Here is a 57,671-nt window from a genome sequence, read left to right on the forward strand (position 1 = left end):
GTTTGGATTGTCGGTGGTTATGTTATGGATTGCCTTTGGTTTTGGGAGTCTGCAAAGCTACCTTCGCACTATGGGAGCTTTCTATATTATCAATTTTGCAGCCGCAGGTGGAATTGTTGGTATTCACTATTTGCTGCAGAGCTCCAGCGACATTTGGAATGGTATTATGTTCACTGCTTCAGGAGGGCATGCCTACGGCTTAAAGATCGGCTTTTGGTTTGTCATTGCAGTATTCCCCCTGGTGTTAATCTGCTTCAAGGCAGTGCATTCTTCACGAATCAGAAGGGAGCAGCTTGAAACCTATATCGGTGAGGTGGTTGTTGAAATTGATGGTGTAAGTGTTTCCTGTCCTGGCCTGCTAGACACAGGTAATCGTCTCTGTGATCCTTTGACCCGCATACCGGTGATGGTGATGGAATCGACGCTCTGGGAGGGGCATCTGCCTGCTGCATGGAAAGGGAGACTCACTCAGGATGGTGCGGACAGACTTTTGCTAGAAACGGACGGGCAGTCGTTTGCTTGGCAGGATAGGATGCGACTAGTACCTTACAGGGGGATTAACCGAGGGGCATCATTTATGCTCGCACTGAAGCCAGACCTTGTGACGATAAAGCTCGGTGAAGATATCTTTTATAGTAAAAGAGTCTTAATTGGGCTGGATGGCGGGACGCTCTCAGGAGATGGAGCCTATCGGGCGGTCATACATCCGGATTTAACTCAAAAAGAGAGCGCCACTGATGCAGCACTACCTTCCTAATCTTTAAAGCTAGCTGAACCAAACTTCTGATGGCTGAAAGCGGTAATTAAAAGCTTCATACGCTAACCGTGTACTTCTTGGAGGAGGAACAATAATGGTCAAATGGAAAATTGCTCTGCAGCTGCAATATTACCGCATGCTGTTTCTACTGGGGCTGAAGAGTCAGGAAATCTATTATATCGGCGGGAGCGAGGCTCTACCTCCACCGCTGACACGGGAAGAAGAAGAGTATCTGCTTCAGCGGCTATCTAGCGGCGATGCTGCTGTTCGTGCGATGCTGATTGAGCGTAACCTGCGCCTCGTAGTGTATATCGCTCGTAAATTTGAGAATACCGGAATCAATATTGAAGACCTGGTTTCGATAGGGGCTATCGGATTAATTAAGGCGGTTAACACTTTTGATCCCGAGAAAAAAATAAAACTAGCAACATATGCATCACGTTGCATAGAGAATGAAATTTTGATGTATTTGCGGCGTAATAGCAAGACACGGAGTGAGGTTTCTTTTGATGAGCCTCTTAATATCGATTGGGATGGTAATGAGTTGCTGCTCTCAGATGTTTTAGGGACGGAAAATGATACCATCTATCGGAACATTGAAGAACAGGTCGATCGCAAGCTGCTGCAAAAGGCGCTGGAAAAGCTGAGCGAACGGGAAAGACTCATTATGGAGCTGCGTTTCGGACTGCGTGGGGGCGAAGAAAAGACACAAAAAGATGTGGCGGATCTGCTCGGCATTTCCCAATCTTACATCTCTCGTCTGGAGAAACGAATTATTAAGCGGCTGCGTAAGGAGTTTAACAAGATGGTGTAAGGTGAAATTAGCAAGGAATAAAATGGCCAACCCGGGAGATAATGTACAGTAATGTTTCTCCTTGGGAGGTAAATCATCATGACCCGAAATAAAGTCGAGATTTGCGGTGTGGATACTGCTAAGCTGCCTGTTCTAACGAATGTGGAAATGCGGCAACTGTTCACTTCGCTGCAGCAGCAGGGCGAGCGATCCGCCAGAGAGAAATTGGTAAATGGTAATCTTAGGCTCGTTCTAAGTGTTATCCAGAGGTTCAATAATAGGGGAGAATTTGTTGACGATTTGTTCCAGGTGGGCTGCATCGGTCTGATGAAAGCCATCGATAATTTCGATTTATCACAAAACGTTAAGTTCTCCACATATGCGGTTCCGATGATTATTGGTGAGATCCGCCGTTACTTGCGTGATAACAATCCGATTCGAGTATCGCGTTCACTCAGAGACATTGCTTATAAGGCGCTGCAGGTACGCGATAGTCTGACCAATCAGAATTCGCGGGAACCGACGATATTCGAAATCTCTGAAGCACTTGGCGTACCGAAGGAAGATGTAGTCTTTGCCCTTGATGCTATTCAGGATCCAGTGTCCTTATTCGAACCGATCTATCATGACGGTGGCGATCCTATTTATGTAATGGACCAGATTAGCGATGATAAGAATAAGGATGTGTCGTGGATCGAAGAAATCGCCTTACGTGAAGCGATGCGTAAGTTAGGTCAAAGGGAGAAACGAATTTTATCCATGCGGTTTTTCGAAGGGAAAACACAGATGGAGGTCGCAGATGAGATTGGTATCTCACAGGCACAAGTCTCACGTCTAGAGAAATCTGCGATTCAGCAAATGCAAAAGCATGTGAAGTCTTAAATCGTCTGAAATGAGGAGATATCCAGAATCCGTGATAAGGATTTTGGGTGATCTCCTCTTTTTACTGTTTCAGGAATTATATTGAGCCCCCGCAAAGTACCTTGGTAAGCATCTAAGCATAGCCTCACTTTGTGGGGATATTTCATGCATGTGGCCAAGCTTTCATAACATATATTGGACTATAGGTCTGATTGTACAGGGGTGGTGAGATGAACGAGGATTATTTAGGATCAGCCAAAAAAATGAAAATCTCTGATTTTCAGACTAAGGACGTTATTAACATTGTGGACGGCAAGCGGCTGGGCCAAATCAGTGACTTAGAGCTTGATTTACGCCGAGGTGTCATTGATGCAATCGTAATTCCCGGATACACTCGGTTTATGGGGTTGTTCGGAGGCGGAACCGATCTGATTATTCCATGGCGAAATATTGTCAAAATCGGGTCTGATGTAGTGCTTGTAAAGATTGAAGAATCAAGAATGCCTCAAGGGCAGGACGAGCGAGAAACGATGTATTTGGAACGAGGGGACCGAGGCGAACGGCGCACTTATTAATTAGGTGCGTTTTTTGTTTTTTATAAAATGATTCGAAATGGCATGACTTAAAAGTTAGTAAATTTGATCTTCTAGCTTAAGCGGCATTTTGTAGGGGTATTTACATGTGGTACACTAAGGCGGAGGTGAGGATATGGAACCGTTTGTGCAGGGGAAGGAAACACCTATGCTGCTCCATCTGGAGCCTTGGCGTGTGGAGCATAGAGAAATTACAGCAGGTTTTACGGGTAGACAGGGAGGGGCTAGCAAAAAGCCTTATGACAGCCTGAATTGTGCATTTCATGTTGGGGATGCTCCGGAAGATGTCTTAACGAATCGGAGGGCGCTTGCGGAAGCTCTTGATTTCAAGCCGGAAGCTTGGACCTGTGGAGAACAAACCCACGGAGCAGAAATAGCAGTGGTAAGGGAAGCCGATCGTGGGCGGGGTCAAAAGGATAGAACCTCGGCATTTCAGGCAACTGATGGTTTGCTTACGGATGTACCGGGAGTTTTGCTGACTTCTTTTTATGCGGATTGTGTACCCCTTTATTTTTATGATCCTGTGCACCAAGTCGTCGGTCTTGCCCATGCTGGCTGGAAGGGAACTGTGGCCCAGATTGCAGCCGCTATGGTGAGTAAAATGGAGACCATTTACGGAAGCCATGCGCAGGACATTATTGCAGCGATCGGACCATCCATTGGTGACTGCTGTTATGAGGTGGACGATTATGTGATGGAGCATGTTCATAGACTGGAAGGTGATCTGAGTAAGCCAACAGAAACAGCCAATACTGTGGAGCTGTACAGAACATCTGACACAGATGAGAACAAATACATGCTAAACTTGAAAGAAATGAATCGACGCATTATGATTAAAGCAGGAATATTGCCGACTCATATCGAATGTACATCTTGGTGTACAAGCTGTAATCAAGATTTGTTCTTTTCTTATCGTAAAGAAGATGGGGTTACAGGCAGGATGACGAGCTGGATCGGAATAAAGGAGAGTTGAAAGTTGGCTTTAACACTGCAGGAGAGAATTGCTGAGGTAGAGGAACGTGTAGCACGTGCCTGCGCGGCAAGCGGCCGGGATCGAAATGACGTCAAGGTAATTGCAGTGACGAAATATGTTTCTCTGGAAATGGTGTCCTCCGTATTGGAGGCAGGCCTGGAGCATATTGCCGAGAGTCGCTGGCAGGATGCTGAGCACAAATGGAAGGTTTTAGGGGACCAAGGGACATGGCATTTTATCGGGCATTTGCAGACCAATAAGGTTAAAGACGTTATTGGCAAGTTTCAATATATACACTCTTTGGACCGGATATCTCTGGCGCAAGAATTACACAAAAAGGCGATTGCCGCAGATCAAGAAGTGAATGTCTTTCTTCAAGTAAACATCTCTGGAGAAGATACGAAATTTGGTCTGTCGCCTGAGGCGGTACCTGGATTTTTGCGTGAAATTGCTAGTCTAGACCGTGTAAAAGTAATTGGACTAATGACGATGGCACCTTTAGAAGGTGATCCGGAGCTTACCCGCCCTGTATTTCGCGGACTTCGTGAGCTGCGCGATGAGCTCAATCAACTTGCTTTGACACCTGAACCGATTACGGAGCTATCAATGGGAATGTCGAATGATTTTGAAGTGGCGATACAGGAAGGAGCCACCTGGGTACGCCTAGGTACGGTGTTAGTAGGCCATTAGGAGGGATCGTGATGAGCGTTATGAACCGATTTATGAGTTTTTTGGGCTTGCAGGAGGAAGAAGAAGTTGTGGAGCGGGAGCAAATCCACGAAGAGGATGAGTATGAGCCAGCCCCTGTCGAAACCCGCAAAAATCAAAGGGGCAACGTTGTCAGTATCCATTCGCAGAAGAATGTAAAAGTTGTACTTTATGAGCCACGTTCGTACGATGAGGCTCAGGAAATTGCGGACCATCTCCGTTCTCACCGGACGGTAGTGATCAATCTTCAGCGTGTCCGTAATGATCAGGCAATGAGAATTATTGATTTTTTAAGTGGAACCGTTTATGCCCTTGGGGGAGGAATCTCTAAAATTGGGGGCAATATATTTATGTGCACGCCAGATACCGTTGAAATTCAAGGTGCCATTACGGAAATCCTAGGTGACGATCCAGACTATAACAGAATGAGGTGAATGAGCTTTGCCCCAAATTGATTACATTATTGATATGCTGTTTAATATTTATTTTTACATGATTATTTTCTACGTACTGATGTCGTGGTTACCAAACGTTCGTGAGAACTTTATCGGAGAACTGCTGAGCAAGCTTGTTGAGCCGTATTTGACACCATTTCGTCGGTTTATTCCGCCACTCTTTGGTACGCTTGATATTTCCCCGATCATTGCACTATTCGTCTTGGAATTTGCGGCAGGTGGACTCAAATCCATTTTGCACTTAATTTTTTAGGCAGAAGTGATGAAGACAGAAGTTTACGGGCATTTTCATCCCGATGAAAGACAATTTGTGGACAAGGCTTGGGAATGGGTTACCCATGCTGGAGAATATCATGAGACGAAACTGACCGAATTTCTAGATCCGCGCCAAGGATTTATTCTGCAAAGTCTGGTCAATCGACATCCAGATGTTATCGTTAGATGGGAAGGCGGCCACCCTGAGGCAGAGCGGAAGCGAGCACTCATTGCGCCTGATTACCGTGATCTGGATCATGAGGACATGGAGCTGAGCGTTCTTGCGATAACCTCTGGTGAGCAAAAGTTTCTGGCGTTAGAGCATGGGGACTACATGGGCTCTATTCTGGGTCTTGGAGTAAAACGTGGAAAAATCGGTGATATTCATGTTCTGGACGATGGTTGTCATGTGGTAGTAGCTGCAGATATTGCAGATTATTTAGACATGAATTTAACTGGAGTACACCGAATACAGGTGAGCACGGAGGTATTGCCACTTTCTGCCTTGCGTAATAGTGAGGTGAAGCTGGAAATGATGGATTTGACTGTAGCGTCCCTACGATTGGATGGCATAGCCGCAGATGTAACACGGCTTAGCCGAAGCAAAATTCTTGCTCCCATCAAGGCTGGGCGCGTTCGGGTAAATTGGAAAGTGGAAGAAGACCCTTCCTGCGGACTTAAAGATGGTGACATGGTATCTATTCAAGGATTTGGTCGATTCAAGGTTCTAGAGGTTGGTAGTTTGACGAAAAAGGGCCGATACCGTGTTCAGGTTGGTAAATTTGTGTGAATCCCTTGCAGGAATCCGGCTTTACTTGTCGAAATTGATTATTTCGAGGGAATCAAACATTTTTAAAGCAGGACGCCGATATTTTATGAAAGAGGCGAACCATGAATGGCAGTTGGAACGTCGATACATCCTCTGCCTTTACTTGAAGTACAGTCTTTCTTCTTTGTCTGCTGCGCAGGTATGGTTCAGAGACTTAGAAGGTCCGAAATTTCTAGGAGGTGCACAGCATGCCATTAACACCGCTCGATATACATAACAAGGAGTTCTCTCGGAGACTTCGCGGTTATGATGAGGACGAGGTCAACGAATTTCTGGATCAAGTAATTAAGGATTACGAAAGTGTCATCCGTGAGAACAAAGAGCTGCAGAATCAGCTTTTGTCCATTCAAGAGCGTTTAGATCATTTTGTGAATATTGAAGAGAGTTTATCGAAAACGATCTTAGTCGCTCAGGAAGCGGCGGATGATGTGAAGAACAACTCCAAGAAGGAATCGCAGCTCATTATCAAAGAAGCGGAAAAGAACGCGGATCGGATTATTAACGAAGCGTTATCCAAATCCCGTAAGGTTGCTATTGAGACTGAAGAATTGCGTAAGCAAGCTTCGATCTATCGCACTCGTTTCCGCACATTGGTGGAAGCACAGCTCGAGCTGTTGTCACAGGATGACTGGAATGCCTTGGAGAGTCGTGAGGCAAGCGAGAGCGTAACTTTTAAGGATGATGTTCTACATCGTATCTAATGCATTATGATGAATGAATGCTGCTTGAATTTATAGGGGGGAATTCCCTCTAATTTATAATTTCATGCTATAATCGGCTAAATAGAGGGAGTATTCCCTCTATTTTTATTTTCCGCTAAAATCGATCATAATAAAGTATTCCGCCTGCACAGGTATACTCCTAATTGCGGATTTGGCTAGCGGTTGTTGACATTTAGACTTAAAAAGTCTATAAATAGAACATATCTGTATAATGTTTATATGTATTCGATGACGGGACAAGTACGACAAGGTAACGTTCTCCAGAGAGTCGGCGATTGCTGAGAGCCGATTGTTCGAACCCTGCCGGAAGATCTTCCCCTAGAAGTTAAGCTGAAGCGTTGATCGTGCGTAAGCTTAGCCGTCCGCCGGACGTTACACCGGACCTGTGCATGAGATTTACGCGCAGGACTGAGATTGTGCTGAATACACTCCCCTTAAGGATGTGCTCATGCGCAGAATTAGGGTGGTATCGCGAGCGTTGTCTCGCCCCTTTGGGGGTGGGATGACGCTTATTTTGTTGTTCCGGGGCGGGCCATCCCCCTAAATCCCCCTTTCTAAGGGGGACCCCAAGGGCTGCCGCCCTCTGGACACCCGTAATGTAAAGCCTCGTGCAAATGGGTACGGTGGTGGAAGCGAACGGACTCATGTGGCTGAAGGAGCGGCCCTTCTTAGGCTCCCCTGGCGGGTTCGCCTGCGGGGCCTTCACTGCTAGAGCAGACCGGCGTTTCACTCGCCGGTCCCAGTGGCACCCCGAACCCAGTGCTGCCCTGCGGGATCGCGGCTCGGGTACCGAAGGCAAGAGCTGAACCAGACTGCCCAAGGATCGAAAAGAGCTTTACAGACTAAACCATGAAAGGATTGACCATCACATGCAAAAAGTAGATGTCAAAGAAAAAGCGCGGGCAAGAGATGTCCGCATACTGAAGAAATGGAGCGACGAAAATACGTTCCGTAAATCGATGGAGAATCGTGAAGGACGTCCGAACTATGTATTTTACGAAGGTCCTCCAACAGCGAACGGTGCACCGCATATCGGGCACGTGCTGGGCCGTGTAATCAAGGATTTCATCGGTCGTTACCAAACGATGAAAGGTTACCGCGTGGTACGTAAAGCGGGCTGGGATACACACGGTTTGCCAGTAGAACTAGGCGTACAAAAGAAGCTTGGCATCTCCGGCAAACAAGAGATCGAGGAATATGGCGTAGAAAAATTCATTCAGGAATGTAAAGACAGCGTCTTCGGTTATGAGAAGCAATGGCGCGAGTTTACAGAGGGTATCGGATACTGGACGGATCTAGATAATCCTTACGTAACTTTGGATAACACATATATCGAGAGCGTGTGGAACATCTTGGCTACTGTGCATGACAAAGGGTTGCTCTACCGCGGACATCGGGTTAGTCCTTACTGCCCAAGCTGTCAGACTACCCTAAGCTCCCATGAAGTAGCCCAAGGCTACAAGACCGTCAAGGATCTCAGTGCGACTGCAAAGTTCAAACTGGATGACAGTGGAGACTACGTACTAGCTTGGACGACTACACCTTGGACGCTGCCAGCACATATGGCGTTAGCCATGAACCCTGACATGGATTATGTACGTGTACAACAAGAAGACGGTATCTACATTGTTGCCAAAAATTTGGTGGAGGAAGTAATGAAAGGCGAGCACACAGTCCTTTCTACACATAAAGGTTCCGAGTTTATCGGCAAAACCTACGCTCCTCCATTCGGATACATCAAGGCAGAGAAAAGCAATGTCATCGTAGGTGCTTCCTTCGTTACAGATTCCAGTGGTACTGGGATCGTACACATGGCACCAGCGCATGGTGAAGATGACTATAAGACTTGCCGCGAGAACGGCATCAGCTTCGTGAACGTGGTTGATAATTCCGGTAAGTATACGGATGTAGTATCTGATTTTGCTGGACGCTTCGTGAAAGATTGCGATTTGGATATCGTTAAAGCTTTGTCTGAAAAAGGACTGCTTTACGGCAAAGAAAAATACGAGCACAGCTATCCGTTCTGCTGGCGTTGTGATACACCACTCTTGTACTACGCAACAGACAGCTGGTTCATCAACACTACAGCGATCAAAGATCAGCTGATTGCTAACAACAACAGTGTAGATTGGTATCCTGATCATGTACGTGAAGGCCGTTTCGGGAAGTTCCTGGATGAACTGGTGGATTGGAATATCAGCCGTAATCGTTACTGGGGCACACCGCTTAATGTTTGGGTATGTCAAGAAACGGGCAAAGAGTTCGCTCCACACAGCATTGAAGAACTGAGAGCGATGGCGATTGGCGATGTACCTGAGGATATCGAGCTGCATAAGCCTTTTGTAGATAAGATCAAGCTACGCAGTCCTTTCAGCGAAGGGGCAGAGATGGTTCGCACACCAGAAGTTATCGATGTTTGGTTCGATAGTGGTTCGATGCCATTTGCGCAAAGTCATTATCCATTTGAGAACGAGGATAAGCTGAATGATCAATATCCAGCGGATATGATCTGTGAAGGGATCGACCAGACACGTGGATGGTTCTACAGCTTACTAGCTGTATCTACCTTGTTTAAAGGTAAAGCTCCATATAAAGCTGTTATTGCTCACGGTCATATCCTTGATGAGAATGGTCAAAAAATGTCCAAATCAAAAGGCAATGTTATTGATCCTTGGGATATCATGAACGATTACGGCACGGATGCTTTCCGTTGGGCGATTCTATCCGATAGTGCACCGTGGAATAACAAACGTTTCTCTCGTGGTCTTGTAGGGGAAACCAAATCGAAAGTTGTAGATACACTGGTGAATACGCATGCGTTCTTGACGCTTTATGCCGGCATCGATGGTTATGATCCTGCCGATCATCCTTTTAAAGTATCGGAACATAAGCTGGACCGCTGGATTTTGTCCCGTCTGAACAGCTTGATTCTTTTGGTAGACAAAGGACTTACAGTAAATGACTTCGTGAATACATCCAAAGGCATTGAGAACTTTATAGATGAGCTGAGCAACTGGTATATCCGTCGTTCCCGTGACCGTTTCTGGGGTAGTGGTCTAGGTGAAGATAAGCTGGATGCTTACCGTACACTGACCCATGTGCTTTTGAAGACAGCGTCTTTGATGGCTCCATTTACACCGATGTTGTCTGAAGATATCTTCACGAACCTTGGCGGCGGAGAAAGTGTGCATTTAGCAGATTATCCGGTTGCTGATGAGAGCTTGATCGATAAAGAGCTGGAAGAGGATATGGAAAGTGCGAGACAAATCGTTGAGCTGGCGCGTAACGTGCGTAACGAAACAGGCATTAAGAATCGTCAACCGCTGTCTGAGCTGATCGTTTCGATGAACCGTGACTTCCATTTGGCTGAGTATGAAGAGATCATCAAAGACGAGATCAACATCAAGAACATCGTGCTAGAGACTAGCGATAGTGGATTTGTTGACTTCACACTCAAGCTGAATCTTAAAGTTGCCGGTAAAAAATACGGTAAAAACGTCGGCTTCCTGCAAGGCTTCCTAAAAGCTTTGGACAGTGACTGTACCCGCAAAGCGGTGCAAGATGGCTCAATCGCGATTGCGACGCCAGAGGGAGAAGAACTGGTGATCACTTCTGAAGAGCTACTCGTTGAAAAAGAAGCTAAAGCAGGTTTCGCCGCAGCTTCCGGATATGGAATTACGGTTGCGCTCAATACCGAAATCACACCTGAGCTTGAACAAGAAGGCTGGGTTCGTGAGATCATTCGTGCGGTTCAAGATTACCGTAAACGTTTGGATCTGCCGATCGAGAAACGGATCGCACTCACGCTGAGTGTAGACGATGAGCTTAAAGCAGCAGTTACAGCCTTTGAGAATGTATTGCGAGACAATGTACTTGTGACTACGGTTGATTTTGGCGGAGAACACGCTTTTGAAACGGTAGATGTCGGTGGTAAATCCATCGGTATCCATATTGAAGTGTAAATCTGCATTACCTGTCCCAAAACAGCATATACTAGCGGCACAAGTGTAAACAGAGAACTTCTGTTTATGCGGGAAATATAGTCTTTATATTTCGCCCGCGAAAATAACGAGCCTCGTGCTCAAGGAGATGTATTCTCTTTGACCGGGCTCGTTTACTTTGTGGCGAATATAGACGTATGAGAGGAGCTGTGGCTGTGGAGGATCAGAAGAACAGAATCTCCGTCAAGACATCCGGCAACAAGAACAGCCCAGATAAGGGAGCGGAGAAAAAGGTTATTCCTGAGGAAAACCCTGAGCGTTTAACAGCAGATCATCGCAATCCAGAAGACATTCCACTGGAAGAAAAAATGAATACAATGTATCGATTAACCTTTGAATGGGCCCATATCTTAGAGAAATCACGAATTTATCAGTATACGGAGCTGTTATATTCACCTTGGACTCTAATTTGGAAAAATATTTTATATGGAGCGGCTCGTGGAGTAGGGATCGCGCTTGGCTTTACTTTTTTTGCGGCAACGATCATCTATGTTCTTCAGGTTCTTGGAGCCTTGAATCTACCGATCATCGGAGATTATATTGCGGATATTGTACGAATTGTACAACGTCAGCTGGAATTCAAATAGCTTGTTAAGGCGAAGCCGTCTTTATTTGGTTTGTTGAAGGGATTAGGGTTCGGTCAATCTTCTTTGGTGGATTTATCCAACCTTGGGCTTCTATGTTTCTCCCCAGTCCGTACCTTTCCTTTTTTATTCTTTGGAGAGGGCAGCGCTGCTTTTTTTCCTCGTGTATGATGCGTAAGCCTCTCATTAATAATAAATATCGTCGGTCATCTTCATGACTAAGTTGTTGTACATTTTTAAAATAGTCGTGATTCACTTACGTTACACTCCTTGTATGTCGATTTCAGAATCCGTTAGATCAGTTTACCAGCTGAATCTGAACATTTTCTTAACAAAATGACATAGCGCAGAAAATATAAAAAAAACAGCGGGCCATTCCACAATGAAACTGGAACCGCTCGCTGTTCATTTTTTTGTATGGGGACGATGCTTTTACTCCTCGCCTTCGAGCGGATCAAGCATGTAACTTCCCTCGCTACTATCCTTGTAACGCTCGTAGCTACGTCCCGGTACTACAACTACATTGTTGCCTGTAATATCGGTGGCGATAAAGTTCTCCCAAGGCTCTACGCAGCCTTCAAGCTCATCGGCTTCAATCTCCATATCATTATAGGAGTCAATGTTGCTGCCCTCCGCCATGGCGGGGGAATCGGAGTTGCCATAGCTTTCTACAATTTGCCAGGCATCCTCACCGTCAAAGCCGTTTTGATCCTCTCGTTCATCGAGACTCGTACGCCCAAATGGAGGAGACAAAAATTCTTCTTCAATGGGCCGAGTAAAAGGTGCATTTTGACGTGGGGCATGCTCTTTACAATAAAGCGTGGAGGGAATAGCGGATAGACGCTCAAAAGGGATCGGTTTACCGCTAGCTTTACATATCCCATAGGTGCCTTCATCCATAGCGTTGAGAGCAGCTTCAATATCATCCAGCTCATGCTCGTCCCGCTCTAGCAGTGAAATATCCATGGAGCGGTTATACAAATCGGTGGCTGCATCGCCAGGATGGTTGTCATTCTCGGAAAGTTCTCCGGTGCCATCCCGCATGGATTCCTGTAAACCGTAATTTTCATTATTCTGAAGCCTGTGCTGAATAGTATCACGGTCTTTTTCTAATCGGGCGCGTAGCTCTGAGAGCTGCTGTACTGTCAGGTGCGTCATGATGAGTAAGCTCCTTTCTGTACTTTTTTAAGAATCCTTCCGACAAACCGATTTGCACCGGATGGTTCTTTGTTAGGTTGACCTGAGAGGCGTTATTTTAGCGATGGAAAATAGTCCCCAAGATTAAGCGCCCGAGAGGTGTCACGCAATAGACGATCTTCTAAGGGCTGTGCTACAATATACAAGTCTTATAACAGTATTCGTACCGCATTTGGCGGGAAAAATAAGAACGGAGTGACAACTTCTGTGGTGTACTATTTGATTGCTCTTATTGTATTTTTGGTGGATCAGGGAACGAAGTATCTCATTGCCACACGTCTTGAACTTGGAGAACAGATTCCGGTGATCGGGAATTTCTTCCTAATTACCTCACATCGTAATCGCGGGGCTGCTTTTGGGATTCTACAAGGTCAGCAATGGTTCTTCTTTTTAGTTACGGTTGTAGTGGTTGCAGGTATCGTTTGGTACTTGAACAAAACTAGACATTCGCGGAAGATGCTATCGGTCGCCCTTGGACTTGTTCTGGGTGGAGCGATAGGTAACTTCCTAGACCGGATGATCAGTGGTGAGGTTGTCGATTTCCTTCTGTTTAATTTTGGAAGCTATAGCTTCCCGATTTTTAACGTTGCGGATTCATGTATCGTCATTGGGGTTGGGTTGATTCTTTTGGACTCCTTCCGCGATCTTAAGAATGGTGAAGAAATCACGGAAATCAAAGAAGTAAAAGAAGCAAAGGAAGTAAAAGAAGGGAATGAATGATTTGAGTAAAGACGTCAATCACCAAGCGGCATCTACGAGCGAAGAAGAGAGGGACGTCACGGAGTGGACCGTTTCAGCAGAGAACGCGCGGGAGCGAATCGATAAATATATAACGGAATCTTGGGAAGAGGATATTTCTCGTTCTCAGGTGCAGCTGTGGATCAGTGGTGGCCATGTTACGGTTAATGGGGCACCGGTTAAAGCTAACTATAAGCTCTCAGAAGGCGATAAAGTTTCCATTGTCGTACCAGAAGCGGAAGTTACAGACTTGATCCCAGAGAATATTCCACTTGAAGTTGTATACGAAGACAGCGATGTCATTGTTATAAATAAGCCGCGTGGTATGGTTGTACATCCGGCTGCCGGGCACCCGTCAGGCACCTTGGTAAATGCACTGATGTATCACTGCAAGGATCTGTCCGGTATTAATGGTGAGATTCGTCCAGGTATTGTACACCGTATTGATAAGGATACCTCTGGTCTTATTATGGTGGCTAAAAATGATGCCAGTCACGCGTCGCTCGCAGCACAACTTAAAGAGCACAGTGTAACACGCCGCTATATAGCAGTTGTACACGGCAATTTGTCGCATGACAAAGGAACGGTTGACGCTCCGATCGGTAGAGATCCACATGATCGCAAGCTATACACTGTAACGGAAAAGAACAGCAAGAAATCTGTGACCCATTTTACAGTGATGGAACGTTTCGGTGACTGTACACTACTGGAGCTGCAGCTGGAGACTGGCCGCACGCATCAGATCAGAGTGCATATGAAATTCATTGGTCATCCGCTTGTGGGTGATCCGATTTATGGACGCAGTAAAGGAACAGCTATGAATGGACAGGCGTTACATGCGGCGGTGCTTGGATTTATTCATCCTACGACAGGTGAATATAAAGAATTCAGCAGACCTATTCCGGAAGACATGGAAGATGTTCTGTTCACATTGCGCAGCAGATAAGTACAAATGAAGTGATAATTAGTCTATGGTATTGAACTCTGCTTTCCATCATATTTAATAACATAAGGATAAAGAGAAGGTTATGCCTTATTCTTTATCCTTATTTTTTATCACAGAAACGGATCTCTAGAAACATAAGCCATCCAAGGGACGGCGAAGCCGTTTCTTCTAAATGAGAATAGATAGCCAGGAGATGAGAGTATGAGTATTGAACAATACCAAGACAGCTTCATTCAGACTAATTTTGCAGACCGCATCGGCGGTGCGAACTACGGCAAGGACACTTCGATTTATAAATTTGAGAAAATCAAACGTGCTAAAGCATCCGCAAAACAGGATTTCCCTGATATTGAATTGATCGATATGGGCGTAGGCGAGCCAGATGAGATGGCTGATGCAGGTATCGTGGCTAAACTTGCAGAAGAAGCAGCTAAGGAAGAAAACCGTGGTTATGCGGACAATGGAATTGCTGAGTTTAAGACAGCTGCTGCTGATTATTTGCGGGAAGTATTCCGTGTTGAAGGCATTGATCCCGTTACGGAGGTAGTTCACTCGATCGGTTCTAAGCCTGCACTGGCGATGTTGCCTTCTTGCTTCATTAACCCAGGAGATATTACGATCATGACGGTGCCGGGTTATCCAGTGCTGGGTACACACACTAAATACTTGGGTGGACAAGTGTTTACAGTAGAGCTGAAGAAGGAGAATAACTTCCTTCCAGATCTGAACGAAATTCCAGAAGAAGTTGCTCATAAAGCCAAGCTTCTTTACTTGAACTATCCAAACAATCCGACGGGCGCTAGTGCGACTCCTGAGTTTTTTGCTGAGGTAGTTGCATGGGCTAAAAAATATGATGTAGTCGTTATCCACGATGCACCATATGCTGCCTTGACCTATGACGGTTTGAAGCCACTTAGCTTCTTGTCAGTTCCGGGTGCGAAGGATGTTGGCGTGGAACTACATTCCTTGTCCAAGTCCTACAATATGACAGGCTGGAGAATCGGCTTTGTTGCTGGGAATCCTTTAGTTGTTAAAGCCTTCAGTGATGTGAAGGATAATAATGATTCCGGTCAATTTATCGCGATTCAAAAAGCTGCGGCTTACGGTCTTGCTCATCCAGAGATTACTGAAGCGATTGCTGCCAAGTATTCTCGTCGTCACAACCTGTTGGTAGATGCACTGAACAGCCTGGGCTTCCAAGCTGAGAAACCAAAGGGCTCCTTCTTCCTTTATGTTGCAGCACCTAAGGGTGTCAAAGGTGGTCGCCGTTTCGAATCCGGTGAGGATTTCTCGCAATTCCTGATCCGTGAGAAGCTAATCTCCACCGTGCCTTGGGATGATGCAGGTCCGTTTGTACGTTTCTCTGTTACCTTTATTGCTAAAGGGGAAGAGGAAGAAAGACGTGTCATCTCTGAAATCCAAAGACGCTTAAGCGATGTGGAGTTTGAATTTTAAACATTAGTTAGACATTGAAGCCGCCTAAGGGAAACCTTGGGTGGCTTTTCTTTATGTAGTGGCTAGTCTACTGTGGATTAGACTACTGTAGAATAGAGCTACTGTAAGATAGGGAATTCTTCCCTCTAATTTTGTGTTTTAGCTTCAATCCGCTAGAATATAGGGAATTTCCCCCTCTATTTCAGCATATTTGGTTGTATTCAAGGAAATCCTTCAATTTATAGGGAGGAATTCCGCATAAACTGATCATAATGACTATTGTGACCTAATTATAGGGAGGTTTTCCGGTTTTCCCTATAATACCGCCTTCCTTTTGTTGTTAATAGAAGCAGTCTTGGAAAGTGTTGTAGTTTAGGCAGATAATGTTGACATGCAGGGTTTGTTCTGTCATAATTCTCATTAAATGAATAGCGCCTTTAATTCAGTCCTGTGAGGCTGGCAAGGTAACGTGAATCGAGGTTCGCGACTCTTAGAAAGGTATCCGAGTGTATACACCGGACTGTCTTTTTATGCGCGCGGCCATCATCTTCTTCATCTGCGGATTTCACTCCTTGCCTGTTAATAGGCAAGGAGTTTTTTGATTTCCAGGAACTTGAACAGGCGAAACAAGTGGAGGGTGACAAGATTATGGTTACTGAGAAAAATGTAATTATGGACGAAACGGCGATCCGCCGGGCATTATCGCGTATTGCTCATGAGATTTTGGAGAAGAACAAAGGGATTGAAAATTGTCTGCTGGTCGGTATCCGAACACGAGGCGTGTACCTAGCACAGCGCATCGCTGAGCGGATCAAGGAAATTGAAGGCGTCGAGATTCCTTACGGCGAACTCGACATCACGCATTATCGGGATGACCGTGAAGTAGGAGGCAGTGAAGCAGTAGTGAAGAGTGACGTCATTATTACTTCCGGCAATGATGGCATCCATGATAAGAAGGTCATTTTGTTCGACGATGTGCTTTACACCGGACGCACCATCCGCGCGGCGATGGACGCTTTGATGGATTGCGGACGCCCACGAATGATTCAACTGGCAGTACTGGCTGACCGTGGACACCGCGAGCTGCCGATCCGACCAGACTACATCGGTAAGAATGTACCTACCTCAAAGCATGAGCAGATTGAAGTGGCGCTGAAGGAATACGACGGCAAAGACGAGGTCTACATTATTTCAAACCGGGAGGAACGATAACATCATGACACTTACTAAGGTAAAGGAACGTAGTCTGCTGGGAATAAAAGAGCTTGACCGGTCGGAAATCACTGGGCTGCTGGACAGAACAGCATACTGGGACAATCAAAGTGAGAAGCTAACTCCCATTTTGAACTCGCATTTTATTTCTAACATGTTCTTTGAGAACAGCACACGCACTCGTTTCTCCTTTGAAATGGCAGAGAAACGACTGGGTGCACAAGTACTGAATTTTACGGCTGCAGCTTCTAGTGTAGAAAAAGGGGAGTCGATCTACGATACAGTACGCACACTGGAATCGATGGGGATCGATGCCGGAGTTGTGCGTTTGAAGCCTGCAGGTGTGCTGCAGCAGTTAGCTGAGAAGGTGTCCATACCGCTTATTAATGCGGGTGACGGCAACAATGAACATCCAACACAAGCGCTGCTTGATCTTTACACCATGACTAAAACGTTTGGAGATTTAAAGGGTCTCACGGTTTCTATTATCGGGGACATCATGCATAGCCGGGTAGCACGCTCCAATCTGTGGGGACTTACAAAGCTAGGGGCTAAAGTGCAATTCTGTGCACCGGAGAATATGAAGGCTCCTGAGCTTATGGAATACGCACCTTATGTAACCATAGAAGAAGCTCTTAAAGCAGATGTAGTCATGATGCTTCGTGTGCAGCTGGAACGTCATTCTTCTGGCATCGTACTTTCCGCGGAAGATTACCGCAGACATTATGGTTTAACGGAAGAACGCGCAGCTAAGCTCGCAAAAGATACAATCATTATGCACCCAGCTCCGGTTAACCGGAATGTCGAGATTGATGATGCAGTTGTAGAGAGCAGTCAATCAAGAATTTTCCCGCAAATGTCTAATGGGGTTCCGGTTCGGATGGCGGTTCTCGAAAGAGCTTTACTATAGAGTTAAAAGAATGATGATGAATAAGGACTAATAAATATACACAAACATGAATTTTTATTATATAATAACGAGAGGGCCCGCAGCCGGGATCTGTGGGTAAAGGTAGAATCATGACAGTGATTATTAGAAACGCCAGCGTATTGAATAAGGAAGGCTTGTTAGAGCGGAAACATATTGTACTTGAAGAAGGTGTTATCTCGGCCTTAATCGATGGAAATGAAGCTGCTCCAGAAGCTGGAGAGATCATTGATGCTGAAGGCAAGCTGCTCATTCCAGGACTCATTGATATGCATGTGCACTTACGCGAACCGGGATTTGAACACAAGGAAACAGTGGAAACCGGAAGTCGTTCGGCTGCCAAAGGCGGATTTACAACCATCGCTTGTATGCCTAATACCCGTCCAGTAACAGATACCCCGGAAATCGTACAATTTGTCAAAGACAAAGCGCGTGAAGCAGGACTCGTTAAAGTACTTCCTTATGCAGCCATTACGAAAAATGAGCTCGGACGTGAGCTGACTGATTTTGCAGCACTTAAAGAAGCTGGAGCTATTGGTTATACCGACGACGGCGTGGGCGTGCAAAGTGCTCAAATGATGAAAGATGCTATGAACATCGCCGCAGCACTGGATATGCCAGTCATTGCTCACTGCGAGGATAATTCACTGGTTGAAGGCTGCTGTGTAGCCGAAGGTGAGTTCGCAAGAAAGCATGGCCTGAAAGGAATTCCAAATGAGTCAGAAGCGATCCATGTTGGACGCGATATTTTGCTGGCTGAAGCGACAGGCGTTCATTACCATGTGTGCCATGTAAGTACTGAACAATCGGTGCGACTGATTCGCCAAGCGAAAGAAATCGGCATTAAAGTAACTGCTGAAGTGTGTCCGCATCACTTGCTGCTCTCTGAAGAAGATATTCCAGGACTTGATGCCAATTGGAAAATGAACCCGCCGCTTCGCTCCCGCCGCGATGTTGAAGCATGTATCGAAGGGTTGCTTGACGGCACACTAGATATGATTGTTACGGATCATGCGCCGCATAGTGAGGAAGAGAAGGCTAAAGGCATGCAACTTGCACCTTTTGGTATCGTTGGATTCGAAACAGCTTTCCCACTACTATACACAGCGTTTGTAGCAACAGGGAAATGGGATTTATCCTTACTAGTACAAAGAATGACTGCTGATCCTGCACGGGTATTCAGACTGAACACCGGTGTGATGGATATCGGATCTCCTGCAGATTTGACACTGATTGATTTGGAGCAGGAGAAAGAAGTAGACCCAGGATCTTTCGCAAGTAAAGGACGGAATACTCCTTTCGGTGGCTGGAAGCTTAAGGGCTGGCCAGTAATGACATGGGTAGACGGCAAAGCCGTATGGACTGAGAAAAACTAGCGGACTGGTGGGACGGAGTTGCTGATCTTTACGGATGCAGCGATTGTGTACACGTTCACTCCGGAAGGCTTGTAAGGCATAAGCATTAGACTACAGAAACAAGAAGGAGTGGAATGGAATGCAGGCGAGATTGCTGCTGCAAGACGGAACTTTATTTACAGGTACCGCATTTGGCGCTGAGGGCGAGAAGACAGGCGAGGTTGTTTTTAATACAGGAATTACAGGATATCAAGAGGTGCTGTCTGACCCTTCATATTGCGGACAAATCGTTACTATGACTTACCCATTGATCGGGAACTACGGGATTACTCGGGATGACTTTGAATCTGTTCGACCTTTTGTACACGGCTTTGTAGTGCGCCGTCATGAAGAAGTACCTAGTAACTGGCGTGCTGAATATAGTGTGGACGACTTGTTGAAAGAATACGATATTCCAGGGATCAGCGAGATTGATACTCGGATGTTGACTCGGATTATTCGCCACTACGGAACAATGAAAGCGATCCTGACCACCTCTAACAAACGTGTAGAGGAACTGATGGAAATGATGGGAAATACTACGATTGAGGAATTGCGCAATCAGGTAGCTCGTACATCAACTGCAAGTTCGTACAGCAGCCCAGGCAACAAAGAAAGAATTGTACTTGTGGATTACGGTGCGAAGGCTGGTATCCTACGTGAGCTTAACGAACGTGGTTGTGATGTTGTTGTAGTGCCACATGATGTAAAAGCGGAAGAAGTTCGCCGTCTGAACCCAGATGGTATCCTACTGTCCAACGGCCCTGGGGACCCGAAAGATGTGCCTCACGCTGTCAAGACGATTTCCGAATTGCTTGGTGAATATCCGATTTTCGGCATCTGCCTTGGTCATCAGTTGTTTGCACTTGCTTGTGGAGCTGATACAGAGAAGCTGAAATTCGGTCACCGCGGTGGGAATCACCCTGTGAAGGAACTGGAAAGCGGACGCTGCTTCATCACTTCCCAGAACCATGGTTATACCGTGAATGAGGAATCTGTGAAGAACACTGAACTAGAAGTTACTCACATTAATAATAATGATAAGACTGTTGAAGGTATTAAGCATACTCGTTACCCAGCATTTTCGGTGCAATATCATCCAGAAGCGGCGCCAGGACCACATGACAGCAGCTACTTGTTCGATCGCTTCCTTCAATTGATTGCCGATCATAAAGCAAAGACACCTGTTGTTTCACGTCAGGCACAACTTGCGGCAAACGCCAGAATCACGGCGCCAAAAACTAACTTACAGCTTGAAGCCGTGAAAGGAGCTCTATAACATGCCAAAGAACGATAAACTTAAAAAAATACTAGTGATCGGTTCCGGACCGATCGTCATTGGTCAAGCAGCGGAGTTTGACTACGCAGGAACTCAGGCTTGCCAAGCCCTTAAAGAAGAAGGCGTGGAAGTCGTACTGATTAACAGCAATCCAGCAACAATTATGACAGATACTAATATTGCAGATAAAGTATACATCGAGCCTATTACGCTTGAATTCGTAACTGCTATTATTCGTCAGGAGCGTCCAGATGGATTGCTTCCAACGCTGGGCGGTCAAACTGGCCTAAATATGGCTGTAGAATTGGCTCGTGCAGGGGTACTTGAGCAAGAGAATGTTAAGCTTCTCGGTACACAGCTTGATTCCATTGAGAAAGCAGAAGATCGCGATTTGTTCCGTGATCTAATGCGTGAATTGGATCAACCTGTACCGGACAGCACCATTATCACTACTGTAGATGAAGCAATGAAATTCGCTGAGGAAATTGGATTCCCTTTGATTGTACGTCCAGCTTATACGCTTGGCGGCACAGGCGGCGGGATCTGCGATAACGAAGAAGAGCTGCGTGAAACTGTCAAAGCAGGAATTCGTTACAGCCCGATCGGACAATGTCTGGTTGAGAAGAGTATTGCCGGCATGAAGGAAGTTGAATACGAGGTTATGCGTGATGCTAATGACAACTGTATCGTTGTCTGCAACATGGAAAACTTTGATCCTGTAGGCGTACATACAGGTGACAGTATCGTTGTGGCACCTAGCCAGACGTTGTCAGATCGCGAATACCAAATGCTGCGCACAGCTTCGCTCAAAATCATCCGCGCCCTGAATATTGAGGGTGGATGTAACGTACAATTCGCACTTGATCCGCAAAGTTATCAATATTATGTAATCGAAGTAAACCCGCGTGTCAGCCGTTCCTCGGCTTTGGCGTCCAAAGCAACTGGATATCCGATTGCCAAAATGGCTGCCAAAATCGCGATGGGTTACACGCTGGATGAAATCGTCAATCCGGTTACCGGACAGACTTATGCATGCTTCGAGCCTACACTTGACTATATTGTAAGTAAAATTCCACGCTGGCCGTTCGACAAGTTCATTCATGCGAACCGTAAGCTGGGTACGCAAATGAAAGCGACAGGCGAAGTAATGGCGATCGGCCGTACTTTTGAAGAGTCGATTCATAAAGCGATTCGTTCCTTGGAAATTGGTGTTCATCGCTTCCGCCTGCCAGGTGCAGAGACACTGGAAGAGAGCGTGCTGCGTGAACGTCTTGCGAAGCCTGATGATGAGCGTCTGTTCCTAATTGCTGAAGCTTTCCGTCGTGGTTACGGTTTGCAAGAAATCCAGGATATTACGAACGTGGACTGGTGGTTCCTCTCCAAAATTGAAGGTTTGATTAACTTTGAAGAGGTTATTCGCGGCGAAGAAACTTTGTCTGCGGAAACTCTATACCAAGCGAAACGTAAAGGCTTTACAGACCGTGCGATTGCTGAAATTCGTGCAGAAGGACAAGCGAACGGCAAGTTTACTAAAGAAGCTGATGTGCGTGCGCTGCGTTTGGAGCAAGGTTTAACACCTGTGTTCAAAATGGTAGATACTTGTGCGGCGGAGTTCGAAGCTACTACACCTTACTACTACTCGACTTATGAGACTGAGAACGAAGTCATTCATTCTGACAAGCAAAAGGTTATCGTGCTGGGATCTGGTCCAATCCGGATCGGTCAAGGGATTGAGTTCGATTACTCCACAGTGCATGCGGTATGGGCTATTCAGAAGGCTGGATATGAAGCGGTTATCATCAATAATAACCCTGAGACGGTATCTACAGACTTCAATACTTCGGACCGGTTGTATTTTGAACCTCTATTCTTCGAAGATGTTATGAACGTAATTGCGCAAGAGAATCCGATTGGGGTTATCGTTCAATTCGGAGGTCAGACAGCGATTAACCTTGCGGCGCCTCTAAGTGCTGCTGGTGTGAAGATTCTTGGAACTAGCCTTGATAGCATTGATGAAGCTGAGAACCGTAAGAAATTCGAAGCTTTGCTGGCACGCCTTGATATCGCTCAACCGAAAGGAAAGACGGTTACCGACGTGGATCAAGCTGTAGAAACTGCACAATCCCTTGGGTATCCGGTGCTGGTACGTCCTTCCTACGTACTAGGCGGACGTGCAATGGAAATCGTATATAACGATACTGAACTACTTAGCTACATGGTAGAAGCGGTGAAAGTGAATCCAGAGCATCCGGTATTGATTGACCGTTACATGTTAGGTAAAGAGGTTGAGGTAGACGCGATTTGTGATGGTGAGACAGTAGTTATTCCGGGCATCATGGAACATGTCGAACGCGCAGGTGTTCACTCCGGTGACTCTATCGCCGTATATCCTCCGCAATATCTGGATGAAGGTCTAAAAGAGAAAATCGTTGAGATCACAATTAAAATCGCTAAGGAACTGAAGACGATTGGACTGGTCAACATCCAGTTTGTTATCTATCAGAACGAAGTATACGTAATCGAAGTAAATCCACGCTCCTCGCGTACGGTTCCTTTCCTGAGTAAGGTGACAGGAATTCCAATGGCGCATTTGGCAACCAAAATCATTCTCGGCAGCAAGCTGAAGGATGACGGTTATACAGAAGGTTTGTGGCCGGAAAGCGATTATGTATCGGTTAAAGTGCCAGTGTTCTCTTTTGCCAAACTGCGCAGAGTAGAACCTACACTCGGACCTGAAATGAAATCAACCGGTGAGGTTATGGGCCGTGATAAATTGTACGCAAAAGCTTTATACAAAGGTCTGATCGGAGCAGGGATGAAAATTCCAGCCACAGGCGCTATCATCGTTACGGTGGCAGATAAAGATAAAGCAGAAGCTGTAGAACTTATGAAAGGCTTCCACTCCATGGGTTACAAAATCATTGCTACTGGAGGCACTGCACAAGCGCTTGAAGAAGCAGGCCTCAACGTAATGAATGTAAATAAGCTGGATGAAGGTGCGCCAAACATTCTCGACTTGATTCGTGGTGGGCAAGCTAACTTCGTCTTTAATACACTGACTAAAGGTAAAACGCCAGAACGTGACGGATTCCGAATCCGCCGTGAAGCGGTTGAGAATGGCGTCGTATGTATGACTTCACTGGATACAGTGACGGCACTTCTCAGAATGCTGCAGACGATTAACTTCTCGTCACAGTCCATGCCTGCTTTTGTCGGACAATTGAACTAATCTCATAAAGATGCATAGGGCGGTTTGCGTTTACGCAGACCGTTCCGCTATGCCTAGGGTCTAATAAATAAAGGGTGTGGATGTAGTCTGCACTGGATAGGAGCATGGTTATGGGAGTAGGAGAAGTAGAGTGGAAAGCAATGGCGAATCGTCTGATGGTCGCCTTGGATTATCCTGATGTTACTGGAGCAAGAGCCTTAATCGACAAGCTGGAAGGAATTCCTTGCTATATGAAGGTAGGCATGCAGCTGTTCTATACGGCAGGACCGGAATTTATTCAAGAGCTGAAATCTCGTGGCTATTCTGTGTTCGTTGACGTGAAAATGCATGATATCCCTAACACGGTAAAAGGTGGCGCTCAAAGTCTTACAAATCTTGGTGCTGATATGTTTAACGTACACGCAGCAGGGGGCTCAGCCATGATGGCGGCAGCACGCGAAGGAGCGGCTTCAGCAGTTAGTGCTAATGCTGCCCTTAAGATGCCTTTGATTATTGCAGTTACCCAGCTAACCAGTACGAGTCAAGAAGTGATGAATAACGAAATTGGGATCGCTGGAGAGGTAGCGGATACTGTGGTAAGATACGCCAAGCTGGCTGCCGATGCGGGTCTAGATGGTGTAGTAGCATCGCCACAAGAGTCCGCAGCTATCGCAGAAGCTTGCGGCCCAGCATTTTGCACGGTTACACCGGGTATCCGGCCAGCAGGTGCTTCCTTGGACGATCAGTCCCGGGTTATGACACCTGGAAAAGCCATTCGTCAGGGTAGTCACTACCTTGTTGTAGGACGGCCGATTACAGCTTCACCAGATCCACGTCAAGCAGCACTAAACATTATTGAGGAGATGACCCTAGCATGAGCTCATTAAATAGAAGTGAACAAGTAGCAAGTTATCTGTTGGAGATTGGAGCAGTAGCACTGCGTCCCCAGGAGCCTTTTACATGGACCTCTGGTATCAAATCGCCGATCTATTGCGACAATCGTCTGACTATGGCTTACCCAGAAGTTCGTAACTATATTGCAGATGCCTTCGCGCAGCTTATTAAGAGCGAGTATCCGGACGCTGAAGTGATCGCAGGTACAGCAACCGCAGGTATTCCACACGCGGCTTGGGTAGCAGATAAACTGAACCTGCCAATGGCTTATATCCGTGATAAAGCTAAAGGCCACGGCAAGCAGAATCAGATCGAAGGTCTGATTAAGCCGGGACAAAAGGTTGTTGTTATTGAAGATCTGATCTCCACAGGTGGAAGCTCCATCAAAGCGGCTCAGGCCGTGCAAGAAGCTGGCGCAGAAGTGCTGGCTGTACTCGCGATCTTCAGCTATGAGCTGGATCGTGCAGTGGATGCTTTTGCTGCAGCTGAATTGCCATTACAAAGCTTGTCCAACTACAGCACATTGATTGATGTGGCTCTTGCACAAGGTAAAATTGAATCGACGGACGTAGAAGTACTGAAGTCTTGGAGAAAAGATCCTTCATCATTTGGTGTTTAAGCTTAAATAAATGATTATAGTTTAGGCGAGCCTCTCACTTTTTAGTGAGGGGCTTTTATTTTTTAACAGACACAACATACTCAACTGTCATTCAAGACACGAATAGTTGTATTTTGTACACTTAAACTAACTTTTCTTAGAGGAATTGGCACTATAGTTGCACTTTGTGCAATTATAATCAGCCTAGTATCCACCGAAACCTTCTAGTAACGGTTATTAATTGTACAGAGTGCAATTAAAAGGAAAAATAAAATAAATGAGTTCTAATAGTTGCAGAAAGTACAACTATCCAGTCGTGGAGGGTAGGATTGTGTCGGTCAGCGGAGATGTAGCAAGTGAGCAAGTGTGAGTGGGAAAGTGGAGATTGTGTATCTGCAAAAGCTCCTAGTAACATTTTTATGAGAATAATATGAAGAAATCGTAGTATAACTTTAAACGTCCTGTAACTTCCCTTCTTGATTAAAGCTTTATACTGTTACTAGGATTATGGATTATTTATCCATAAGATGTAGAAGAATCAAGTATTTTATGGGAGGATATAATAATGAATCATATAAACAACAATAAACGGCTGTGGCGCCGCTGGTTAAGCCTTGGGGTATGCGCTGCGCTGATACTACCACTAATCTCTGATGGGTGGAATACGGCTTGGGCTGAGCCTTCTAAGGCTTCAGTGGAGCAACGTGTATTGCGTATTGGGAGTCTATGGTCTGGGGAGGACGATTCGTTTTTTCGTCAGCAGTTTACAGATATGTATGAATTGCAGCATCCAGAAATCAAATTGGAGATTATTCCGGCTATAGATACGAATGACCTTCGGTACAATAACACCTCCTCAGACGCAAGCTCTGACAATTTGGAAAATATCCGGGCGATTATGGGCGGGGATAAGCCTGTTGATGTGATCGTCGGTGATAGCGCATTAGTGAAGAGTTTGGTGGATCATAATCTTGTCCAATCGCTGGAGCCGCTTATAGCGCGTGATCAGTATGATTTAAGCAATATGGCGCCTACGATGCTGAATGGAGTTCGTGAACTGGGTAGAGGAAGTCTTTTTGCGTTGGCACCGATCTTCTCGTCTAGTGCGCTTTTTTATAATAAGGAAATCTTTGATGCTGCTGGTGTGGGCTATCCAACGGACAAGATGACTTGGAATGAACTGTTTACGCTGGCAGATAAGGTGACGAAGAAGTCATCTAATAAAGAAACTCGGATATACGGGTTCTCGATGAACCGTTACTTAAGTGATCCATTCTGGGATATGCAGAGCTATGTCGCACCGCTAGAACTTACGATGTACGATAATAAGGGTCAGCACATGACTGTAAATACCACACAGTGGAATCAGACTTGGACTACTTACAGCCAGTTGGTTAAGAAACAAATTGTACCTGAGTTAAATGGGTTGGATTTTGCAGGAACAGAAGGGAATGCCTACAGTCCAATCCAAGGCGATCTGTTCCTCACAGGAAAAGCAGCAATGGTCGTTGGAGAATATGGTTATCTCAATGAACTGGCGGGAGTGGCCCGTAATGCTGCTAAGATCAAAAATTACAGTCCCATCAAATGGGGTGTGGTTACTGTACCTACCTTTCAGGAAAAACCGGATGTTGCCATTGGAACATGGCTTGGTAATATGATGGCTATTAGTTCTACGGCTACTAATAAGGAAGATGCCTGGGATTTGATTAAGTTCGTCAACAGTAATGAGGTTGCGAAAATTAAAGCCCATAACAAGAGTGAGCTGACTTCCCGTAAGGATTATATTACCGCTCAGACCCCTTCTGTAAATTTGGAAGCTTTTTATACACTTAAGCCTTTACCTGCAACGGATCCTTTATTGATCAGTTTACAGATGCAGAAGCCTGGGATTAGCCGGATTAGCGATGTTGGACGTCAACTATTCATTGATGTTTATCAGGGGAAGAAAACCGTCGAGAATGCACTCAAAGCGTGGGAGAAGCAAGGGAATACCATGCTGGATACACTTGAAAAAGATCCCACCGTCTATTTTGACTCGATCGGTGAATGACTCTGGAATATGCCCTAAGCCACCAGTTTTCTGGTGGCTTATTTTGTGGAACTTGGGCATGATAAGTTCAGAGCGGTGTATCATAAATTTGCGAAAAGGAGAAGAGGGCATCATGAATTGGATATACTTCGCGAAACTGTTCAGGACCAGATTTCAAGCAGGTTGTTTGGCTAAAAGATTGGAGCAAGATGGCTGGATTTACGGTTATCATGACCCACGTTTTGTAGAAATTTATCGATCCCGTAAGGGAAGGTACGGGGTTAGATTTCTGCCTTGAGAACTTTTATAAATTCTTCCTTGACGTAGACCCAATTTGTACTGTATATTATTTATTGTCGCTGTTTGAATATTTTTTCTGACGCGGGGTGGAGCAGCCCGGTAGCTCGTCGGGCTCATAACCCGAAGGCCGCAGGTTCAAATCCTGCCCCCGCAACCAATTTATTTACAACAGCAATTCTACATTCGGATATTTTTAGATCCGGGCCCTTAGCTCAGTTGGTTAGAGCGGTCGGCTCATAACCGATTGGTCGGGGGTTCGAGTCCCTCAGGGCCCACTTATCAAAAACCCTTACTTTGTAAGGGTTTTTTGCTGTCTATAGGGTTAGTGATATAAAGAAAATAGGATTGGGAAAGGCCGGGATTTTAAGTTTGCTAACGGATTTGCTAACGAGAATTATTTTTCTGCAGTTTCGAGCTGTTTTTCAGCGTATTTATTCAGTTCTGCTTCAATTTTGTCAACGGCCTCTTCCTGCATGATTGGGGGTAGGTGTGAGTATCGTTCGTTGAACATCGCTGGAGTCATACCCAGTCGTTCAGCAGCTACCTTTGGATTTATATAACCTCCGCCAGGGTAGCAACATACTAAGTCATTATCCTCATATGAGTCTCCATATTCTTTTTTTATAATCCTCGATTTGTTTGTAGCGTTCTTAAGGTCATCAATAATATTCTGAAAAAGTTATACCTGTCGTATGGAATCATTCGTTCTCGGGCGTTGAATGACTAAACCATCACGTGTCCAGTTAGCCGTCTAGATCACCTTGAGTTCTTTCTTTTCGAAGTCGATATCACCCCAGCAAAGTCCAAGGATCTCACCACGTCTCATTCCAGTATAAATTGCCAATGAAAACACAATAGACTGGCGGGCGCCTCATCAAGCTAACAGGCAGTAAAGTTTAACTTAAAATAAACTTTCCGTTTCCCGCAGTTAACTTAAGGTGTAATCTGAAAGCACCTTTTTTTGAAGGTGATACTCATCAAGAACCGTATTTATGAAGGAGTAACTTAATGCAAGCTATTAAATCTATAATAGAGTGTCCAGAGCGAAACGATAGTTGAATCTACAGAGGGATGGTATCAAACATGGACTATGAAATCAAAATAGCAACCTTGGAACATAAAGAAATACTCAGCAACCTGTTACAATTCTATATTTATGATTTCTCAGAATTTATGGAGTTGCAGTTTGAGGCAAACGGTAAGTATGCTAATTATCCAATTGATGAATATTGGTCTAAAGACCCCAATTATCCATATTTAATCAGTCTCAATGGGAAAATTGTTGGATTTGTCTTAGTCAAATTAAAAAATCGGGAAGAAGATGACGCATATTTTTCTATTGCTGAATTTTTTATTGCGAAGAAGTATCGTAGGCTGGGATTAGGGAGATTGGTTGCTAAAGATATATTTGATATGCACCAGGGAAAATGGGAAGTTTACCAAATAGATAACAACAAGCCCGCTCAACTCTTTTGGAAAAAGGCAATAGAAGAATATACAGGAGGAAAATTTACTGAACGAATTGAAGTAGGAAGAAGAACACAAGTATTCATTAGTTAATGATATTCAGGACTAGCAAGGGCTTACGCTAACGGGAAACGTGAGTCCAAAAACCAACAGTAGTCTAGGTCTTTTTCTTACCAGTCATATATACATAATGTTCCAAATATTTTATATTAAGGTTTTAGGGTTTGGGAGTAATGGCATTGTAATTTGGAAGAACCTCGCCGGCATTGGTGAGGTTCTTATATTAATGGGGGTTGCTGGTTGACAAAAATGATAATTTTGTTGGTTATTCTTGCTATCATTACTGCTGTTTTTGTATTCAAAGTTTTATCTAGAAAGAAGAGTTACCCTCCCCAAAGTATAGTAATTGATCCACTTAAGATTACGATCCAGGACATAGACCGAATGGTAGACGGAACTGGCTTTGTAGAATATCTGTATCGTTTATTTTTGGCCATGGGTTATAGTGATGCATATAAAACGAGAGGAGGCAGAGATTTTGGATCTGACTTAGTGTTTACAGACGGGGAGGGGGTTCGAAATGTTGTTCAGGCAAAGTGTTATTCTTATCCAGTAGGGTTAGAAGCTGTTCAAGAGATCTATAGTTCCATGAGATATTACAGGGCAAAAAAGTCCATGGTAATATCCTCAAATCAATATACCTCAGCGTGTGAAGAACTTGCTAGTTATAACGCCGTAAGATTACATAGTAGAAGTGACCTTATAGAAATTATAAACTTTTTCAAGTCAGGGCAGATTGATAAGGCAAAGGATATCCTTGAGTCAGAGCCCAGGATTATACTGGAGTCATGGGATAATAAAGTAATTAAGAAGGACTTCAAAGTTGAAAAACGATGGGTTGCGAAGAAATAGATAGTTCGTAGAACAAGGAGCTTTTATACAGATGAACAATGAAGATTTTCAATACAGAAATACATACTTTTTCGTAGGGAATCCAACGATTCTATGGATCACCATACTTGGCTTGGTGTTGTTAGGATTTGTATTGTTTTATTTGATTAAGAAATACATAAAGCAGAGAAAATGAAACCAGGTATTTCATTATTGTTCAATAATTATGATGTTGCGAATGAGGAACGACAATCTTTGATGGTTGTAATGATGTGTGGAGCCCTCATATCTATTGGTGGATATAACTATTTGAAAAACAGAAAATGTTGAGTTTGTAGTTGTGCTTAAAAGCCCATAAAGAAACCCAGGACAAACTCCAGGTCTAATGGGCACATTGGTCACAAATTTGGTCACAAACTCATTTTAATTAAGTTTAATCGATATTAGCTAATCCCAATAAAAACAAGAGTTCTTAAATAGAGTTTAAGGCATTTATCCCTTTCCTCTATATCAGTTGGTTAGAGCGGTCGGCTCATAACCGATTGGTCGGGGGTTCGAGTCCTTCAGGGCCCGCTTATCAAAAAACCTTACTTTGTAAGGTTTTTTTGCTGGCTATAGGTACATAAATTCAAAAGGCAGGGAATTAGGAAGGCTGGAATTTTGAGCTTGCTAACGGATGCACTGATACCAGATTTATCGCCATGCGCTTGCAGGGATAGTTTAAATCTTTTGAATGCACTAAAGAGCAGAGGGATTTAATAAATCTTAAATAGAGGTCTGACATTCATTTGAAAAAAGTGCTATAATTATTAAATCAGTGTGTAGAGATATTGGTCTTTTTATTGGGCCAAAAATATATGTCTCATGATACGTCTGCCATCTGAAATATGATTCACGGAGATGACAAACATGCATGGAGACACAAGACTGCCCAGAAACGGAAAAGAAGGTATATTATTTTTACTCATTATTTCAATCATTTCAGTAAACACTATTGCCCCTATTATTGTGGGGTTGGAACGGGGCTTCAGTAAGGAAGTGTATATAGATACACTAAAGGTTATTCCGTTTATGTGGATGATCGTAGTTTTATCCGTAAGATTAGTTGCCGGGCCGATTGTTGGGAAAGTGATGCCGAAATTCATGGGACAAACCGATGGATTTAATGCTAGGGTGCTGTTGAATACTTTATTGAATGTTACGGTGTTATCTATTTTACTATTGATAATCGGTACATGGGTTGGGACGAAACAAATAAGTCTAGAGCCACTTAAAAACTTCCTTCATATCTGGCCAAGAAACTTTGGTATAGCATTTTGGATTGAACTGTTGGTTGCTCAGCCGATAGCAAGATTTGCGATGAAAACATTACACACAAGACAGGATCGTAAAACAGAAAGTGTAAATGCGTAACTTGCTGAAACGTTGTATACGAATAAGAATCTCAGGAACGTCCATGGTGGGCGTTCTTTTTTTGAGTCCCGTTATCATAGCAGTATTGAACATGTAAAAGAGCCATCATAGGATTAATCTACAACGGCTCTTTTATACTTAGAATCTGATATTCTGACATGACGCAATGTAAACCATACAGCCAACACAAAAAGGGCGCTATCGCAAAGCCATGAAATGGTTTTGCAGCAACGCCTTTTTTTTGTATCCAGCTAGACTTTTCTAATGGGTATGGTGCCCGAAAAGTTGTCCCAATCGTTGTTCCTATCGCTGTACTCTCGGTTTTCGACCATCATTTTTATGGCTTCATACTATCCCATAGCAGCTGGAATGCCCCGGACTCGACCTTGAAGAATACAGGTGCCTGACCGTAACGTACTAGCCCTTGACCAAACAGCGTCAGCTCTACCCTGGCATTGTCTTCCAGCTGGAGATAGAGAACCTTGCGGTCTTCGCTGTCGTAGATGCCTTGCGCGGTAAGAGGCTCTGCTGCCAGCGGTTCGGCTGCTTGGAGTGCCTTCAAGAAGCCATTAAGTGCCTCGTCGTCAGCGAGCGGTGTGTACTGCTGCTGTCCGTTGTTCCAGCTGTCGAAGCTTTCCCACTGTGCGGAAGTAATTCTACCTTCAAGATTTAGCTTGCCAAATAGATCAGCGCCGCTGTTTACGGTGATCCCGTTTGTATGCTCATACAGTTCGGCGAATACCTCGCCGTTGATTTCCGAATAGGACATAATCAGGAAATTGGAGTCATATCCCTTTACGGAATAGATATCTGTTTCGCCGATGTTAGAAGCTAACTCAATATATTTGTCTTTACCGCTCCACTCATCGATGCCACCTGTAGTACGTCCAAGCTTGTCACCGCGCAGAGCGGCAGCATCGGCTGCGTTGATTCGAGTCGCAGACTGTGTATAAATGTTATCTTTATATACGACTAGAGCGATCATATCTGCCATAACGCCAGATTTGGTATCCGGCAGTTCCAGCTTGGGGATGACAATGCTTCCGGACGCATTTGTGCCAGAATTGCCTGGTTGGCTTGGACCTGGAGTTACCTGAGCGATTTGCCCTTGAGTACTCTGGCCATTTAACTGCTGCCATATATTAGGTGCAGCTAAGCCGATCCCGGCGGCGAGGACGATACTTGCCGCGATATAAACCGTCTTGCGTGGACGTTTCCGTTCCTGCTGTTGCTCCAGTTTGTCTATCAATTCTTTTTTCATCTCTTCACCTGGTTTCATAGAATCCACCGCTCTCTTGTATGATGTTCGAAACTGATCTTCTTTCATTGTGATTCCACTCCTTCCAGCTCCAGTTTTAACAGTTGCCGTCCCCGTTGAAGTCTCATCTTCACGGCAGACTGACTAATCTGCAGAATCTTGCTGATTTCCTGGATGGGATAGTCCTCGTAATAATAAAGATGGATTACGGTTTTATACTTCATAGGCATCGCCATAACTAACTGCAGTAGAGCCAAATCCTCGGGGGTGTCTACCGCAATCGGCTCAGCATTTTCCAGCTTAACCTCTCGCTTGCGCCAGCCTCTGCCCAGTAATGTTTTACAATGATTGGTGATTACTCGGATCAGCCATGCTTTTTGATGTTCAGCGTCTTTGAACTTTGGTGCTTTTTCTATCAGTTTGATGAAGGTATCCTGAGTGGCCTCTTCGGCATCTTGGCGGCTGCCTAAATGGACCAAAGCAATCCGGAACAGCATATCTGCGTAGATTTCGTAACTCTTTATCACATGATTTCCCGGCCGGGTCATGGATCGTTGCATGATTCTATGCCCCCTTTACCTATAACACCATTTAGGACGGCATTTGGTCACATTATGTTCCTGAGAAAATTTGTTAGCGTCTAGATCAAGGGTTAGAATCTAAAAAAGGCGCGATTGCCCCAGCAGCCATATCATGACTACTGAGACAATCGCGCCTTTATAATAGAAGTTCCCCTTTACGGGAGGCCCTCCTCAATATGTTTATATGTATAGTTTGGATCAAACCTTTTTACAAGAGCCATGCTATATTGATAAATCCGATCCTTCTCTTTTCGATAAAAGTATCTTGCGTTAGGTTCATCTGCAAAAATCACCGTTGTACTTACGACGGGAGCCTTACTAATCTGGGTGTGTACTTTATAAAGATCTTCATTCTTATAATCTCTCGTAGCTACCAAATAATGAATCACTTCATTGTCCATATGATTTCGGAAGGCCTGAAGCGCTAAAGAAGCGACTCCATATACAATAACGAAGGTAATAAGAATTATTTTTGTTCTTTTCTTCATTAATTCCCTCCATTTAGCTAAAATGTATATATTATAAGATAATATATTGTGACTGGTATGTCATATCTATTGTATCTTGTAATCTACACATTAGAAGGGTGGAGAGAAAGATGACACAGCAAGAAGAAAAAATACAGGAGCTGGAGCGGCGAATTAAGGTATTGGAGAATCATACTAGTCCCAGCCTACCAGGTCTCAGAATCTTATGGTTTATTATTTGGGGAGTTGTGGGTATGTTCCTCATTCTAATTCTTATTGGTTTGATTCAATTTGTCGCATAACAGAGCTTATAATTACAAATAAGGCAGCAAATTTCCTGCCGATAGTTAAACCCGCGTAGGTAAAGAATTGCCTGGGTATACTATACTTGCTGCCTTTTTATTATGAACTTACACAAATCATCTTCAGTCTTCTTTGGGTTCTTGCAATAAAATGGAGAAGGTCCCCGTTTCATGATCCACTTCAATCGACTCGATCCCAACAAAATCCGGAATTTCGGGGTGTACTGCATCTACGTTATAATCTGGATGAGTCATCAATAATTCAATTACTTTAATGGCTTCCATATCGATCCCCCTTGCGAGAAATTCCACCATAATTAATGGTCCTTCATTGCGACTACCCTTATTATCTCCGCAGTCATTATTGAATATGTGTTAATCGTTCTTCGTTTCTTCCCATCACGGCCAATAATTGCCCCTGAAAAACACGTCTTTGAATTTGATCAATCCGCTGTAAAGCCAGCTCGCTTGGCACTTGAAATTCTGCTGCAAGATAGCTGATTGCATCTTCACGTTGCTCAGGCAATGTCATGCGGGAGATCATGGAGTAGGGCATAGCTGCATAAAGAATAAATCGCTCAGATTCATCCTCCTGTGCCCGCGTAAAATGTTCTGGCATCAATATTTGATCAGTACCATGGCGGAGCAGATGACAGAGCTCATGGAGAAACTCTAGCCGCTGCAGACTGGCTGGAAGCCGGTTGTCTATAAACATGGTGTACATCCCCGCTGATGCTTCGATGCTCTTGCTTCTTACATCCAAATAATGAACCCAAATATTAAGCCGTTCTGCAATATAAGCAATCGAAATTTGCGAAGGCTGAGTAAGGTTCAGACGCTTGTATAAATCTTCTGTCCACTTCTCCAGCGCAGTCATTTGATAATAGGATTTCATATTATTCATATCATTCACCTCATTCAGAATCAGTTATAGGATCGTATGTTCGCATAAATGAGCAAAAGAAAAGCCCGAAGGCTATGTAAAGTAAAAAACATAAGGACACATAAGAACTAGTGTTCTCGTGTGTCCTTAGCATAAAGCAATTAAACACTAATATCAAGTGTTTTTCCTAAATTCGGAGCAACGCTTTTGCCCAGCATTTCCACCATCGTTTGACTCTGGGTTTCAGCCTGATTTTTGGCAATATTCATGACTTGTATTCCTACATTTTGAGCTAAGGATGCCTGGCTCATTGCCATTGATAATGCGGCTATATCCATATTGCACCTCCTTTGTGTATATCCTGTTTATCGACAGTGCCTACCTAATTCATTAGGTGAATAGCATTTGTTTGCCAGTTCGCCCAAACAGCTTATCTCCTTTTTACATATCTTGTGCTGTAGTCATTAATCATTAGGAGGAATTAATTATGGGAATGGAACATTGTGGTTGTAACGTAGGTCCTGTAGTAAGCCCAGTAAATGTAGGTCCGGTGTGTAGTCCTTTTACTTCAACAGGAGCTATTCTGGTACTCTTCATCTTGCTGGTTATCATCACTAAAGCTTGCTTATTCTAAGCTAGCTGATGCACATTGTAGCCCCATCCGGTATACCGGATGGGGCTATTCTTTTGAAGCACTGTTCACGTTAGCTTATTATTTGAACATAAATTCTACGCGGGTTCCATCCGCATAATCTTCTAACTGATTGCCAACCCAGCTTCCTGCGCCGCGGTTATCTTTTGGGGTTATGTATTCAATGTCGGCCCCTTTGCCGCCTTCATTACACATGGCCATGGGCCATTCATCGCGGTCGTAGCCTTTTTTGGTGGAGATCCCTTTTAAGGATTCTTTGCGGTTGTCTTCAGCCTGCTCACGGTTAATCGTGCACGTCGCGGACTCCCCTTTGGCAATCGCGTCCTGAATGTGCTTAGCGGTCTCAGGATAACGATCTGATGGGAAGATCAGCTGAACAACTTCTGAATCGGATGTGGACGAGGGGGCTGCCGGATCTCCGTTCTGTTCATACCAGTAACCGCCCAAAGCAAGTAACACAACAATGATGAGACTGGTGAGTAATTTCTGTATTTTCAAATCTGCTCCTCCTTTTTTGGAACTTAAAATAGTATATCTTATATCATAATGCAGTGCGATTTAATATACTTAGGAAAAATAAGAGGAGGACGGAATTGGATATGGAGTATTTGATTACGATTGAAGATCAGACGCTTATAGCCTCTGCTGAAGATATTATTACTAGACGCTATGAATGGGGAAGACACCATGTAGGGGCGGCGCTCCGTACTAAGACGGGGGAAATCTTTACAGCGGTACATGTAGAAGCTAGCATGGGACGTATTACAGTCTGTGCAGAAGCGATGGTGATTGGAAAATCGATATCCGAAGGCTACAAGGAATTTGATACGATTGTTGCGGTAAGGCATTCTGATCCGGACAGCGAGGAAAGAGAAATTAAAGTAGTTTCTCCCTGCGGGATGTGCCGTGAGTTAATTGCTGATTACGGGAAGGGTTGCAAAGTTATTGTATCCGAGGACGGCCGGTTAGCTAAATATGATATTTCTGAATTACTACCGCTGAGATATACGAGGTAAATTGGAGATATAGTCAGGAGCCGCCGGGCTCCTTTTTTTATTGAGCCGTGAATTTATTCAGCAGTTCCTTACACTGTCCTAAATTAATTTACAACTTCATGTCCATTCGTTGAGTTCATGTCACTATTGTCCCCATACTATAACTTAAAAAAGTTAAAAGGATGTGAGAGTGGATGGAACAGCGCAATCTTCGAAATATGGTTGATTCGGCATCGAGGTTTGTGAGCGATGTTCAGTGGCAAATAGCTTATCGTAAATTGCAAATGGCTCCGGCGGATTCGGAAACGGTACCTTCTGCTCAGAAATTGTTGAATACCCTTTATTTTCTGCAAGGAAAAGGATGGATTAGTGGACAACATGATTATTTGGAGAGCGCGGATGAGTTCAATGGGAAGTTGAAAAATACTAGCGGGCAATACGCCGCCCTTCACGGCTATGAGCTGGGGGCAATCAATAATCAGACGGCGGCACTAATAGACAATCAGCGGGATTGGGTCGTTAGCAGCGCTATTCGCTGGTATAAAGCCGGTGGAATCGTAACGATTAGCTATCACGCACAGTTGCCAGGGACTGCGCCAGTTTGGGATAACGTATCTACGAGCATAAGCAACGCTGATTTTGACAAATTTATAACCCCGGGTACCTCTCAGTACAACGCACTGATCGCTGACCTGGATAAGATAGCCCTTTCTTTAAAAAAACTAAATGATGCAGGTGTTCCTGTGCTCTGGCGGCCGTATCATGAAATGAATGGCGGATGGTTCTGGTGGGGGAAGAAGATCAACTACGTGGGACTGTGGAACCTTATGTTTGACCGTTTCACAAGCTATCATAAGCTGCATAATTTATTGTGGGTCTGGAGCCCAAACGCCAAAAATCAGTGGAGTGATGACCCTGCCGAATACTACCCAAGCGGTGACAAAGTAGATGTGCTGGCACTAGATATCTATGATGGGGATTTTAAGGGGAGTCACTATGATAGTCTATGGGATCTGGGTCGTGGAAAAGTGATCGCGATTGGAGAAAATGGAGAGCTACCGTCCCCTGCACTACCATCTAAATCACAGCCTAAATGGTCTTATCAGATGACCTGGGGCAAGCTTCTTTATGAGAAGAATACCGATGCGGTAATTAGAGCCTTTATGAATGACAGCTTTGTATTCACGCGGGAAGAGTATGCTGCTGAGGCGGCAATTGTAGCCGCTAAGGGAGACAGTGTGCTGCAGAGTGGACTATGGGGGCAATATTACAATAACATGACTCTTAGCGGCGCACCTGCGCTGACGCGAACCGATGCTAACATCCAATTTTCGTGGAAACAGGGTTCGCCTGATCCAGCCATTCGTGTCGACGCTTTCTCTGTACGGTGGAGTGGAAAACTGACTGCAGCCTATAGTGAAACCTATACCATTTACTCCTCCTCTGATGATGGGGTACGGGTGTGGATTGATGGAGGGCTGATCATTGATAGCTGGGTGAATCAGAGTGGACAGGAGCGAAAAGGCAGTGTGAATCTTATAGCTGGCAAGCTACATGAAATAAAAGTGGAGTACTATGAGAATGAGGGGGACGCGCGAATTGTATTGCAGTGGGAAAGTCCTAGCCAACCCAAAGGGATTATTCCAGCAGGAGCGTTTTATCTTCCATAAGACGATATCCGAACTGATTCGAGCATCGGAATATTAGCGAAAAAGCCCCGGATTTCGGGGCTTTTTTAATGTGAAAGGTTCTTAGATTTGTTCACGGTAGCTAATGTTGTTGGCGATCTTCTCGTCACGAACAGCTTTGCGCAGAATATCTTTGACGGTTTGGGCATCATGGATTTTTCGGAAAAGAAGCTGAGGCGCTGAGGCATCATCAGAAAATACAGTTAATGTACCGATGCCGAGCATCCGGTCCATGATAGATTGTGCTACGGATAAATCGCGTACACGCAGTAATTCGATCTCTTCGACATTTTTACCGATAAGTCCGGTCTTTACCATAATGCGCTGGCTTGTAATGGTGTACGTAGTCGTGTTTAGGCGTACGATTCCTTTGAGGCGATCAGAGATACTGGCTGGTTTGCCTTTCCAGAGCACGACTTCTTGAGTAGCGTTTGGATTTGCTGATGGACGACGGGTGGTCACTGGAGCGGCTCCGTCAATGCTAGATCCGCATTCTCCACAAAATTTAGCGCCCTGCTTATATTCTGATCCGCAGGTTGTGCAATAAGGCATAAATACTCTCCTTCCCTGATTACAATTGAAATAATTATAACATAATAGTCATTTTACATAAATTTCATTTGCGCTTTACACAAACCGACATTATTCTGTTAAGTGGAGGGATAAATAATGAAAAAAGTGTTACTAATAGGAACGCTAATGCTGACTGTCATCCTTAGCGCCTGCAGCAATAATAATTCAACTTCATCGGCTCCTGGCTCGGAAGAAGAAGTGCAGGAAACCGTGCAAAACTTCTACAATGAAATGTCTAAGCTTGATGAATTAGGAAAATCATCTTTAGCGGAGTTCAACGAAGCTATTGCTGCTTATTCAGCAGGAGAACTTTCGGACAGGCAGTTGGAGAAGAAGATTAACGAGTTCCAGAAGACCGCAACAGAACTATCCAATCAGGCTGAAAAAGTGAAAATCTCCTCTAGCTTGCCCGAAGACATTCGTAAACTGCTTGATGAGTCCAAAATTGCTTTTCAAAGTGCTTATTCTCTAAAAGAACAGGCCTCTCAAGGTGCTGATTCCGCAGAGGTCACTGCTGAGAAGTTCGAGGAATTGAATCAGAACGCTGACGTCGCGATGCTATACGGCATTTCCAAGCTTAATGAAGCAAGAGAAGCAACAGGACTCATCGATGCTGATGGTAAGTCCACCGCTGAACCAGAGAAAGTTCAAGAATAGATCGAAATTTAGACGCTGTACAGTTCAACTGTCAGCGTCTTTTTGATGCGATTTTGAGCTTGAGTAGAGGTAACACTGCCAATCCTATAAATAAGCCAGCTACGATTCCTTTTGTGAGGTCTGAGAGGGTACTGCTTCGATATACAAGGGGGTATAGACACAGGAATAATACGGGAATTAGGATGAGCAAGGCATTGTTTTTTTTCAAGTGGAAAGCTCCTCTCAATTAGATATTCAATATTATACAACTTTTAGATAAAAGAGGAGGATTTTAAAGTGGTATCTTTTTCCTGATTATTGATTATTCAGCGAAGGTGTGGATATAATACAAACATACGTTCGTATGTAACGGAATAAGTATAGAAATTAGGGAGGGGTTACCATGGGCAAAAAGCTGGAGAAAAACGGACTGTGGGAAAGTAGTCGCATGATGCTGCCGGAGCATAAGGTAAGAATCATTAGGGATGAACGGGAGACCCTGCGCCGCATTAAGCCTATTCTGGATGAGCAGAAGCTGGAGGAGATCGAATGTACACTGGCCTTATCGTTACGGAGTCATGTGCGCGTCACTGTTGTGCTGTTTGATCCTTTTGAGAATACGACAATTAGTGGTTTTGTGACTTCCATTCACACCCACTCGCGTGAGTTTAAGCTGCAGTGGGCGGAGGAATGGAAGTGGATTAATGTAGATGATCTAGTGGAGGTTTACATCGTCTAATGCTGAGAACCGCTGACTTCACTTTTTTCATAAGCAATTAGGGTCACCGTTGGGTTGCCGGTTAGATGTGCAATGGAAGCTTCGGCATTTCGAATAATTTCGAGTGCTTCTTCCTGCTCGCTCAGGGCAGCAACTTTATAGCTATCACTATGAATGTCCATATGTGTTCCCACCTTTCGCTAATATTTTGCCCTTTTTTGTAGAAATGATCCAAGGTGAAGAAGCTATGAATAGGTGCTTTTCAGGGGAGATCTCGGGGATACCGGGGTCTTTTTTTAAAATATAAGAAAGTATAAGTTATGCACCTATCATTTATGTCTTATATTTCTCGCTTAAACGCTTATCGTCCTTCCTTATATGGACGCCGAAGACATTTATGATTGTATGCTAAGGCAAGCAGGGGTATTAGTACAAGCGAATGGGGAAGCGGGATCATTGATTATAGCAAGGGGTGATTCTATGCTGACTTTAGATCAAGTGAGGGACAAATCGGCGGCGAGGCTTGTTGGGCTTCATCCTGTTTTGGCAGCAGGGGCGAAGGCTTTGATACAGCAAAGCTATGCCAGAGGAGTGCCCATCGTTATTACTCAGGGATTGCGGTCGATTGCTGAACAAAATGCCTTGTATGCGCAGGGGAGAAGTAGGCCTGGACCTATAGTTACCAACGCCAAGGGTGGAACCAGCTATCACAATTATGGCCTTGCGTTTGATTTTGCGCTTTTGCTGCCGGATGGAAATAGTATTTCCTGGGATATGAATCGTGATGCTGATAAAGATAAAATAGCGGACTGGCAAGAGGTTGTACAGGTGGGAAAACAGCTAGGGCTTGAGTGGGGAGGAGACTGGACGTCTTTTAAAGATTATTCACATCTGCAAATGGCCTTCGGCTTAACTACGACTCAACTTCGGGCAGGTAAACGTCCTACGACGGATCAGGTCAATGAAGCTTTAAAAAGAATTACTGGGGAGGATGACCAGGTGAACAAAGACGTTAAAGTAACGATAACCTTAAACGGCACTAAACTTACGGATGGTGTTCTTGATACCGGCGTAACGTATGTACCCGTGCGTGCTCTGGCTGAGGCGCTTGGAGCAAAGGTTACGTATGACGCAGCAAGCAAGACAGTGAATGTAGTAAAAGAGTAAAGCTATTCATGTATAGACAATGCCACCCAAGGGGAAATTATCAGTGATAACTAACCATAAAGGGAGGCATAACACTGTGAACAAGCTAATAACAAGCCTTGCATGCGGTACTGTACTGTCAATGAGTATAATGGGAGCTAGTTACGCTAATCCAATCGGGTCAGCCGCTTTAGGCGGTATCCCGAACGCGAATACGGGCATGGATGGTACCGTGAATAACACTCGGATGATGAATACGGAAGGCAATCTAATGAACGGCACCACGGGAACGATGAATCAGCATGAGAGCATTATGAAAGATAAGATTCGCACAGGGGAAAATTATAGACCTAACACCAATAACTACAATGAAAATTACACCCGGGATAACTACAACAGAAATACGGTAACTCCACTATCCAACACTACAACGGACGGTAGATATCGGGCAACCAGTACAACTACAAATACTGGGACTACCAGTAGAGGATCTAACTGGGGCTGGCTCGGATTGTTTGGACTCTTGGGCCTTGTCGGAATGAGAAGCAGAAGTGACGAACGCAGATAATCGACATGCCAAATAACCCGTGTCGGCACACGCTGGAACGGGTTATTTTTAATGTGATGAAACTTTTTTTGAAAAAGGGATTGCGCGTTATCGATATTCATGATATTATATTTCTTGTCGCGTTATACGTAAACATCGTATGAAGCAACAGCACATAATATGCCGGGGTGGCGGAACAGGCAGACGCACAGGACTTAAAATCCTGCGGTACGTGAGTACCGTACGGGTTCGACCCCCGTCCTCGGCATCACTAGTTTTACGCACTTTGTAGAGGTAGTAACTACCCAAAGTACATAAGGAGTCCTGTGTGGTAAATAACCACATCAGGGCTTTTTTTGTTACACACAGGATTCAGTGTAAAAACCTTGGCTTCTTTTCTCATCTAAATGCCTACATGCAGCGATTGTTAGTGCAGATCTGAATGAGAGGAGCCTAATAATATGGCTAAAGCAAGAGTAATGAAAATAAGTGCGCATATCCCCACGACTTGGGAAGAAACCTTGGAGCAATTCATATCATGGAAGAAGGCACAGGGGCTTAGTAAACAGACGCTTGAAGATTACAAACGGCATGTAGGACAGTTTTTTAAACGTTATCCTGACGCTTTTGGGTGTAATCATCAACAACTAGAACATCAGCTTTGTGATTACCTGGCTGATAAAATCAAACCAGCAACCTATAATAATCGTCTCGTATATCTACGGGCATTTTTTGAATGGTGTGTGAAGAAGACAGAACTTCTTAGCCAAAACCCCTTGGAAGACTTCAACAAGCGTAAAGCTGAGGGGAGGGTAGTGGATCATAACGAGGACACCTTAATCAAGCTCATTAATGCGCCAGATCAGAAGACATTTGTAGGTCTTCGTGATTATGCCTTGATCCTCCTAACTCTTGACACTGGAGTTCGCCCCAAAGAAGCTTTTTCCTTGTTGCCTAGTGATTTTAATCCACGGGCAAGTGAATTGTATGTACGGGCGGAGAATGCTAAAACAAGGGTCTCTAGGACGCTTAACATAAGCCCTCAGACGGCTAAGGCTATTAGTGATCTAATAGCACACCACCCCAAGGAATGGAAGAAAACAACACCTATATTCTGTACAAATGAAGGCCGTATGTTGACCCGTCATACATGGGGTGACCGGATTGAGGCATACTCGAAGAAGTTGGAAATTAAAATTGTTCCTTATGATCTGCGACACTCGTTTGCTTTGATCTTCTTACGAGGGGGAGGAAATGCCTTAGCGTTACAGAGAACACTTGGTCATACAGATCTTACTATGACGAAGAGATATGTAAACCTTGCTGAGAGCGATCTGAAAGAGCAACATGCTATGGCATCGCCTCTAAATAGGCTGATGCCTGTTAAGAAGCGTGTAAGTAAACTATAGATTAATAATTACACTCCAATTAACTAATGATGGGGGTGTTTTTTTTTTGTACGCACGGCAGTATATTTGACAAGAATTTTGTAGAAGGTAAATAACTGCCTAAATGGGAGGCTAGAATATTCAACGTTTCTTTCTTATTAACGAACCTAACGTTGTTATAGCATATTTATTGCATATGTATTATAAATGGAATTGGGTTAGATTTTATTTGCATCTTGTAATACTTGTGCCCTGTTCGAAAACATCTGTTTATTAGATAATAAATTTACATAATAAGAATATAAAAATAAGTTAGTTTTAGGAGCCAATCATGTGGAAAAAAATGTTTAGAAATGAACCTAGTCTTAATTATAGAAAGAAGTTTAAATGCCCTGAATGTGAAAGTTATTCATTATATGTAATTCATGACACCGCTTGTGAATGTGAAGATGGCTGTGATACTAGCCAAATAAATATTACTGCTATTTTAAGTGAGGATAATTTTGATGGTTACTACACATCAGGCTATATTAAAGAACACTTCTGGATTGATGATGAGAAAATCAACCAAATATTCACCGGAATTATTGAAGATAATAGATATAAATTATTGTCTAGCAATGAAAAGAAAAAGATTAAATCATTTATGTTCGAAAGAACAAGTCAGATTGAAGAACAGCTAGATGATATAGTTGTTGAATACTTAAATGAAAATAGTTTGAAAAGAGCACCTTCGGATATGAATGTTTTCGGGTACCTAATTAATCTTTTAGAAGACACGCATTTTTTCATGAATCTCTGCGGCAAAGACTTAGCATTATTTAATTGCGGTATTTTATTTGCTCCTATAAAGTTTTATTCAGGACGATTCTTTTATAACAATGCAATTGAACATTTGTTTCAGGCGAACGAAAGATTATATGTTATTTTAGGTATACTTTATAACTATAAATTTGAAAATGACTTATCTCGAAATAAGACTAGCAAAATACAAGATTATATAAAAAATAATACTGAATATAAAAAATCAAATATTAAAAGAATCCTCGATAGTCTTAAAGGTAATCAAATGTACAGTACTTTGAAATCTATGAGAGATATCAACACACATGATTTATCATATTTCTCCAAAGAGATTGTAGATCAAATTAAAACAGATTCTGTGAAAGCACGAGATTTTTGGGACAGAGATGGGGATAAGGTAGATTCTGATTTGTACTTGCCTCAAATAAGAAACCTTATTTTTTGTTTGGAAAAGCATTATGATTTACTGGAACAAGTGTTTCTACAAATTAGTCAGGAGACAACTATCAGTAAACTAAACTCTTTTCCAATGATTGAAAAATTTATGAATAAGAAATTACAAATCACTATAAAGCAATATACCGTGCAGGAAATAGAGAAATTGGAAGAGTATAATCTGAGACTTTTTGGGAAACTACCTGATTATGGAGACGAATTGATTGGCGATGTATTTTTCCGAATAGGTGAAGTGGTACGTTGTATTTTTGATTATTGTAATATAGAAAACGATGTTTTTTATCAATTATGGATTAGAGAAGCGAATTTAGAGTTGCGTGATTTGATAGATCAGCAATACTTACTTTATAGTGCTCTTTTGAGAATTTATTCATGTTATGATAAAGTATCTCGCTATATTTCAAAACATTATCCAAAGTACTCAGATGTGAAGTACTTCCAAGAATTTGAAGGAAAATCAGAAAACTCATCTTTAGTTAATACAATTAAAGAGATTCTAAATGACAAAAATTATAAACTGCTCTATGAACTAAGGAACGACATTTATCACAATTTACGTGCGGGTGTGTTACATGGAGATGAAGGATTAAGCTACTATAATAATTTCTTATTTATCATTGTGTTTGAGAATACAAAAACACTATACAATTTTATTGAATATCTTAGTAAGAATAATAAAAAAGTTGGAAGAAATGAACCTTGTCCGTGTGGGAGCGGATTAAAATACAAAAAATGTTGTTGTTAGAAAAAGTAATTGCTAATCTTAATTCGATTTTGCATTTTTTGCGAATACCGTTACATTTTAACGCTGTCTATTTTGCGCAAACCACACATGTGGGAAACTGCTCACTGTTGGTTAGAACAAACTAATAGTTGAGGTGTATTGGCGTATACAGCAACGAAGCGGGTTAATTCCTGCTTCTTTTTTGACTAAATAGGTTCGATATGAAGACCCAAATTAGTAATGGGTGGAGGATGCTATTGCAGAAATACTTGGTCATACAGACCTTACTATGACGAAGAGATATGTAAACCTTGCTGAGAGCGATCTGAAGGTGCAGCAAGCTATGGCATCCCCTCTAAACATGCTGATGCCTATCAAGAAGCGTGTAAGGAAACTAGGTTAATAATTACACTCCAATTAACAAATGATTGGGGTGTTTTTTTGTACGCACGGCAGTATATTTGACTAAAATTTTGTAGAGGTACAAGAGGGTTAAGTTTACTAAAGGTGGAGTTTTGTGATCATTCGGCACTGGGTGGGCCTAACAGATAGCGCTCTGGGGAATGGTCAAGTTTTCATAGCTCAAGAAAGTCTGATAAACAATTTTTGTGCGAGACACTAGAATATTAGATGAATGAATTTTTCAAGCAATAGACATGTTTTTATCTGATCTTATGAACCAGGTTAGTATTATGTCGTACCAAAATCCCCCTTATGATATATTTATAATAAAAGGAGGGAATTGGATATGAAGAAAACTATTTTCTTACTACTTATGCTTGTACTTCTACTACCTTCGCAAGCGTTTGCAGCTACTGTATCAACATCGTACATAGAAAAAAATTACTTTGAGAATTACAGCAGTCGAGTCAAAGAGGTTAAGGCTGCACAGAACAATCTGAGTAAGGTGCTTGGCGACGAAGTGGCAGAACTGACCAACAAATCCAAGGTTTCAACAGCGAAGTATACTGCTGCAGTAAAGAATAAGGCTAGTAAGGCTACTCTAGCTACAATCAAAGCTACGAGAGACCAGGACAAGAAGGCTCTAAGCAAGGCTAAGTCTGAGCTGGCGACAGAAGTTAAGAGTTTCAAGGCAGAGAGTAACGCGGGGCTAAAAGAAATAGCGGCTTATAAGGCAGATTCAATTAAAATGATCAAGACTCATTTAGAAGGTAAGGATAACCTTAGTGATAAACAGTTTAAAACAGCAGTCTTAGGAAGATTGACTTACATAGACACAAGATTCAATGAGATACTTCACTTATTAAGAAACGCTTAGAAATTGATTGGACGAAATAAGAGAGAGTAGTTTATCAGTGGCCGACACCCAAATCATGTGGAATAGGTTTATGATAAATTTTCTTTACGACTCTTACCCAATTACCAAGTTTTGCATCGGAATGCATAAATTATGATGGTGGTAATTATTACGTAATAGAGGTGAAGGAGGAAAGGCTTATGTATCTGGTGGATAAAGAAAAGAAAGTTAAATCACAAATGAATTATGTACAACACTTTTCAACAAGAATTCCATGGAAGGATAACGATTATACTGGGCGAATTGACGATAAACCTAAGTATAATGTAGCAGCTCAAGTAATCCCCAACATTGCAGCATCACGGGACTTAGAGTTTGAGGAAACAAATAAAGGTAAAAGTTACGAACAGATAGGACCAGTAAGAATGCAAAGCTGGATTACAGAGAACGCTGCGTTCATGAGTGATTCCAAGCTTTATCTTAAGATGAACCATCCATATAAAAAAAGAAATACTAAGTTCAAGCATTTCCAAGAAACAACTTTTGAGATGGATTCCTATTCATTCTTATTGCGCCCCTTTTCATGGACCTTAAAAGATAATGCTAATGAGAAGCAAAAGTATTACAATTTTAACTTTGACTTAGAAAAAACAGAGCAAATGCTGGACTGGTCAAGTGCGTGGGTATCGCATGGAGAATCTCAAAAAGGGATTTTTGATTACTACTTTTCCGGGATTAATCCGCACAATTCATTGATATTTCCATATTACAAACAAGTCCCATTTATCGAAGATAATCGGCGTGTAATTGCAGGAGTAGGAAATATAGTATCAAATGTAGAGATTCATGAGTATGAGTCTGATGGAAGCAGTGACGAAAAAAATTATATTTGGGAGACGAATGTAGCGCATTCGATAAGAGTTGATGGCAAAGAAGGGTTTTTAATGCCATATCTTGAAATTTCCGAGTACGTAAAAGAGCATCCTGATTTTGATGTGTCGAGTGTCACATTGTTTGAAGCGGCAGGTTTTAGATCGGAATTTTCATATGCAGCTGAATGGGTCAGCTACGATGCGGCTATTGATGTGCTAAATCAAGCGAAAATTGCATTGAAAAATATAGCTAAACTTAAGCTAAAAGAAGCTAATCATAAATGGGTTAATATTCAACTTGATTATATTGATAATCAATTAAAAAGCGTTTGGAATCAACGTGGTATTTTCCCGGGATTAGGTTCGATTTTATCAGCTTTCGGTGTTAGGTATGGTTTCGATGTTGCTCAACATGTTGATACTTCTGAAAACGACTTGATTACTGAATTGAAATTGTATTTTTCAGGAGAGAAAGAAACAGGCAACGGGAAACTGGATGACAGCTTAGCTGACAAAGAGGATGAGTTTTCAGGTTTATTAAGAGATGAAAGCAAAACTCGATACTTCGAACTTTTGTCTCGATTGAATCTTTCTGTTGAACAAGCTATTTATGCTTGGAGTAACCTAAAAAATTATGCAGCTGAAATTGTTGAAAACCCGTACCTATTATTCGAACTTACACGAAAAGAAAAGGACGAACATCAAGTTGCTATTTCTCAAATCGACAATGCAATGTTTGTGAATCCGTTGGTGGAAAATAAATATCCTCTAAATAAACCAACTAAAATGAGAACTGAAGGTGATAAGCGTCGATTTAGAGCTATGGTGATATTTGTTTTAGTTCAAGCCGCTAATCAAGGCCATACTTTACTCAGCTATACTCAAATTGTTGAAGAAATTAATAAACTACCATTAGATCAAAAAACGGATTTTCAAACGGAAAAAATTGAGGGTGTTTCAGAATTCTTGCAGGAAGGTGAATTGTACGTCAATGAGAAAAATACTTACATTAAACTGAAAGAATATCAAGATTATAAACAAGTGGTAGTCGATATAGTAAATAGCCGTTTAGAAACTAGCTTATCTAGTGAACAAAACTGGGGAGGAATTATTAACGATCAATTTGGAAAGCTTCAAGAAAATAATGAAAAAAATGATCAATTGGCTCGTGATGAAAAGGCGACAGCGTTAAAGATTCTTGAATCATCTAGAATATCTGTCTTATTGGGGAGAGCTGGGACGGGGAAAACATCAGCGTTGGGGATTTTTGCTTCTTCAAAAGCAATTAAAGCTGGTGGGGTATTAGCGTTGACCCCTACTGGGAAAGCAAGAGTTCAACTTGAGAATTCATTTAAGAAGACTAGTGTTGAAGCTGAGTTTATGACTGTGGCACAATTTTTAATTCGGTCAAAAGGTTTCAGTTGGAACACAATGGCTTATAAGATGCCAAGCCAATCAAGTTCGAGTATTGCCAAAACAATTATTATAGATGAAAGTTCAATGCTGACCGAAGATATGTTTGCTGGCGTACTGAAGCTTGTTGATTCTCATGCTGAGAGAATTATCTTTATAGGAGATCCAAATCAATTACCTCCAATAGGAGCAGGGCGCCCATTTGTCGATTTAATTAATTATTTAGAGAGTACTTATCCTAATAAGGTCGCAACGTTGAAAACTGAGATGAGACAGGGTTCAGGTGGTGATGATTTATCATTTGCTCAAATATTCTCTAATTCAAATTCAGTAGATAAAGGTGTAATTTATCGTATCCAAAACAATAAAACAGATAATCGTCTTAAATATATTCAATATGCCGATTTGGTCGACTTAGAGAAAATGTTCTTTGAAGAATTAGTGGAAACTGCGAATATGACAACTAAAGATGATATTGATGGTTTCAATAAAAGTTTGGGAGCTACTGTAGAAAAATATACAAAGTATCTAACTAGTGAACATATAGAAGACTGGCAGGTTCTATCTCCTACTAAATTTATTGGTGCAGGAAGCTATTATTTGAATAATCAAATTCACCAAAAATATCGTCAAGATACTGTCGAGCAATGGAAGATGTATCCATGGTCAAAATATAGCCCGCTATCTGTTCAAAATATCGTTTACGGAGATAAAGTCATATCTAATGTAAACGGTGAGAAGGATTACTGGGATGGTTCAAAAGGGAAAGCATATATTGCAAATGGTGAAATTGGTATTATGGCGGATTACCCAGGTCACTATGGAAAAAATGATAAGAATTCTAGCTGGTACAAATTCCGTTTTGCCTCATTCGAAGGGAAATCATTTTCATATACTAGTTCTGATTTTGGTGGAGAAAACAGTGACTCTAAATTAGAACTTGCTTATGCTCTTACTGTTCATAAGTCTCAGGGTTCTGGTTTTGGCAAAACCATAGTAGTCATAAATGGAAAAAGTTCTTTTATTGCAAAAGAACTTTTGTATACTGCATTTTCACGTCAAAAAGAAAAACTAATTGTATTAAGTGATTTGTCAATTCAAGAATTAGTTCAGTATGCGAATGACTGGTATTCGAATACCAAACAACGATTTACAGACCTATTTGAAGTTCCGAACATCATTGAAATAGAATATTGTAATCAAAAACGGTACTTTGAAGAAAAATTGATCCATAAAACGATTCGTGGTGAAATGGTAAGATCAAAGTCTGAAGTAATTGTGGCTAACATTCTCGAGAAGATGAATATTGGGTATGCTTATGAAGAACCATTAGATGTTAATGGCAAAACCTATATTCCTGATTTTACTCTACGCTACCAAGGCAAAATTGCTTATTTAGAGCATCTTGGAATGCTAGGGATTAAATCATATGAAAAGCATTGGAACGAGAAAAAAGAAAATTATGAACGTGTGGGAATTTCAGAAACTATTGGTAATTTGATAATTACAAAGGATGGATTAGATGGAAGTATGGATGCAACGTTAATAGAGAGTAAAATTCAAACATGGATAAAAAATAGTTGATTTATTCCTTGAATTTTCAGGTACCAAGTTCTGCACGATCTTAAATTGTGTCAGAATCCGGTACCCTCACTTATCTATGTTCCCGCCTATAGATAGTGCCTAAAATAAATTGATTGAGGCGTTAAATTTCATTCTATTAGTCAATGTAAACACTACTAAATCACGTCTGCGATCAGCACTCAAGCCATGTGGAGTGCTGCTCACTGTTGGTCAGGAAAGACTAATAATTGAGGTGTATTGGCGTATACAGCAATGGAGCGGGTAAAGTCCCGCTTCTTTTTTTTGACCAGAATTATGATATAGTGATCCTACTAAATTATCTATTTTAAGACTTTACAAGGTTGGACGGAGAAAAAGAACCCAAAGTAGATCTTTTTGAATTCTAATTCATTAACTTAATAGATTTGTTGGTTCGGTTTATCCAGTAAATACTTTTGTAAATAGCTTCTAGGATATTATTTTCATTATAAAAAGCTACTGTACTAATAACGTGGAAAATTGTAAAATTAAGTAGTAACATGGAGAAAAAAGCATTAATTAAGGAGCTTTTAGGTCATCAGAAACTAAATAGATATTCGTTTTAATAAAACAGAATTAATGTATTGTACTCAAAAAATCTTATAAAAAATGGATGTGTATATTATTTGGACTATTCTATTTCTATAGGCATAGAATCTTATTCTAGATTGAATAAAACGTTGTATGCAGATAATGATGCGAAAGAATTCGATAGGATAATGGTCGAAATCTTTAATATTGAGAAACATATTTTGCTACTAAATAATGATGCTTCTTTTATTAATATCCGAAGTGAATTTAATTCTATTGCGAAACATCTAACTAAAGAGGATAGACTATTTTTCTTCTTTGCGGGACATGGAAAGAATGTTTATGGTACCCCCTATTTATCTGCATGGGATTCTGATGATATTGTTACAGAAACTTGGCACAGCCTAACTGAATTAATGGGTGTTATTAATGAAGGTGAATGCAATAAGGCAATATTTTTTATTGATGCATGTGAGAGTACTATTAATTACGGCTTAAGAAATAACACAGCGGAAACTGCCCTTCAACCAATGAACATAGACTTAGACAATCTTGAATATACATATGTTTTTTCATCCGCATCTCATAAAGAAACGGCTAATGTGAACGATGAATCAATGCACGGTATCTGGAGCACTTATTTGTTTGAATCACTTTTAGGTAAGACGGAAGAGGCATTAGATAACAGCAAGTTAACAAACAATTCTCTTCAAAATTATTTAAATAGAAAGGTTAGTGATTACTGCAAAAAAAATAGTTTACATTATACTCAAAAATCACATGGATGGGGTAAGTTTGAACGTGAGTTTTTGATTATTGATTTTTCCGACAATACTTTTTATAAAGAGGTACCAATAGAAAAAATCTATTTTGGAAATGTTGATGCGATAGGTGAAATTAAAAATAATGACATTAAATTTGAACATAACTTTTATAATTTAAATAGAATAAGTAACGCTGTACTAGAAGATGGAAGCATCCAACTTGTTCTGGGTAAAAAAGGTACAGGTAAAACTTTTGTCGGTAAATATATTGAGGAAACCAATAAAGATAAAGTGTGTTTCATAAATTTTGAAAGATTTAACTATAATAATTTTAATGCATTAAAAAATGTTAAGAGTAATGGATATGAGAGATTTGAGGTTGCTTGGGAATGGGTCTTACTTTCTTATGTAGTGGAATTATTATCAAAAAAGTTAGGTGGAGATTTTAAGGAACTTTATGATGAGCTATTTGTGGGAAGGATGACTCTTAACAAGGTACTAGACCGAAAGTTAAAAAAGGGAATTCCATTAAACAATAAATTTAGTTCTATGCTGAGAAAACAGCATGATATTTTTAAAATAGATGAAATAGTTAGTTTATATAAATTACTCCTTGAAAATTGTGAGAATAATGATTCAATATTCTTAATACTTGATGGATTAGATGAAAAAATTAATGAATTCGATTACTATCAAGATGTGATGAATAGCTTACTTATGACTGTTAAACATCTAAATAATGAACTATTTGAAATGGATCTTAATTTAAAAATAGTTATTTTTCTTAGACACGATGTGTATGAAATGATTACTGGTGCAAATTTGGGAAAGTTACAGTTTGGAGGTACAGCAGAGTTAGATTGGATTAACTTTTCGATAGATAAGATTAACTACCCTTTAAGAGATTTTATGGAAGTTAGAATTAATACTTCAGTTGTATTTCAGCAGGGTAAAGCTATAGAGAATCCATTGAGAAATTTATTGCCAGAAAAAATGAATTTAGGAAAACCAACAGAAGCTAATACTTGGGATTGGATTCTGGATTTTACGACATATAAACCGAGAGATTTAATTGCTTTCTTTAACTCATGTGTCAAGTTGTGTAACAATGGTGAAACGAAACTAACTGAGCAGATTCTTTGGGATGCTACTAAGCAATACTCAAATTATCTTAAGGAAGAATTTGAAGATGAATTATTTGGCTTTCTAACTGATAAACAGAAAAACGAAATTTTTGAATTAGTACTCCCTAAAATGAGAAAAAACTGGATATCATACGAGACTCTAAAAGGGTATATTAACCAAGGGGATAATTGTAGAAATATGGATAATAATGAATTGATTGGAAGGTTATATCGCATAGGTATGTTAGGCGCAAAAATTGAAGAAAAGGAGCAATGGAGTTATAGAGGTAAACGTGCTATTCTGAATGAAAGTGAGCTAGTAAACTCAAAATTCAAGGTTCATTTAGGTCTGTGGAAGTACTTCATGTTTTGGTAAAATTCAAGATTTTTTTAGCGTAAACAGGACTAGCGCCTGATGAGAGTTTTCTCACTATAGCTCACGTTAGTTAGGAAAGACTAATAGTTGAGTTGTATTGGCATATATAGCAACAGAGCGGGTTAATTCCTGCTTCTTTTTTTTGATTAAATGGGTTCGATAAAGAGAACCTGAATTAGTAAAGAGGCGGAGAATGCTAAAACAAGGGGCTCTAGGACGTTAAATATAAGCCCTCAGACAACTAAAGCTATTACTGATCTGATTGCGCACCACCCGAAGGAATGGAAGAAGGGAACACCTATATTCTGTACGAATGAAGGTCTTATGCTGACTCGTCACACATGGGGGGACCGGATTGAGGCATACTCGAAGAAGTTAGAAGTTAAAATTGTTCCTTATGATCTTCGACATTCGTTTGCTTTGATCTTCTTACGCGGGGGCGGTAATGCCTTAGCATTACAGAGAACACTTGGGCATACAGATCTTACTATGACGAAGAGATATGTAAACCTTGCTGAGAGTGATCTGAAGGAACAGCATGCTATGGCATCGCCTCTGAATAGGCTGATGCCTGTCAAGAAGCGTGTTAGTAAACTATAGGTTAATAATTACACTCCAATTAACTAATAATTGGGGTGTTTTTTTACGCACAGCAGTGTATTTGAAAAAAATTGTAGAGGTATAACGAGGGTTAAGTTTACTGGAGAAGGGGCATTGTGATCATTCGGCACTGGGTGGGCCTAATTAAAGGGTGTTTAATAAGTTTTGAGTAACATGGATTGAAGAAGATTAGACGTGTAGTTGCTTTATGCTGATGATTCTATCGAAATGCAATCAGTAAGTTTATACTTCCCCCTTCATGGCGATACTGACAGTTACAAAATGTATGGGGGCAGTATTTTGAAACGCTATGTAATTACTGAGGACTTGCTAAAGAAAAACCAAAAACTTAGAGAAGCCAAGGCATTAACAAAACAAGGGTTACTTCGTCCTCAAGACGATTATTTTTGGTGGTTTCGGGAAAATCGGTTAAGTATGCTTGATAAAATCGTAAAAGAACATGAAAGCGCCGATAATCTTCGTTCAACCAAGATAGGGAGAACGCTGTATAGTTATCTCTCATGTTACAGAGAAAGCATTGAAGAAGCTCTGGAGGAACTCGGATATGACTTGCAAGTAGTCCGAAAAGGTAAGTCAAAGTCCTTTTACAACAACTTTGATAACATAGAAAAAGCTCTTAGAGGTTTCATTGAGCTTAATAACAGATTCCCTACCAAAATTGAAATAATCAAAGAGTTGAAAATTTCTCAGAGTTTCATTGATCGACATGGAGGCATGATGGAGCTAAGAAGGAAGGTTGGATATTTCGAAGACAAAGATTACGTGGATGATAGTTGGTACGTCAATCGCTCTCTTTCTGAATTTATGATCGCTCAGTTTTTACTTCATTCTGGAGTTTGGTATGAGAGAGATAAAGTAATCTATCAAGGCTGTAACTATCGAAGTGATTTCTATTTTCAGGACGGAACTCATTTAGAGCTGTGGGGGTATGGAAAGCGGAATAAGAGATATTATAAAGTAAAGATGAAGAAGATCGAGCTATACAAACGAAATAACATACCATTAATTGAATTGGAATATGAAGACTTCGTCAAATCATATGATGTAACTCTAGATTTACTTCGGAAATTCTTCCAAGAACGAATTCCCTCTGTTGCTTCACTTGATAAAAGTATATTTAAACGGAAGAACTCATTATCAGATGATGATATTTTAAAACTAATCGAACCTTATGTGTTAAATGGACAATTACCCCAAATTCAATTATTAAATGAAGCAGGACTTGGTCATATCGTCAGATATATTCGTAAAAGGCATAAGACTTACCACAACTTCGGAAAAGAAGTTGGGCTTATCAACCCCCACATTATAATTAAAAAAGCAGAAGTGAGTGAAGATATTGTCTACAAATCTTTATTTAAATTATTGAGAACAAAACGTAAGATAACAATAAGAAACATTGTTTCATATTGCGGTGTAAATACTCTAGAGTGGATCTATGATCATGGGGGTATTTATACATGGAAGTTAAAGTTTTATTCGTATGTCCTTGAGCTTAGACAAGATCATCTTCCTGACGATGCAGTTCGATTCATTTACAATGTTTACGATTATAAATTCTCACCAAGAAAACATATGAAGGTAACATATAAGGAAGAGGAAAGACTATTGGCTCAATTAATGGTTCAAGAGATTCGAAAGCGAAGTGAGTATATAACTATAAGGAATCTGATTGAGAAAGGACGTCCATTCCGCGAACATGAGTTCAGAGACAATTTCCTGAAATATGCTTATGGTAAGGCACTAACACCAAAGGGTTTTGATGAAGTTTCGAACATATCTTCAAGGAGATATACTGCGCTCTTCAAGAACACGAGGGGCTTCAGTTGGATGAAAGTAGTTGAATCATATCGGAAATTACCAGAGCTGGATGCTTATATTGTAAGAGAATATGCAACTTATATAATTGAGCATCGTCGCTTTAGCATTCGAGAGTTTTGTAAGCAACATCCATATTTATCTGTAAAACTCATGTCATACAAATCAGCGGAGGAATGGAGTGTACTTACAGGGCTAGCAACTACGAAATAAGTCTTAAGCTGAAGAGTTTAAAGTGCTTTAGACATAATGAAAAAGTACTTTTGTAGGGAACGAGGGGGATTGAAGTGTAATAAACATACAAGGACGAGTCTTTATAACTCGTCCTTAATAAGATTAATTAATAGAGTCTACTATTCCTCAACGTCATCTGCCGCGGCATTTTCCCCATACACAGGTATTTTGTACAAGGCGACTTTAATGCCTAGCCTTTTAATGATGTTAATATGATGTAAGAGATTTACTTTACTGAAAAACGGAAGAATAGTCCTAATATCACTCGCGTTCTTAGAAGAAATAGCGTAAACCAAAGTGCATTCATCATATGGAAAGTTTTCTTCGTTAAAGTTTCCTTCAGGGAATTTATCTAGAGCTTGTTGAACCACGTTATGACGATACTCTGACGAGTCTTTTAGTAAGGCCATTGATACAGAACCTTGAGCAAAGAGGTGGCTTAAAGTTGCTGATCTTGTTCCTTTTTTTACGCAGACAAAATGTTTATCTGTAGATAATAAATCACATATTTCAATTTTACTTCTTGAATTAGCCACTTGATAGTTCCTTTTATCCAAACATAAAAAATACTCTGAATCTTGTCGTTCGTTATAACTCCCTTCAGATTCATTGGCTTGAATCGCTGTGAGGAATTCATCATTTTCAATTAACGGAACTTCCATTATTTGATTATGAATTCTTGCGAAATAATCATGATCGATTTTATACCAGTTGTTAAGTGAAAAGATATAAGTGCTTTGCTCATACTCTGTTTGGTAAATAATAAAATGATTTAGAGATACAGCTGAAGTGACAGGGCTATTTGCATCATCAAATCCAGTTATTTTGACCTTTTCAATGTCAAGTGGTGAGTTGAAAGTAATATCTTGGTCAAGTAATGAAAATAAATCTTCCAAGGTAATTTCATTAGTATCAATTTTTTTATAACTACGTCTTAGTTGGTATGATGAACACTTTTCATATTCAATCATATCGGGATAAGCTAAGGAAAGGTTATCAGTGTGCCGCCCAAGAATAGCGTTAAATAAGTTTTGATTTAAAGCTGCCACTATCTCAAGTTCTTTGATTATTTTTATGTTATCAATAAAACTAAAGTTTTCTTTGTAATTATCACTTAGAAATAAATCTAGTATTTGTAAGCACTTTTCTCCTAAGTTTGAAAAAGTTACATCACTATTCAAACTTAGGGAAGAAGTTGAACCTCGTACCGAAGTACCAAATTCCTGATCTCTAGATTTTCCTGATACTAGATTAATTAAATCTTGTTCAAAATCTAAATCAAACTCACCAATCTCACTCCCTTTATTAAAAAGAACCCTCTTTTGTCTGGTTTTCAAATCAATGTTCCTTACATCAAAAGCTTTAAGTTCTTTTGTGTCAATTGAATTTAAAGCTACCTTTAGTCCAAAACTGCTTTCTAAATTATTTTTGTTTATTGCTGTAAAACCAAAACCGCCAGTAATAGAGAAGAAGTAGGGTCTCTCATCTTTCATTACTTTAACTAGGATGACAAATGAGTTGACTGTATTTTTAATTTCTTCCCGATCTGGAATTTGTAAATCTCGTTCTAGAAATGTAATCCATTTCGGTTCTTTCGATCTATTTCTTTGAATGAATACTTTAAACTCGAAATCTCGTACTTCATTTGTTGGTTGTAGTTCGAAATAGTTATTCTCTTCATTGACTTTAGTGGGTATAATTAATTGATTGAAATTTCTTACATTTTCATTAAAGAGATAGTACGATAGTTTCAAAATGAGACCCCCCGACGATTAAAT

General features: G+C 41.8%; 56 protein-coding genes, 3 tRNA genes and 1 other annotated feature (1 of these 60 only partly in view). Of the genes, 46 read left to right on the forward strand and 13 right to left on the reverse strand.

Going from position 1 to position 57,671, the window contains the following annotated elements:
* The 13 genes from spoIIGA to MKX35_RS10795 form a co-directional block, all read left to right on the forward strand.
* Positions 1-757: the 3' portion of a sigma-E processing peptidase SpoIIGA gene (gene spoIIGA, locus MKX35_RS10735; RefSeq protein WP_042194361.1), read on the forward strand. The gene continues 191 nt to the left of window position 1, outside the view; 757 of the gene's 948 nt are visible here — the last part of the coding sequence; its start codon lies off the left edge, out of view; it ends in the stop codon at positions 755-757.
* Positions 758-848: 91 nt separating this feature from the next.
* Positions 849-1,571, forward strand: a complete 723-nt coding sequence (gene sigE / locus MKX35_RS10740) for an RNA polymerase sporulation sigma factor SigE (RefSeq protein ID WP_028530613.1) — start codon at positions 849-851, stop codon at positions 1,569-1,571.
* A 78-nt stretch (positions 1,572-1,649) separates the two neighbouring features.
* Positions 1,650-2,432, forward strand: coding sequence for an RNA polymerase sporulation sigma factor SigG (sigG, locus tag MKX35_RS10745; protein WP_036683631.1), 783 nt, complete (start codon positions 1,650-1,652; stop codon positions 2,430-2,432).
* A 209-nt stretch (positions 2,433-2,641) separates the two neighbouring features.
* Positions 2,642-2,986 (forward strand): YlmC/YmxH family sporulation protein, encoded by a 345-nt coding sequence (locus MKX35_RS10750; protein ID WP_076284758.1) that lies wholly within the window; start codon positions 2,642-2,644, stop codon positions 2,984-2,986.
* A 133-nt stretch (positions 2,987-3,119) separates the two neighbouring features.
* The gene (gene pgeF, locus MKX35_RS10755; RefSeq protein ID WP_076299651.1) at positions 3,120-3,977 is read left to right on the forward strand and encodes a peptidoglycan editing factor PgeF; all 858 of its coding nucleotides are present in this window, start codon (positions 3,120-3,122) and stop codon (positions 3,975-3,977) included.
* Between the two features lie 3 nt (positions 3,978-3,980).
* Complete coding sequence (locus tag MKX35_RS10760) at positions 3,981-4,667, forward strand: YggS family pyridoxal phosphate-dependent enzyme (RefSeq protein ID WP_042190837.1); 687 nt, start codon at positions 3,981-3,983, stop codon at positions 4,665-4,667.
* Between the two features lie 11 nt (positions 4,668-4,678).
* The gene (locus tag MKX35_RS10765; RefSeq protein WP_042190833.1) at positions 4,679-5,119 is read left to right on the forward strand and encodes a cell division protein SepF; all 441 of its coding nucleotides are present in this window, start codon (positions 4,679-4,681) and stop codon (positions 5,117-5,119) included.
* A gap of 34 nt (positions 5,120-5,153) precedes the next feature.
* A complete protein-coding gene (locus tag MKX35_RS10770; RefSeq protein ID WP_042194359.1) occupies positions 5,154-5,393 on the forward strand; it encodes a YggT family protein in 240 nt (79 codons plus the stop codon).
* Between the two features lie 9 nt (positions 5,394-5,402).
* Positions 5,403-6,185: a YlmH family RNA-binding protein gene (locus MKX35_RS10775; RefSeq protein ID WP_042190831.1), complete on the forward strand. Its 783-nt coding sequence runs from the start codon at positions 5,403-5,405 to the stop codon at positions 6,183-6,185.
* An 85-nt stretch (positions 6,186-6,270) separates the two neighbouring features.
* The gene (locus tag MKX35_RS10780) at positions 6,271-6,441 is read left to right on the forward strand and encodes a hypothetical protein (protein ID WP_179086701.1); all 171 of its coding nucleotides are present in this window, start codon (positions 6,271-6,273) and stop codon (positions 6,439-6,441) included.
* Positions 6,413-6,925 (forward strand): DivIVA domain-containing protein, encoded by a 513-nt coding sequence (locus MKX35_RS10785; RefSeq protein ID WP_076299650.1) that lies wholly within the window; start codon positions 6,413-6,415, stop codon positions 6,923-6,925. The genes MKX35_RS10780 and MKX35_RS10785 overlap by 29 nt, the downstream gene beginning before the upstream one ends.
* A 240-nt stretch (positions 6,926-7,165) precedes the next feature.
* Positions 7,166-7,440 (forward strand) — a binding site (T-box leader).
* A gap of 375 nt (positions 7,441-7,815) precedes the next feature.
* Entirely contained in the window at positions 7,816-10,908 is a 3,093-nt protein-coding gene (ileS, locus tag MKX35_RS10790) for an isoleucine--tRNA ligase (RefSeq protein WP_076299649.1), read from the forward strand.
* A gap of 335 nt (positions 10,909-11,243) precedes the next feature.
* Positions 11,244-11,534 carry a DUF5665 domain-containing protein gene (locus MKX35_RS10795; RefSeq protein ID WP_371915735.1) on the forward strand — a complete coding sequence of 97 codons (291 nt, stop codon included), beginning with the start codon at positions 11,244-11,246 and terminating at the stop codon, positions 11,532-11,534.
* Between the two features lie 429 nt (positions 11,535-11,963).
* On the opposite strand, the gene MKX35_RS10800 is transcribed toward MKX35_RS10795, so the two are convergent.
* Positions 11,964-12,689, reverse strand: a complete 726-nt coding sequence (locus MKX35_RS10800; protein ID WP_076284752.1) for a TraR/DksA C4-type zinc finger protein — start codon at positions 12,687-12,689, stop codon at positions 11,964-11,966.
* Between the two features lie 246 nt (positions 12,690-12,935).
* On the opposite strand from MKX35_RS10800, the gene lspA reads away from it, so the two are divergent.
* The 14 genes from lspA to MKX35_RS10870 all read left to right on the forward strand — a co-directional run bounded on the left by lspA (position 12,936) and on the right by MKX35_RS10870 (position 27,966).
* Positions 12,936-13,448: a signal peptidase II gene (gene lspA, locus MKX35_RS10805; protein WP_042190823.1), complete on the forward strand. Its 513-nt coding sequence runs from the start codon at positions 12,936-12,938 to the stop codon at positions 13,446-13,448.
* Entirely contained in the window at positions 13,441-14,412 is a 972-nt protein-coding gene (locus MKX35_RS10810; protein ID WP_042190820.1) for an RluA family pseudouridine synthase, read from the forward strand. Before lspA ends, MKX35_RS10810 begins: the two co-directional genes overlap by 8 nt.
* 201 nt (positions 14,413-14,613) lie before the next feature.
* A complete protein-coding gene (locus MKX35_RS10815; protein ID WP_076299647.1) occupies positions 14,614-15,867 on the forward strand; it encodes an LL-diaminopimelate aminotransferase in 1,254 nt (417 codons plus the stop codon).
* Between the two features lie 627 nt (positions 15,868-16,494).
* A complete protein-coding gene (gene pyrR, locus MKX35_RS10820) occupies positions 16,495-17,058 on the forward strand; it encodes a bifunctional pyr operon transcriptional regulator/uracil phosphoribosyltransferase PyrR (protein ID WP_042190814.1) in 564 nt (187 codons plus the stop codon).
* Between the two features lie 4 nt (positions 17,059-17,062).
* Positions 17,063-17,968 carry an aspartate carbamoyltransferase catalytic subunit gene (locus tag MKX35_RS10825; RefSeq protein ID WP_042190812.1) on the forward strand — a complete coding sequence of 302 codons (906 nt, stop codon included), beginning with the start codon at positions 17,063-17,065 and terminating at the stop codon, positions 17,966-17,968.
* 110 nt (positions 17,969-18,078) lie between these two features.
* Positions 18,079-19,362: a dihydroorotase gene (locus MKX35_RS10830; protein ID WP_076299646.1), complete on the forward strand. Its 1,284-nt coding sequence runs from the start codon at positions 18,079-18,081 to the stop codon at positions 19,360-19,362.
* A 118-nt stretch (positions 19,363-19,480) separates the two neighbouring features.
* A complete protein-coding gene (gene carA / locus MKX35_RS10835) occupies positions 19,481-20,659 on the forward strand; it encodes a glutamine-hydrolyzing carbamoyl-phosphate synthase small subunit (RefSeq protein ID WP_042190808.1) in 1,179 nt (392 codons plus the stop codon).
* Between the two features lies 1 nt (position 20,660).
* Complete coding sequence (gene carB / locus MKX35_RS10840; protein ID WP_076299645.1) at positions 20,661-23,888, forward strand: carbamoyl-phosphate synthase large subunit; 3,228 nt, start codon at positions 20,661-20,663, stop codon at positions 23,886-23,888.
* Positions 23,889-23,998: 110 nt separating this feature from the next.
* Positions 23,999-24,745, forward strand: a complete 747-nt coding sequence (pyrF, locus tag MKX35_RS10845; protein ID WP_076284747.1) for an orotidine-5'-phosphate decarboxylase — start codon at positions 23,999-24,001, stop codon at positions 24,743-24,745.
* On the forward strand, positions 24,742-25,380 hold the full coding sequence (pyrE, locus tag MKX35_RS10850) for an orotate phosphoribosyltransferase (protein WP_076299644.1): 639 nt from the start codon (positions 24,742-24,744) through the stop codon (positions 25,378-25,380). The genes pyrF and pyrE overlap by 4 nt, the downstream gene beginning before the upstream one ends.
* Positions 25,381-25,924: 544 nt before the next feature.
* A complete protein-coding gene (locus MKX35_RS10855) occupies positions 25,925-27,412 on the forward strand; it encodes an ABC transporter substrate-binding protein (protein ID WP_076299643.1) in 1,488 nt (495 codons plus the stop codon).
* 112 nt (positions 27,413-27,524) lie between these two features.
* Positions 27,525-27,689, forward strand: a complete 165-nt coding sequence (locus MKX35_RS10860) for a hypothetical protein (protein ID WP_019909365.1) — start codon at positions 27,525-27,527, stop codon at positions 27,687-27,689.
* 82 nt (positions 27,690-27,771) lie between these two features.
* Positions 27,772-27,848: transfer RNA gene (locus tag MKX35_RS10865), tRNA-Met, on the forward strand.
* 44 nt (positions 27,849-27,892) lie between these two features.
* Positions 27,893-27,966, forward strand: a tRNA-Ile gene (locus MKX35_RS10870).
* 119 nt (positions 27,967-28,085) lie between these two features.
* Here the strand turns inward: MKX35_RS10870 and MKX35_RS10875 are convergent.
* Both MKX35_RS10875 and MKX35_RS10880 read right to left on the reverse strand, forming a co-directional pair.
* The gene (locus MKX35_RS10875) at positions 28,086-28,214 is read right to left on the reverse strand and encodes a hypothetical protein (protein ID WP_341044147.1); all 129 of its coding nucleotides are present in this window, start codon (positions 28,212-28,214) and stop codon (positions 28,086-28,088) included.
* A 228-nt stretch (positions 28,215-28,442) separates the two neighbouring features.
* Positions 28,443-28,517, reverse strand: a complete 75-nt coding sequence (locus MKX35_RS10880) for a hypothetical protein (protein ID WP_179086703.1) — start codon at positions 28,515-28,517, stop codon at positions 28,443-28,445.
* Positions 28,518-28,774: 257 nt separating this feature from the next.
* Here MKX35_RS10880 and MKX35_RS10885 point away from each other — a divergent pair, with 257 nt between their 5' ends.
* The 3 genes from MKX35_RS10885 to MKX35_RS10895 all read left to right on the forward strand — a co-directional run bounded on the left by MKX35_RS10885 (position 28,775) and on the right by MKX35_RS10895 (position 31,462).
* Positions 28,775-29,251, forward strand: a complete 477-nt coding sequence (locus MKX35_RS10885) for a GNAT family N-acetyltransferase (RefSeq protein WP_076299641.1) — start codon at positions 28,775-28,777, stop codon at positions 29,249-29,251.
* 216 nt (positions 29,252-29,467) lie between these two features.
* Complete coding sequence (locus tag MKX35_RS10890; RefSeq protein WP_076299714.1) at positions 29,468-30,070, forward strand: restriction endonuclease; 603 nt, start codon at positions 29,468-29,470, stop codon at positions 30,068-30,070.
* Between the two features lie 888 nt (positions 30,071-30,958).
* Positions 30,959-31,462, forward strand: a complete 504-nt coding sequence (locus MKX35_RS10895) for a hypothetical protein (protein WP_076299640.1) — start codon at positions 30,959-30,961, stop codon at positions 31,460-31,462.
* 337 nt (positions 31,463-31,799) lie between these two features.
* On the opposite strand, the gene MKX35_RS10900 is transcribed toward MKX35_RS10895, so the two are convergent.
* The 3 genes from MKX35_RS10900 to MKX35_RS10910 form a co-directional block, all read right to left on the reverse strand.
* Complete coding sequence (locus MKX35_RS10900; RefSeq protein WP_076299639.1) at positions 31,800-32,789, reverse strand: hypothetical protein; 990 nt, start codon at positions 32,787-32,789, stop codon at positions 31,800-31,802.
* The gene (locus tag MKX35_RS10905) at positions 32,786-33,280 is read right to left on the reverse strand and encodes an RNA polymerase sigma factor (RefSeq protein ID WP_042190786.1); all 495 of its coding nucleotides are present in this window, start codon (positions 33,278-33,280) and stop codon (positions 32,786-32,788) included. The genes MKX35_RS10900 and MKX35_RS10905 overlap by 4 nt, the downstream gene beginning before the upstream one ends.
* Positions 33,281-33,456: 176 nt before the next feature.
* Positions 33,457-33,789 carry a DUF3139 domain-containing protein gene (locus tag MKX35_RS10910; RefSeq protein WP_076299638.1) on the reverse strand — a complete coding sequence of 111 codons (333 nt, stop codon included), beginning with the start codon at positions 33,787-33,789 and terminating at the stop codon, positions 33,457-33,459.
* A 110-nt stretch (positions 33,790-33,899) separates the two neighbouring features.
* Between MKX35_RS10910 and MKX35_RS10915 the strand changes: the two genes are divergently transcribed.
* A complete protein-coding gene (locus MKX35_RS10915) occupies positions 33,900-34,070 on the forward strand; it encodes a hypothetical protein (RefSeq protein WP_179086700.1) in 171 nt (56 codons plus the stop codon).
* A 123-nt stretch (positions 34,071-34,193) separates the two neighbouring features.
* Here MKX35_RS10915 and MKX35_RS10920 read toward each other — a convergent pair whose 3' ends face one another.
* The 3 genes from MKX35_RS10920 to MKX35_RS10930 all read right to left on the reverse strand — a co-directional run bounded on the left by MKX35_RS10920 (position 34,194) and on the right by MKX35_RS10930 (position 35,291).
* On the reverse strand, positions 34,194-34,355 hold the full coding sequence (locus MKX35_RS10920; protein ID WP_179085777.1) for a hypothetical protein: 162 nt from the start codon (positions 34,353-34,355) through the stop codon (positions 34,194-34,196).
* A gap of 76 nt (positions 34,356-34,431) precedes the next feature.
* A complete protein-coding gene (locus MKX35_RS10925; protein ID WP_231573332.1) occupies positions 34,432-34,974 on the reverse strand; it encodes an ImmA/IrrE family metallo-endopeptidase in 543 nt (180 codons plus the stop codon).
* A 140-nt stretch (positions 34,975-35,114) separates the two neighbouring features.
* Positions 35,115-35,291 carry a YjfB family protein gene (locus MKX35_RS10930; RefSeq protein WP_076098563.1) on the reverse strand — a complete coding sequence of 59 codons (177 nt, stop codon included), beginning with the start codon at positions 35,289-35,291 and terminating at the stop codon, positions 35,115-35,117.
* 149 nt (positions 35,292-35,440) lie between these two features.
* Between MKX35_RS10930 and MKX35_RS10935 the strand changes: the two genes are divergently transcribed.
* Positions 35,441-35,587, forward strand: coding sequence for a hypothetical protein (locus tag MKX35_RS10935; protein WP_156113170.1), 147 nt, complete (start codon positions 35,441-35,443; stop codon positions 35,585-35,587).
* A 78-nt stretch (positions 35,588-35,665) separates the two neighbouring features.
* On the opposite strand, the gene MKX35_RS10940 is transcribed toward MKX35_RS10935, so the two are convergent.
* Positions 35,666-36,097: a NucA/NucB deoxyribonuclease domain-containing protein gene (locus tag MKX35_RS10940; RefSeq protein ID WP_076299713.1), complete on the reverse strand. Its 432-nt coding sequence runs from the start codon at positions 36,095-36,097 to the stop codon at positions 35,666-35,668.
* A gap of 107 nt (positions 36,098-36,204) precedes the next feature.
* On the opposite strand from MKX35_RS10940, the gene MKX35_RS10945 reads away from it, so the two are divergent.
* Together MKX35_RS10945 and MKX35_RS10950 are read left to right on the forward strand one after the other, a co-directional pair.
* On the forward strand, positions 36,205-36,621 hold the full coding sequence (locus MKX35_RS10945; protein WP_076299712.1) for a cytidine deaminase: 417 nt from the start codon (positions 36,205-36,207) through the stop codon (positions 36,619-36,621).
* A 173-nt stretch (positions 36,622-36,794) separates the two neighbouring features.
* Positions 36,795-38,270: a glycosyl hydrolase gene (locus tag MKX35_RS10950; RefSeq protein WP_076299637.1), complete on the forward strand. Its 1,476-nt coding sequence runs from the start codon at positions 36,795-36,797 to the stop codon at positions 38,268-38,270.
* Between the two features lie 81 nt (positions 38,271-38,351).
* On the opposite strand, the gene MKX35_RS10955 is transcribed toward MKX35_RS10950, so the two are convergent.
* Entirely contained in the window at positions 38,352-38,840 is a 489-nt protein-coding gene (locus tag MKX35_RS10955; RefSeq protein ID WP_076299636.1) for a PH domain-containing protein, read from the reverse strand.
* Positions 38,841-38,957: 117 nt separating this feature from the next.
* Here MKX35_RS10955 and MKX35_RS10960 point away from each other — a divergent pair, with 117 nt between their 5' ends.
* A complete protein-coding gene (locus tag MKX35_RS10960) occupies positions 38,958-39,518 on the forward strand; it encodes a hypothetical protein (protein ID WP_076299635.1) in 561 nt (186 codons plus the stop codon).
* A 382-nt stretch (positions 39,519-39,900) separates the two neighbouring features.
* On the forward strand, positions 39,901-40,236 hold the full coding sequence (locus MKX35_RS10965) for a YolD-like family protein (protein WP_042130171.1): 336 nt from the start codon (positions 39,901-39,903) through the stop codon (positions 40,234-40,236).
* Here MKX35_RS10965 and MKX35_RS10970 read toward each other — a convergent pair.
* Positions 40,233-40,397, reverse strand: a complete 165-nt coding sequence (locus tag MKX35_RS10970; RefSeq protein ID WP_179085776.1) for a hypothetical protein — start codon at positions 40,395-40,397, stop codon at positions 40,233-40,235. The genes MKX35_RS10965 and MKX35_RS10970 overlap by 4 nt on opposite strands.
* Before the next feature lie 298 nt (positions 40,398-40,695).
* Between MKX35_RS10970 and MKX35_RS10975 the strand changes: the two genes are divergently transcribed.
* The 10 genes from MKX35_RS10975 to MKX35_RS11020 all read left to right on the forward strand — a co-directional run bounded on the left by MKX35_RS10975 (position 40,696) and on the right by MKX35_RS11020 (position 55,872).
* Positions 40,696-41,382, forward strand: coding sequence for a M15 family metallopeptidase (locus tag MKX35_RS10975; RefSeq protein ID WP_076299634.1), 687 nt, complete (start codon positions 40,696-40,698; stop codon positions 41,380-41,382).
* A 76-nt stretch (positions 41,383-41,458) separates the two neighbouring features.
* Positions 41,459-41,929, forward strand: coding sequence for a hypothetical protein (locus MKX35_RS10980; RefSeq protein WP_042190773.1), 471 nt, complete (start codon positions 41,459-41,461; stop codon positions 41,927-41,929).
* A 161-nt stretch (positions 41,930-42,090) separates the two neighbouring features.
* Positions 42,091-42,176: transfer RNA gene (locus tag MKX35_RS10985), tRNA-Leu, on the forward strand.
* 193 nt (positions 42,177-42,369) lie between these two features.
* Positions 42,370-43,317 carry a tyrosine-type recombinase/integrase gene (locus MKX35_RS10990; protein WP_076275660.1) on the forward strand — a complete coding sequence of 316 codons (948 nt, stop codon included), beginning with the start codon at positions 42,370-42,372 and terminating at the stop codon, positions 43,315-43,317.
* 310 nt (positions 43,318-43,627) lie between these two features.
* Positions 43,628-45,301 (forward strand): YecA family protein, encoded by a 1,674-nt coding sequence (locus MKX35_RS10995; protein ID WP_256716312.1) that lies wholly within the window; start codon positions 43,628-43,630, stop codon positions 45,299-45,301.
* Between the two features lie 727 nt (positions 45,302-46,028).
* Positions 46,029-46,559 (forward strand): hypothetical protein, encoded by a 531-nt coding sequence (locus MKX35_RS11000; protein ID WP_076275659.1) that lies wholly within the window; start codon positions 46,029-46,031, stop codon positions 46,557-46,559.
* A 179-nt stretch (positions 46,560-46,738) separates the two neighbouring features.
* Positions 46,739-50,407 (forward strand): ATP-dependent DNA helicase, encoded by a 3,669-nt coding sequence (locus tag MKX35_RS11005; protein ID WP_076275658.1) that lies wholly within the window; start codon positions 46,739-46,741, stop codon positions 50,405-50,407.
* 644 nt (positions 50,408-51,051) lie between these two features.
* Positions 51,052-53,220 (forward strand): caspase family protein, encoded by a 2,169-nt coding sequence (locus MKX35_RS11010; protein ID WP_076275657.1) that lies wholly within the window; start codon positions 51,052-51,054, stop codon positions 53,218-53,220.
* Positions 53,221-53,394: 174 nt separating this feature from the next.
* Positions 53,395-53,820 carry a tyrosine-type recombinase/integrase gene (locus MKX35_RS11015; RefSeq protein WP_081382901.1) on the forward strand — a complete coding sequence of 142 codons (426 nt, stop codon included), beginning with the start codon at positions 53,395-53,397 and terminating at the stop codon, positions 53,818-53,820.
* 300 nt (positions 53,821-54,120) lie between these two features.
* Positions 54,121-55,872 (forward strand): hypothetical protein, encoded by a 1,752-nt coding sequence (locus tag MKX35_RS11020; RefSeq protein WP_076275655.1) that lies wholly within the window; start codon positions 54,121-54,123, stop codon positions 55,870-55,872.
* A gap of 140 nt (positions 55,873-56,012) precedes the next feature.
* Here the strand turns inward: MKX35_RS11020 and MKX35_RS11025 are convergent, their stop codons facing one another.
* Positions 56,013-57,647, reverse strand: coding sequence for a DUF6119 family protein (locus MKX35_RS11025; protein WP_076299632.1), 1,635 nt, complete (start codon positions 57,645-57,647; stop codon positions 56,013-56,015).
* Positions 57,648-57,671 lie beyond the last annotated feature (24 nt).

It is taken from the genome of Paenibacillus sp. FSL R5-0923 (assembly GCF_038009145.1).
In the GTDB taxonomy this organism is placed as follows: Bacteria; Bacillota; Bacilli; order Paenibacillales; family Paenibacillaceae; genus Paenibacillus_AQ.

What these genes read in the sequence shown, in the direction of transcription:
- carA (WP_042190808.1), top strand. Translation starts at nt 19,481, where the DNA reads ATGCAGGCGAGATTGCTGCTGCAAGACGGAACTTTATTTACAGGTACC.
- MKX35_RS10905 (WP_042190786.1), bottom strand. Translation starts at nt 33,280, where the DNA reads ATGCAACGATCCATGACCCGGCCGGGAAATCATGTGATAAAGAGTTAC.
- MKX35_RS11000 (WP_076275659.1), top strand. Translation starts at nt 46,029, where the DNA reads ATGAAGAAAACTATTTTCTTACTACTTATGCTTGTACTTCTACTACCT.
- MKX35_RS10970 (WP_179085776.1), bottom strand. Translation starts at nt 40,397, where the DNA reads ATGGACATTCATAGTGATAGCTATAAAGTTGCTGCCCTGAGCGAGCAG.
- MKX35_RS10900 (WP_076299639.1), bottom strand. Translation starts at nt 32,789, where the DNA reads ATGAAAGAAGATCAGTTTCGAACATCATACAAGAGAGCGGTGGATTCT.
- MKX35_RS10830 (WP_076299646.1), top strand. Translation starts at nt 18,079, where the DNA reads ATGACAGTGATTATTAGAAACGCCAGCGTATTGAATAAGGAAGGCTTG.
- ileS (WP_076299649.1), top strand. Translation starts at nt 7,816, where the DNA reads ATGCAAAAAGTAGATGTCAAAGAAAAAGCGCGGGCAAGAGATGTCCGC.
- MKX35_RS10975 (WP_076299634.1), top strand. Translation starts at nt 40,696, where the DNA reads ATGCTGACTTTAGATCAAGTGAGGGACAAATCGGCGGCGAGGCTTGTT.
- MKX35_RS10915 (WP_179086700.1), top strand. Translation starts at nt 33,900, where the DNA reads ATGACACAGCAAGAAGAAAAAATACAGGAGCTGGAGCGGCGAATTAAG.
- MKX35_RS10950 (WP_076299637.1), top strand. Translation starts at nt 36,795, where the DNA reads ATGGAACAGCGCAATCTTCGAAATATGGTTGATTCGGCATCGAGGTTT.
- MKX35_RS10995 (WP_256716312.1), top strand. Translation starts at nt 43,628, where the DNA reads ATGTGGAAAAAAATGTTTAGAAATGAACCTAGTCTTAATTATAGAAAG.
- MKX35_RS10890 (WP_076299714.1), top strand. Translation starts at nt 29,468, where the DNA reads ATGATAATTTTGTTGGTTATTCTTGCTATCATTACTGCTGTTTTTGTA.
- MKX35_RS10965 (WP_042130171.1), top strand. Translation starts at nt 39,901, where the DNA reads ATGGGCAAAAAGCTGGAGAAAAACGGACTGTGGGAAAGTAGTCGCATG.
- pgeF (WP_076299651.1), top strand. Translation starts at nt 3,120, where the DNA reads ATGGAACCGTTTGTGCAGGGGAAGGAAACACCTATGCTGCTCCATCTG.
- MKX35_RS10945 (WP_076299712.1), top strand. Translation starts at nt 36,205, where the DNA reads ATGGAGTATTTGATTACGATTGAAGATCAGACGCTTATAGCCTCTGCT.
- MKX35_RS10895 (WP_076299640.1), top strand. Translation starts at nt 30,959, where the DNA reads ATGCATGGAGACACAAGACTGCCCAGAAACGGAAAAGAAGGTATATTA.
- MKX35_RS10935 (WP_156113170.1), top strand. Translation starts at nt 35,441, where the DNA reads ATGGGAATGGAACATTGTGGTTGTAACGTAGGTCCTGTAGTAAGCCCA.
- MKX35_RS10990 (WP_076275660.1), top strand. Translation starts at nt 42,370, where the DNA reads ATGGCTAAAGCAAGAGTAATGAAAATAAGTGCGCATATCCCCACGACT.
- MKX35_RS10855 (WP_076299643.1), top strand. Translation starts at nt 25,925, where the DNA reads ATGAATCATATAAACAACAATAAACGGCTGTGGCGCCGCTGGTTAAGC.
- MKX35_RS10770 (WP_042194359.1), top strand. Translation starts at nt 5,154, where the DNA reads ATGCTGTTTAATATTTATTTTTACATGATTATTTTCTACGTACTGATG.
- sigG (WP_036683631.1), top strand. Translation starts at nt 1,650, where the DNA reads ATGACCCGAAATAAAGTCGAGATTTGCGGTGTGGATACTGCTAAGCTG.
- MKX35_RS10815 (WP_076299647.1), top strand. Translation starts at nt 14,614, where the DNA reads ATGAGTATTGAACAATACCAAGACAGCTTCATTCAGACTAATTTTGCA.
- MKX35_RS10860 (WP_019909365.1), top strand. Translation starts at nt 27,525, where the DNA reads ATGAATTGGATATACTTCGCGAAACTGTTCAGGACCAGATTTCAAGCA.
- MKX35_RS10930 (WP_076098563.1), bottom strand. Translation starts at nt 35,291, where the DNA reads ATGGATATAGCCGCATTATCAATGGCAATGAGCCAGGCATCCTTAGCT.
- MKX35_RS10800 (WP_076284752.1), bottom strand. Translation starts at nt 12,689, where the DNA reads ATGACGCACCTGACAGTACAGCAGCTCTCAGAGCTACGCGCCCGATTA.
- MKX35_RS11005 (WP_076275658.1), top strand. Translation starts at nt 46,739, where the DNA reads ATGTATCTGGTGGATAAAGAAAAGAAAGTTAAATCACAAATGAATTAT.
- MKX35_RS10955 (WP_076299636.1), bottom strand. Translation starts at nt 38,840, where the DNA reads ATGCCTTATTGCACAACCTGCGGATCAGAATATAAGCAGGGCGCTAAA.
- MKX35_RS10780 (WP_179086701.1), top strand. Translation starts at nt 6,271, where the DNA reads ATGAAAGAGGCGAACCATGAATGGCAGTTGGAACGTCGATACATCCTC.
- MKX35_RS10810 (WP_042190820.1), top strand. Translation starts at nt 13,441, where the DNA reads ATGAATGATTTGAGTAAAGACGTCAATCACCAAGCGGCATCTACGAGC.
- pyrE (WP_076299644.1), top strand. Translation starts at nt 24,742, where the DNA reads ATGAGCTCATTAAATAGAAGTGAACAAGTAGCAAGTTATCTGTTGGAG.
- MKX35_RS10765 (WP_042190833.1), top strand. Translation starts at nt 4,679, where the DNA reads ATGAGCGTTATGAACCGATTTATGAGTTTTTTGGGCTTGCAGGAGGAA.
- pyrF (WP_076284747.1), top strand. Translation starts at nt 23,999, where the DNA reads ATGGGAGTAGGAGAAGTAGAGTGGAAAGCAATGGCGAATCGTCTGATG.
- MKX35_RS10775 (WP_042190831.1), top strand. Translation starts at nt 5,403, where the DNA reads ATGAAGACAGAAGTTTACGGGCATTTTCATCCCGATGAAAGACAATTT.
- MKX35_RS10960 (WP_076299635.1), top strand. Translation starts at nt 38,958, where the DNA reads ATGAAAAAAGTGTTACTAATAGGAACGCTAATGCTGACTGTCATCCTT.
- MKX35_RS10920 (WP_179085777.1), bottom strand. Translation starts at nt 34,355, where the DNA reads ATGGAAGCCATTAAAGTAATTGAATTATTGATGACTCATCCAGATTAT.
- MKX35_RS10825 (WP_042190812.1), top strand. Translation starts at nt 17,063, where the DNA reads ATGACACTTACTAAGGTAAAGGAACGTAGTCTGCTGGGAATAAAAGAG.
- MKX35_RS10750 (WP_076284758.1), top strand. Translation starts at nt 2,642, where the DNA reads ATGAACGAGGATTATTTAGGATCAGCCAAAAAAATGAAAATCTCTGAT.
- MKX35_RS10910 (WP_076299638.1), bottom strand. Translation starts at nt 33,789, where the DNA reads ATGAAGAAAAGAACAAAAATAATTCTTATTACCTTCGTTATTGTATAT.
- MKX35_RS10785 (WP_076299650.1), top strand. Translation starts at nt 6,413, where the DNA reads ATGCCATTAACACCGCTCGATATACATAACAAGGAGTTCTCTCGGAGA.
- MKX35_RS10885 (WP_076299641.1), top strand. Translation starts at nt 28,775, where the DNA reads ATGGACTATGAAATCAAAATAGCAACCTTGGAACATAAAGAAATACTC.
- MKX35_RS10925 (WP_231573332.1), bottom strand. Translation starts at nt 34,974, where the DNA reads ATGAATAATATGAAATCCTATTATCAAATGACTGCGCTGGAGAAGTGG.
- pyrR (WP_042190814.1), top strand. Translation starts at nt 16,495, where the DNA reads ATGGTTACTGAGAAAAATGTAATTATGGACGAAACGGCGATCCGCCGG.
- carB (WP_076299645.1), top strand. Translation starts at nt 20,661, where the DNA reads ATGCCAAAGAACGATAAACTTAAAAAAATACTAGTGATCGGTTCCGGA.
- MKX35_RS10875 (WP_341044147.1), bottom strand. Translation starts at nt 28,214, where the DNA reads ATGACTCCAGCGATGTTCAACGAACGATACTCACACCTACCCCCAATC.